The following is a 57,671-nucleotide window of genomic DNA, read 5'->3' on the forward strand; positions in this document are numbered from 1 at the left end:
TCTATTAGAATAATTGTATCGAACCACTATTAAAAACAGTTCTCATAAAAATAAAAAATCCGCTCACAAACTGAGCGGATTTTTTTGGTTGTTACTATGTATTACTTACTTCTTAACCACATTTAGAAGAACCACAATCCTTACAGGTTAAACATCCCTCCTGATACATTAAATTAGTACTATTACAGTTACTACATCTTTGCCCTTTAGCTTCTGTACCATCTGGCACATAACGTTTTAAAGCTCTAGCAACACCATTCTTCCAGGTATTAATAGATTCTGTATCTAATTGTAAACTATTAATTAAGTTTACTACCCTTTCAATAGGCATACTATGACGTAACGTACTAGAAATCAGCTTAGCGTAATTCCAAAATTCTGGATTAAATTTGTGTGATAACCCTTCAATGGTTGTTTTATAACCTCTTTTATTTTTGTACTGAAAATCATAACGAGAAGTCCCGTCTTCATTTCTATTCTTGATAATCCAACCACCTTCTGCCCAACGTGGTATTAAAATACCATCTTCATCATCTGCCAAACCAGTAAAAATTTCATAAGGTTGTCCATCGATTAAACCAATAAAGGCAATCCATTTTTCTTTGTTATTTTGAAAACGAACCACATCTGCTTCCAAAACCTGAGGACGTTTTGTTGGGAAAACACTTTGTTCTTCTTCCTCTTCAGTTTTCTCATCGGTAGAAATAAGTACCCCACTTCTAGATCCATCTCTATATACAGTTACTCCTTTACAACCTACTTTCCAGGCTTCAAGATATAACTTGCCTACTAACTCCTCAGACACATCTGAAGGTAAATTAATAGTTACACTAATAGAATGGTCTATCCATTTTTGTACAGCTCCTTGCAAACCTACTTTACTTAACCAATCTACATCATTAGACGTAGCTTTGTAATAAGGAGATTTCTTAACAAGTTCATCTAATTCTTTCTGGCTATAATTTTTAGAAGTATCAATTCCGTTTACTTCCATCCATTGTTTAAATTTGTGATGAAATACTACGTATTCTTCCCAAGAATCACCTACCTCATCAACAAAATCAATATGAACATCCTTATCGTTCGGATTTACTTTTCTTCTTCTTTTATATACTGGTAAAAACACAGGTTCAATACCAGAGGTTGTTTGCGTCATTAAACTTGTTGTTCCTGTTGGTGCAATCGTTAACAACGCTATATTTCTTCTACCATATTCTAACATCTCATAATACAACTGTTCATCAGCTTCTTTAAGACGTAAAATAAATGGATTATCTTTTTCTCTTTCTGCATCAAAAATGGTAAAAGCACCACGCTCTTTAGCAGTATATACAGATGCTCTATACGCTTCTAAAGCAATGGTTTTATGCACTTCTACAGAAAACTCATTGGCCTCTTTAGTACCATATCGTAAACCTAATCCGGCAAGCATATCTCCTTCTGCAGTAATACCAATACCGGTTCTTCTACCTTCATATGCTTTTTTACGAATGTTTAACCATAAGTTTTTCTCTACTGCTTTTACTTCTTCCTCTTCAGGGTCTGCATCAATCTTCGCTAAAATAGCATCAACTTTTTCCAACTCAAGATCAATAATATCATCCATCATTCGTTGTGCAAACGCTACATGTTTTTTAAACAGCTCAAAATTGAAAGAAGCCTTTTTAGTAAATGGCGCTTCTACATAAGAGAATAGGTTAATGGCTAACAAACGACAAGAATCGTACGGACATAAAGGAATCTCGCCACACGGATTGGTAGAAACTGTTTTATATCCTAAATCAGCGTAACAATCAGGTACCGATTCTTTGGTAATTGTATCCCAGAATAAAATACCTGGCTCAGCAGATTTCCATGCATTATGTACAATCTTTTTCCACAAATCTGAAGCATCTATATTTTTTGTATATGCCGGATCCGTACTATGAATAGGATATTTTTGTGTATAATCCAATCCATTATCTACTGCCTGCATAAATTCATCGTCAATACGAACAGACACATTGGCTCCGGTAACCTTACCTTGCTCCATTTTAGCATCAATAAAATCCTCAGCATCTGGGTGATTGATAGAAACCGACAACATTAAAGCACCACGTCTTCCATCTTGCGCTACCTCCCTGGTAGAGTTAGAAAAACGCTCCATAAACGGAACAATTCCTGTAGAAGTCAACGCAGAGTTCTTAACAGGTGATCCTTTCGGACGGATATGTGACAAATCATGTCCTACACCACCTCTTCTCTTCATTAACTGTACTTGTTCCTGATCCATTTTCATAATTCCTCCATACGAATCGGAAGAACCATTATTCCCAATCACAAAACAGTTAGATAGCGAAGCTATCTGAAACGGATTTCCGATTCCAGCCATAGGGCTACCCTGCGGAACGATATACTTAAACTCCTTGATCAGGTCAAAAACCTCATCTTCTGTTAATGGATTAGGGTATTTTTTTTCAACTCTTGCTAATTCCTTAGCAATTCTCCTGTGCATATCGTTTGGAGTAAGTTCATAGATATTCCCATCAGAGTCCTTTAGTGCATATTTGTTTACCCAAACTCTTGCAGCTAAATCATCTCCTTTGAAATACTCAATAGACGCCTGTACCGCTTCCTCTTGCGTATACGTCTTTTGGGGTTTAGAAGTCTTTGTTATTTGCATTGTAAAATTGATAAGTCATTTAATAAAAACAACAATGCAAAGCTAGGTAAAAATGAAATACAAAAAATTTATTTTTACATAAAGTTCACAAGAAAAAACATTCAAAATACTGATATACAGTATTTTGAAAATTTACTAACACCGAAAAGTTTACAACTTTTAAAAATTATTTTAAAAATTTAATTGCAAAGTTAATTGATTTTTCGTAATATTATAGAACCCCTCAATCCTAAAATTAAGGGGTTACTGTTATGTAAAAAAGTAAGTATCAGTGGTTAATATTCAAAGGTACCGTAGGCACTTTTAATAGTTAGCTTTTTAGTTTCAGATGTTTCTACTTTTCCTATAATCTGAGCTCTTACATTAAACGATTCTGAAATAGCTATTATATCACTTGCTATAGAGGCGTCTACATACAATTCCATTCTATGTCCACAATTAAACACCTGATACATTTCCTTCCAATCTGTTTTCGATTGTTCTTGTATCAATTTAAAAAGTGGCGGCACTTCAAATAAAGTATCTTTTATAATGTGAAGTTCATCTACAAAATGTAAAATTTTTGTTTGAGCTCCTCCGCTACAATGTATCATACCATGAATTTCCTCAGACGTATACTTTGAAAGTATGTCTTTTATTATTGGTGCATAGGTACGTGTTGGAGACAACACCAGTTTCCCTGCATCTATAGGAGCATCTGCTACCGCATCGGTTAGTGATACATTTCCTGAATATACTAAGTCTTCAGGCACCGCAGCATCAAAACTCTCAGGATATTTCTCTGCTAAATATTTAGAAAATACATCATGGCGCGCAGAAGTAAGTCCATTACTTCCCATACCTCCATTGTATTCAGACTCATATGTAGCTTGTCCAAACGACTCCAGTCCTACAATTACATCTCCTGCTTTAATATTTGCGTTGTTAATAACATCCGAACGTTTCATTCTGGCGGTTACCGTAGAATCTACAATAATAGTTCTTACCAAGTCTCCTACATCGGCAGTTTCACCTCCTGTAGAATGAATAGTTACTCCAAACTTTCCTAAATCCTGAATCAATTCTTCAGTTCCGTTAATGATAGCCGAAATCACCTCTCCAGGAATCAGGTTTTTATTTCTTCCAATCGTAGAAGAAAGCATGATATGATCAACAGCACCTACACAAAGTAGATCGTCTATATTCATTATCAACGCATCTTGTGCAATCCCTTTCCAAACAGAAATATCGCCTGTCTCTTTCCAATACATATAGGCCAAAGACGATTTGGTTCCTGCTCCATCGGCATGCATAATTAAACAGTAGTCCTCGTCATTGGTTAAATGATCTGGTACTATTTTACAAAACGCTTTTGGAAAAAGCCCTTTATCTACTTTTTTAATGGCATTATGTACATCTTCTTTAGAAGCCGATACACCACGCTGACTATATCTTTTACTAATATCAGAACTCATGAAATGATTTGTTTGCGCAAAAATACTATTTATTAATTAATTCATCGAAGCTAAAATGGCCGCAATATCTTCTTCGGTGGTATCAGGGTTGATAAAACAGAACCTTGATACGGTTTCATAGGTCTCCCCAGTTTTCCATTTGGTGGGGGTAACCAAAGCAAAACCATCTCTTTGATTTTCATAAGTCCACTCTTTATAATCCTCTGGAGTCCATCCTATTTTTCTAAACAGTACACAGGATAAACTAGGCTCTCTTACCAATTCTAATTCTGAATTGCTTCGAATCATATCGCCTGCTATCTTAGCAAGCTCTATACCTCGCTCAATTGCCTCTTTATAACGATTGGTACCGTGCATGGCCAATGAAAACCATAACGGTAACCCTCGTACACGTCTGGTTAACTGAATTTGATACTCAGCCGGATTAAAGCCTTGCGCGCCTTCATCTTTAAAAATATCTAAATAGGAACCTTCTTGAGCGTGCGCTTTTTTAGCCAACTCAGGATGCTTATATAAAATGGCTCCACAATCGTATGGTGAAAACAACCACTTATGCGGATCGATAGTTATACTATCTGCCTTTTCTATACCATTAAATAAATGTCTAACAGAATCGGCTGCCAAAGCCCCTCCGCCGTAAGCAGCATCTACATGAAACCAAACATTTTCTTCTTCACAGAATCTAGCCACTCCATCTAAATCATCAATAATTCCGGCATTGGTGGTTCCTCCTGTAGCTACTACTGCAAATAATCTTTTACGAGTAAACGCATCTAATCCCTCAATCGTTTCTCTTAATTTATCATAAGTAAGTACATCTTCTGTAGGCACTAGTAAAATTTCAGCATCTATTACCTTAGCCATTGACTTCACAGAAGAATGCGCTCCTACCGAAGTTATGATAAGCCCTTTTAAAGCATCATGGTTTTTATCTAAGCTACGCCAATGCTCTCTAGCAGTAACCATAGCAGAAAGATTAGCAGCTGTACCACCACTAGTAAACACCCCAAAAGCTCCCTTTGGCATCCCTGTTAATGAAACCAGCCAACGCATTGCTTCATTTTCAGCAAAAATACCTCCGGCACCTTCCATCCAATACGCTCCGTGAATACAACTAGCCGAGGTAATCAAATCAAACATAATAGCCGATCTGGTTGGAGATGCAGGAACAAAAGCTAAATGTCTTGGGTGATCTATAGGAACAGTCGCTTTTACTAGCACTTCTTTCCATTTTTCAAAAGCAACCTCTCCTCCTATTCCTTCTGGAGTAATGGTTTCTCCTACCAATTTTTTAAGTTCTTCTTCCTTCTTAGGCATTCCCAAAACCGGATTGGTATTGGTGATTCTATTAATTACATATTTGGTGACATCTAAGGTCATTTCAACCAAATCTATATCGATATTATGCATAATCTAAAATTTCAGCTGCAAAGGTACTAACTCTAGTTTTATAATAATCATAATTTCAAGCATATATAATTGATTTTTCGTATATTACCTATCACTAAAACTAAGATAATGACAAAAAAAATGCTTACTAACATCTTTGCAGAGATTACTCATGCCTGCAAAGAGAAGAATCACCCGTATCGATATTTTTATATGTCGTCGTGCGGGCTTAATGGACATATTCGGCAACGGACTATGGTGCTGAGAGATGTTATAGACGGACAATTTTTGCAAGTGTATACAGATAGACGCTCAAAAAAGATGACACATATTAATGAACACAATGAAGTAAGTCTCCTTTTTTTCAATCCGGATACCCTTACCCAAATTACTATGGTAGCCTACGTAGAGATTGAGAAAGACAAAGACGAGCTTCAGAAAAAATGGGAAACTATTCCTGATTTTGTAAAATCAGACTATGTAGTTTCTGATATACCAGGAACCATCATTCAACACCCCGATCAAACTCAATACAATGATCATAGCGGTAACTTTACCATTTTATATTTTATCCCAGAGAAGATAGAAATTCTTCAAATTAAAAGACCCAATAACATACGCGCTAGTTATGAGAAAACAAATTTTGGATGGGAAGGTGTATACATCACCCCATAAGTACTTTACGGGGGTTACTGGGTAATTCTGAAAAATTCAATATCAGCATACCCGCCCCTTTTTACTTCAGGATCGCTAACACTAAACAATCCTACCTTTGCTCCTACCCATTTACCCTCTTTAGCCTTAAATGGTTTTCCTATTGGTTTAAATTTTCTACCATTTAAACTATAACTAAATCGACATAAAGCATCAGGACCAGAAACAGTTACTCTAAAGTATACCTCATCGGTTTTTATTGCTAGTTCTTCTATAGTTACTTCAGGTTTTCCTTTATTTGCTTCCAAGGCAACGTTTTGCTGAATTGTGAAACCTTCTTTCATTTTTACCAAGGTAAGCGTTGCATAATCCATTCCCATAACAATTAACCCTGAACTTTTACCATATTCCGCTTCTTCCGGATATAATTTCACTTTAGTAGTCGCTTTAAAATCAGGAGCTGGAAATTTTTGTAACAACAAGTTAGGCACCATCCATAAGTTAGTGGTTTCTACCGGTTTTTTAATACTAAACAACCTAAGATGTGATTTCCCAGGTAATTTCGCAGACCATACTACCTCAGGGTTAGCATTCCATTGCCATTGAAGCCCTATGCTATCGTTTTCAAATTCATCTGTCTCTGCTGGAGTCATTACTTTTTTAGACACTACAGGTTTTTTAAACTCGGTTACAGGTTCTCCTATTCCATTCTTATCATAATCAATTCCCATTAATGGCCAATTGTTTACCCATTTTACGGGCTGTAAATGCACAATACGGCCATATGCCCCTACATCCTGAAAATGATAAAACCATGAAGACCCGTTTGGTGCATCTACCCAAGCCCCTTGATGTGGTCCATTAATCTTTGTACTTCCTTGTTCTAGTACTATTTTTTCTTCATACGGTCCGTATATATTTTTAGCACGCAAAATCAATTGCCATCCTGTAGGCACTCCTCCTGCCGGAGCAAAAATATAATAGTAGCCATTTCGCTTATAAAATTTAGCACCTTCTACCGTTGGGTGTGCATCATGGCCATCAAAAACATGCTTTCCTTTGTCTAATACTTTGGTTCCTTCAGCATTCATTTTATTCACCGTTAGTAAGCTCTTTACTCCAGCTCTACTGCCTGCCCATGCATGTACTAAATAAGCCTTACCGTCCTCATCCCATAACGGACATGGATCTATAGCTCCTTTTGCCTCCATTACTAATACAGGTGCCTCCCATGTACCATAAGGGTCTTTTGTCTTTACCATATAGATACCAAAATCAGGATCTCCCCAGTAAATATATATTTCGTTATTATGATATCGGATACTTGGCGCCCAAACTCCATTTCCATGCTGCGGTACTTTAAAATGATCTTCGGGAACAATTACAGGTAGTGCATGGTTAATCAGTTCCCAATTCACCATATCTGTTGAATGTAGTATAGGCAACCCAGGGGCCGAGTTAAAACTTGATGCCGTCATATAATAATCATTTCCAACCTTTACCACATCGGGGTCTGAATAATCGGAGTACAGAATCGGGTTTTTATAGGTTCCGTTTCCAGTATCGGCCTGCCAAACCTCTGAAACGGTTTTATTTTGGGCATTGCTTATAATCACACATATTACTAGTATAGAAAACAGAAAGATTTTTTTCATAACACAAACTTTAAATGCAATCGATTACATTTTATAAACATATAGTTTTATCGACTACAAGGTATTCGTAATATTATTAAAATAAAAATTTTTAAAGGTATTTTTTATCTAATCATCTCCAAAGTCTTTCATAAAACATCAAAAAAACAATGGCTCCCCGTTAAGGAAGCCTTTATTTAGTATTATGTCTCGTCCTGAAATAAGTTGACATAAAAACGACCTATTATGGAAAACATAGAAAGGAAAGGAGTTAAGCGAACACAACGGGATTACAATATGGCCTTTAAATTGGCTGTAATCTCACAAGTAGAAAAAGGCGAACTAACGTATAAGCAAGCTCAAGGGAATGAGTTTATCTCGTACTTGTTGTTTGTTTGGGGTAAGTCGCCAATCTATTTATCAGCAGTTAATCAGAGCTCATAAACGAGAGCAAGAACTAGAACGAGTAAAGTAGCTAGTTATTGAACTAAGACTCAAGATGCCTCGTTTAGGGGGTAGAAAACTGTATTAACCCGTTGTGCATTTAGAAAAAGTTGTGCAAACTGCTAAAATGCACAACTGGTAAAATTATTCTTTTACAACTTTCAGAGCAATTAGGAAATGCCGTTTATATAGTGTGTGTAGATGGTGTTAAAATGAAATATAGACGAACTGGCTCTGTTTTTAGAAAAGATGGCGAAGATGTTTTAAAAATAGATTAGCGTATTTTAAATAAAATTCTCACATTTAAGTAAAAATTATCATTTTATGAAAAATCTATTTTTATTACTAACAGTTGCACTAACTTTAAGTTGTTGTAACAATGATGACGACACTAACACATCAACAAACCCAATAAACCAATTACCACCAGCAACCCAAACAGGCGAAAATACATTTGGTGCTTTGTTAGATGGCGAGGTATTTATCCCAAGTGGAGGAACCAACCCTTTAGATTGTGTTTATCAATTAGTTAGTGGGCAATACTTCTTTGGTTTACAGGGAAATAAACGTGATGAAGACTTTAATAGAATAACTTTATCTATTTCTACAAATGCCAAAGAATTGGAAGAAGGGCAAAGTTATCAACTTATAGAAAATGAAATAGGAAATGCCTACGCAACTTATAGTTTTGCAACTAATGCAACCACAACATCTTCAAATAATTCTGGCACTTTGACAATAACAAAATTAGATTTAGATAATCAAATTATTTCAGGAACTTTTTCTTTTGATATAATTGATTTTGAAGGCAATTTAAGACAAATCAGAGACGGTCGCTTTGATATGCAATTCACTCAATAAAAACTTTTAAAACATTATCATAAAATTTCAAAACACTTTTCTATGAAGAGCACTACTATTTTTAAGATGTTTCTACTTGCTTTAATTAGCTTTTCTTTACATCTAAATGCACAAACGGTATCTAACAGCTTTGCTAACACTATGAATGATGTTTTTGCAGGTGTAGATTTAAACCGTGTACCACACCATTTATTAACTGATTATGCTATGGAATTTGTAGATATACGCTCTTATAATGGCGTAAATACTGCAAATAACTTTGTACACAAAGATATCTATACTTCAGCTTATAATACATTGCTTATGGCACGCACTAAAACTAATGTGCCAGATTTAGTAAACCCAAACCTATTTGAGAGTAATTGGAAAGCTGCACGTATACCTTATACTATAGCATTATCTGGCATATATTATCAATACTCAAGTATACAAAAAATGCACACCCTAATGCCATTACGGTAAGCAACAATAAACTATATGATAAATATACAAATGGCGTATGGCAAAACCCTTATGAAACCAAAACTGTATTTATGATGACTGCACCTATATTAAAGCATAATTATAAAAACATGAATGTGGTGTTACCAACTAATCTATGGTACAGTAATCAAGATAGTCAAGTACAAAGTATTGCTGTAAATTTTAATGATGGTAACGGTTATCAAACCCTTACAATGGGTCAAAACAGTGTTGTGAGTTACCCTAGTGAAGGTACTTATACTTGGGATTACAAATTAACATTGACCAATGGACAAATATTATATAGTCATAACCCGTTGTGCAATTAGGAAATGCCGTTTATATAGTGTGTAGATGGTGTTAAAATGAAATATAGACGAACTGGCTCTGTTTTTAGAAAAGATGGCGAAGATGTGTTAAAAATAGATTAGTGTATTTTAAATAAAATTCTCACATTTGAGTAAAAATTATCATTTTATGAAAAAGCTATTTTTATTACTAACAGTTGCACTAACTTTAAGTTGTTGTAACAATGATGACGACACTAACACATCAACAAACCCAATAGACCAATTGCCACCTATAACACAAACAGGTGCTAATACCTTTGGTTTTTTAGTTAATGGCGAACCAATAAATGTTACTAACACTTCTCAACAAACGGCTATTTATCAAGGCGGTGTTTTACAAATTGGCGGTGGCATAGATAATTCAGATATGGATATACGTGTAATAATAAGAGCTAGTGAAGTTATTACCCAAAATACAAGTTATAACTTAACCAATACACCAACTAATCAATCTTTATATATCAACAATGGAAATGGGTGCTATTATGATTACCCAAGTACTATAAATGGTATATTAACAATATCAAATTTTGACCAAACAAATTTCATAATTTCTGGAACATTTGAATTTTCCACAGTCACGAATAGTTGTGATGATATTTCAATTACCAATGGTCGGTTTGATATGCAATATATTCCATAAATATTAATCAATACCCGTTGTGCATTTAGAAAAAGTTGTGCAAACTGCTAAAATGCACAACTGGTAAAATTATTCTTTTACAACTTTCAGAGCAATTAGGAAATGCCGTTTATATAGTGTGTGTAGATGGTGTTAAAATGAAATATAGACGAACTGGCTCTGTTTTTAGAAAAGATGGCGAAGATGTTTTAAAAATAGATTAGCGTATTTTAAATAAAATTCTCACATTTAAGTAAAATTATCATTTTATGAAAAAACTACTTTTACTACTAACAATTACACTCACATTAAGTTGTTGTAATAATGATGACGACACTAATACACCAACAAACCCAATTGACCAATTACCACCTATAACACAAACAGGAGCTAATACCTTTGGTTTTTTAGTTAATGGCGAACCAATAAATGTTACTAACACTTCTCAACAAACGGCTATTTATCAAGGTGGGTTATTACAGTTTGGAGCTGGAGGAATTTTTATGCTTGTTCAAGAGCCTTTTACGATTAATACTCAAAATGATTTAACTGGAAAAGCAAGATATTTAATTGATCCAAATCCTCAATTAGGCTGCCACTATGAACTTGAAGACTCTTACGAGGGTTCTGTTGTGTTTTCTAAAATAGATACTGATAACTTTATTATTTCTGGTACATTCCAGTTTTCATCTGTAAATAATGACTGTGAAAATGTAGATATTACCAGTGGACGTTTTGATATGCAATATATACCATAAGTATTAACCAATAAAAAACAGATATTATGAAAAAACTTTTACTACTGCTATTTTGCTTTGTAACATTCTACAATGTTCAAGCTCAAAATTCATCTTATGCCAATCGTATGCAATACGTATTTGGTAATATAGATAAGGCAAAAGTTACCACAGGCTACCTTAAAGAATTTGGTGTACGTTTTGCAAATATAGAAGCTTGTAATGGTAACCTATCTACTGCTAACTTTGTTTCTAAAAGTGAGTGGCAAGGGATGTATAATTCGTTATACTCTATGCGTGTAGGTACAGCAGCAATAAATATGGCATCGCCTCATACAATAAATGCAAATTTAGTAACACAACAAAATAGTACAGAAAATGTTCTTTTTGCAGTACAACATTACAACTACCAACAATATAAAACTAATGCACATACTAATGGAGATGTTATAATAAGTAACGACCGTATTTTTGATAAAGCTGGACGTAATCCTTATGATACTAAAACTGTATTCGCAATTACACCACTAAAACAACACTTGCAAGGTAATAAGTTTTCATTTAGATTGCCTAGTAATCTAATTTATACTAATACAGGTTTAAATATCAGTAACATTAAAATAGATTTTGGTAATGGGCAAGGCTACCAAACGGTAACTACAAATAACAATAAAACCATAAGCTATACTTCTGGTGGCGAAAAGGAAATTAAAATAAAGTTTACCTATACTAACGGTACAATAGTACAAAGCCATTCTAAAATTTGGGTAGATTATGTAGCAACAAATCAAAACGCACAAGCCCGTTTTAATGGTTTTGGTACAGATGTTATTTTTGATGAACAGCCTATTACTGGAGCTGCTTATAATGGCAGTACTGCCACAGGTCTTGTTACTGTAGAGTTAGCTCCTGGGCACACACAATTAACTAAACCTTTAATAGTTATTGAGGGTTTTGACCCAGAAAATAGTTTTAATTATTTTAGCTTCATTAATTCTGGTGGTCCAGGCGGAACGAATATTTTTATCAATGGAACAACATTTCTTACACTCAACCAAGCTATAGAAGATGAAGATTACGATTTAGTATTTGTAGATTTTGTAAATAGCACAGATTTTATACAACGCAATGCTCTAATGGTGGAAGAAGTAATACGTTGGGTAAACCAACTTAAAACAGCTAGCGGTAGTACAGAAAAAAATGCAGTATTAGGTATGAGCATGGGTGGTTTAGTAGGTCGTTATGCTTTACGAGATATGGAAATAAATGGAGAAATCCACGATACTAAACTTTATATTAGTCATGATACACCACATCAAGGCGCAAATGTACCATTGGCGGCACAGGCTTTAGTGCGCCATTTAGTAGGAGAGCAAATATCATTACCAGTATTTTTTAGCCTATTTAATGTTAATATTGTAGATTTAGATGAAGAAATTCCAGAATTGACCGATGCTTTAACATTAATACAATCGCCAGCAGCACAACAAATGTTAATTTATCAGTTGCAAGGCACTGGAGATAATGTTTCTATTAATAACAATACATTACACGATAATTTTTTAAATGAGTATAAAAATATGGGATACCCACAACAAGGTAATATTAGAAATATTGCTATTGCCAATGGAACGGAATGTGGAAATCCTCTCGATTTTAATGAATTTGACCATTTGGTAAACGCAAATATTAAAGTAGATTTACCATTCTTTTTAACAAATATTGCATTGGCTATTGTAAATGGCATATCTATTAATCCTTTACAAACTTTATCTTCTGTATTAGCAACAGATACGGATGTTAAAGCTCAATTTGAATTAAGAGCATTACCTTCTTTACAGTCTAAACGAATTTACAAAGGACGACTTTATATTGAGAAAACAATTTTATTTTTAATAGATGTCCAAGAACCATTAATAGATGAAGAGCAAGTATATTCTAGTTCTAATATGTTGGCTTTAGATAATGCTAATGGTGGTATTTACGATATTGAAACTTTTGCTCAATTACCTACTCAATTTGACCAATATGTATTACAAAGACGATTTGATTTTATACCCGCTTATAGTAGTCTGGATGTTGGTAGTGGAAATGTAACTATCGACCCTAGTGATTTGGCAAAAATATATAATCCATTAGTGCCTCCTTTAGCACCAAAAAATGTTCCTTTTGATAATTTTTTCACTAATCCAACATCAAGCGAAGCACATATTCAATTTACATTAAATAATGGTGTTTGGTTAAGGTCTGAACTTGCAGATGCACCAGAAGTTTCATCTTGCGCCTATGTTTGTGAGGGTACGGAAATAACAGGAGATGACTTTTTGTGTGAGTCCAGTCAATATAATGTCCAATCATCTATTCCAAATGATGCTGTGGTAAATTGGTCAATAAATAATACTGGTGTAGCTTCTATATCAAATGCAAATGGAGTTTTAACGACTTTAAATGTAGTTGATACAGATTTTAGCGGAATTGTGACTTTATCTGCTACTATTGGCTCTATAAGATGTCAAAGCACAACTGTCATTACAAAAGATATATGGGTAGGCAATCCAAATGTTACTACAAACGGAATTAATAGTAATTTTAACACCGTTTCTACAAATTCAACCTCTCAATTTAGTGTAGCTTGGGCAGAAGGTAATACACACTATTATTGGTCAGTAACACCCAATACAACTTGTAACGCTGGTTCTGGTCCAACTATTCAGCCTACAAGCCAAAACACCTATAACTCTACTTCAAGATATGCGAGTATAAATTGGGGAGCTTGTGCAGGAACGTATTCAGTAGTTTGTCATGCAAAAAATGATTGCGGATTAACATATATTGGACAAAAATTGATAACAGTTTACGACCCTTATGATGATAATCCAAATGACCCTTGTGATGACCTTTGGAGTTTAAAATTCTACCCTAATCCAGTAAAAGGAGGCTCTATAGTTGTAAGTAAATTACCTCCAGGAGATCCTTGCAACGATGACCCTTTTGGTTCTCTTAAACAAGCTAATCCAAGAAACGATGTTAAAATTTATGACTTCTATGGAAACATTATTTACAAGAATAGTTTTAACTCAAATGATTTTAATATTAGCGGTCTTAAATTAAGAACTGGACATTATATTCTAAATGTTGAATCTTCAGATGGACAAATTTTAAGAAAAATAATAACAAAAGAATAAGAAGAAATAAATCATTTATTTAATAGCAGAGGTTACACGTTTTAGGTTTTCTCTGCTATTTTTATTAAAATTCTTTTAAAGTCTATGTTCTTTAGTTTTTGAAACACCTAATTCATTTATAAGGGTAGTACAATATCTCACTATTGTTTTTATGTTCATTTTAGTTACTTCAGAAACTTTTTTATTAGTTATTTTACCAAGTTTTTCATAATTCCAATTTATTAAAACATCTTTAATTTTCGCTTTAGATTTTTCTGTTTTATCTATGTTTATTTTTTTGCCATTTAAGCCTCTTTTTTCTTTTGTTGTTAAATTGTATTCAGGGTTATATAAAAACTGCCTAGAGGTGTTTAACAAAGGTATTAATCCGTTTTTTAGTTTATATTTTCGTTCAAATAGTTTGTTTACTTCATCTTTAGAAAAAATTAGGACTAAATATTTTTCTATTTATATAATGCGCAAATCTTAAAAGTTGCTCTTTTTCATAATTTGGATTTAATGAAATTAATTGACGAATTATAGAACTAAAAACAATGGTTCTTTTCCCTTTTTTAATTTTGTTAAACGGAACTATCTTATCTATACCTAATTCTCTAGCTAATTCGGGGATGCTTCTTCCTTGTTCATTTTCTTTGAGAACCTTGATGATTTGACTCTCACTAAACTTACTTTTTTTCATAAGACAGTATTTAATTTAAAGTTAATAAATTGATTTTATACTATCTGTTTTTTTGGGAAGCCTACAAGGCAATTAAAGTAATTAGAAATTCATGCGGTATTAGTGAAACAAACTTTACCAGAAACGACTCCTGTATGGATTCGGTATGTGTTGACCCATAGATTCCGATCTTACGCAGTCTATGCGATTGGGGAAAGAAGTTTGCAGATGGAGCAGATTAAAATTGAAAATCATACCCTTTAGCAAAGTTTAAAGTGAACTAAGTTATAAAATACAAAAAACGGATACTGTGTTCTACAATATCCGTTTTATCATTTAGTATTAATTTCTATTAGGAACTCGATTTTTTGCTATTACGATTAAAATAATAAAACAAAAATCCAATCGCTGCTACTGTGTTTGTAATAAAGAATTGTGTATTTCCAAGCAATATCAATAGAATAAACGCAATAGCTTCAAAAATTGCGATAACAGATACAGTAATTACAACATTTTTCATCATAAATTTTACATTTAAAAATTAATCAAATAACCAATTTGCCAGCTCAATAACAACCTCTTGAACCTTTTACTCAAGAAATCCTATAATAAACTCTTGTGATTTTTTTTCATTTAGTTATTCTATATTCTTACCAAATGCAACATACAGTTCATCCATCCATTCATTGTGATAAACTCCTGTGTATTCCATATCTTCTGGAGTTAATCGAGTAACTTCTCTTTTCGAATCAATGAATTCAGAATTATCTGAATCAGAACATAAAAAAAATTGAAAACAATATTGTAAAAACTAAAAATGAATTAATTCTTCTAAGCTTTATAGTACTTTGTTTTTTTAAATCATTATTACTGCAAACATAAAGCAATGAATCTTTTTATTAAAGCCTTTTATGTTAAAAATATGTAGTCAAAAATCTACTTTTTACAATTATTTAATTTATAAAAATTGTAAGTATAATGCAAATATTGGTGCAATAATTAGTTGAAGGAACGGGAAGCATGTATATTTACTTGTACCTACTTTTTACAATTGGCCAATCAAACCTTGCCAGAAACGACTCCTGTAGGGGTTCAGTATGTATTAACCAATAAACGAATAGGATTGGTGCCTATATTACGTAGCCTATGCGATTAGGGTAAGAAGTATGCGGAAGGAGCAGAAATAAAATTATGTAAATGATGTAAACAAATTTGCTTTTATTTTATATCATGAAATGGGCATTGGAAAAATACAAAGGAATCCTTGAGTTTACATATGAAAACACCTAACTTTATACATAACAAAAAAACCAGAGAGGCAAGCCTCTCTGGTTAATATATATTTTTTTAATCTAAAATCGTCAACCTATTTTAGGACGACTCATTATCTTTTTGTTACAAACAAGTCTCGTTACATTTAATTTCTATATGTTAACAGCCCTAAAAAGCATTGGCTATTAATTGCTCATACAATTCTTGTTTTCCACTCTTCTTAATTGGCTCTCCCGCTTCCAATGCTATTTTAGACAATGCCTCTAACGACAACTCTCCATTTTCAAAAGTTTTTCCATAACCGTTATCAAAAGACGCATAACGTTCCGTACGTAGAGCCGTATAACTTGTATTGGTTAAAATATGATCTGCCGTAATAAGCGCTCTGGCAAATACATCCATCCCAGAGATATGCGCAACAAACTTATCTTCAAGATCGGTTGAATTTCTACGCACTTTAGCATCAAAATTCACACCTCCACCTTGTATACCACCATGCTTTAAGATAACTAACATAGCCTGCGTCAATTCGTACACATCAATCGGAAACTGATCAGTATCCCATCCGTTTTGGTAATCCCCTCTGTTAGCATCAATGCTACCTAACTTACCTGCATCGGCTGCCACTTGTAATTCGTGTTCAAACGTATGTCCGGCCAGAGTAGCGTGATTCACTTCAATATTCAATTTAAAATCATCTTGTAAGCCATATTTATTGATAAACCCTAAACAAGTTGCAGCATCAAAATCGTACTGATGCTTTGTTGGTTCCATTGGCTTTGGCTCTATTAAAAAGTTTCCCTTAAAGCCTTGTTTTCTGGCATAATCTTTAGCTACTGTTAAAAACTGAGCCAAATGTTCTTGCTCACGTTTCATATCAGTATTTAAAAGACTCATATAACCTTCTCTACCACCCCAAAAAACATAATTCTCTCCACCTAATTCTATTGTAGCATCTACAGCAATTTTAACCTGTGCTGCTCCATATACCAACACATTAAAATCAGGGTTGGTAGCGGCTCCATTCATATATCTTGGGTGACTAAACAAGTTAGCTGTACCCCACAATAATTTAATTCCGCTTTCAGCTTGTTTCTCTTTAGCATAGGCCACTATTTCCTGAATCCTTTTTTCAAATTCAACCAAATTAGAAGTTGGATCTACTAAATCAACATCATGAAAACAATAATAAGGCATCCCTAGTTTACTCATAAACTCAAATGCAGCATCCATTTTGTCTTTAGCTCTGGCAACAGGATCTTCTTTTTTATCCCATTCAAATACTTCTGTTGGTGCTCCAAACGGGTCTCCTCCTTTATTATTTAGCGTATGCCAATAGGCCATTGCAAATCGCATATGCTCTTTTAAAGTTTTCCCTGCTATTACTTTACTCTCATCATACCATTTAAAAGCAAACGGATTATTGCTTTCTCTGCCTTCATATCCAATAGCCCCTATATTCTTGAAATAAGAATTATTACTCATTGTAGTGTAGTTAGTTATGTTAATTGAAGTTATTTTTTTTTAAACAAACTTATAGTTTATTTGACTACAAGGTTATATATTATTTTCTATTTTTGCAAATAAGAGATGAATATTTTACATTTATTGCACTTCTCCTAAATTCAAACTAATGATTAAAAAATTCATTGATGAAGAATCCGGAAAAATAGTAGAAAAGTCGGTAATGAATGCCATTACAATTGACTGTGTTATTTTCGGATTTGATAACGGTAGCCTAGAAGTGCTGCTAATAGAGCACGCAGAAGGTATTAGTAAAGGTAAATGGGGTTTGCCCGGTGGATGGATTAAAAAGGAAGAAAGCATAGACAATGCTGCCTACCGTTTGCTTAGAGAACTTACCGGAATTAAAGACCTTTACCTTGAACAATTAAGAGCTTTTGGTGAACCCAGTCGTTTCCCTTTAGACCGTGTTATTACCATAGGCTATTACGCCTTAATTAAAAAGGACATGTTTAACATTAAAGCGGGTTTTACTGCTTCTGATGCCAAGTGGTATGGTCTTAATGAGGTTGAGAATTTGATTTATGACCATAATAAAATTTTAGAATATAGTTTAATACGCCTTAGAAGCAAGGTGAAACGTGCTCCAATAGGATTTAATTTACTACCTGAAAAATTCACATTACTACAACTAATGCAACTCTATGAAGAAATTCTTGGCGTTCAGTTAGACAAACCAAACTTCAGACGTAAAATATTAAAAATGAAACTTTTAGTTGTTCTAGAAGAAAAACAAACCAACGTATCTCATAGAGCGGCCAAACTTTATATGTTTGATAAAGAACGCTATGAAATGCTTACAAATAAAGGTTTTATTTTTGAAGTTTAAAACCTCTACTTAACTAAAATTATAAACTCATTTTGTAGAGGGTTTAAAGTATCTAACAAGTAAGGTATCAATGCGTCTCCATACTCAAGATACATTTCAGAAAAATTAAGTGTTCGCTCTTGTAATGATTCGTTCGGAAACAATTCATTCTGTAATTGAGTGATACGTGTTACACGATCTGATAACTTTCTCTTTTGTGCTTTCAATAAACGTTTTTCTAAATTATCTAGACCTCTTAATTGTTTAACCTCCTGAGCCTTTACAGCTCCTAAAAACGATTTATCAGTTTGTTCAGCCAGTGTATACAATTCCTGAAACTGTTTTTTTAAGGATTCACGTTGTGGTGTAAATTCTATATCTATATCACTAATTTCACGCACTTTTTTATTTATAAAACTATCGCGCTTCATAAATAAGTTTTTATACGATATATGCAGCTTATCTAGTTTCTGTTGCTGCTTTTCACTCACCATTAAAACAGAGTTTCTTAATAACAACATAGGGAATGGCACTTCTACAGCTTCAAAAAAAGATTTTAACTCTAGCCAATACGCTAATTCTCCACCACCACCAATATAACATAGGTTTGGCAGTATCACCTCTTGGTATAGAGGTCGCATTATTACATTAGGACTAAAGCGTTCAGGATGTGTTTCCAACTCGGCTTCAAGTTCGTCCTTTGTAAAAGAGACACCTTTATCTAAAACTACAAATTCGTCATCTTGCTCTACAATACGCTCTCGGTAATTTTCTCCCAAATAAAATAAATTAATCTCTCTAGGTGTTACCTGTACATTGTAATTTTGACTAGAAAGGTATTCGGAAGTCTCTGAAACTTTATTAAAACCAACACCACTAAATAAATCTTTTTTCATGTATGGAACAAACAGTGATTTCAGTGCTGCACTATCTGCATCTAAGATCACTAAACCATGTTCTCCAAAAAGCTCATTTACTAAAAACATGGTAGCCTCCGATAGGTTTTCATGTTGTAAATACGATTTTTCAAAAAGCGCTCTTAACTCATCGGCATTCTTTCCTATTCCTAATTCTTTTTCAAATAAAGAAAACACTTCATCCAATCCCTTTGTAGAAAAATGACCAACAGCTCCTGCTTTCTCTCGATTCCAATGAATTTTTTTCCCTTTAAAATTAAAGTATCCTATTTCTTCAAAATCATGATCTTCACTTGCCATCCAATACACAGGAACAAAATCATATTCAGGATGATTTTGCTTTAATTGTTTAGTCAAATTAATAGTAGAAACAATCTTATAAAGAAAATACAAAGGCCCTGTAAACAAGTTAAGTTGGTGCCCAGTGGTAATGGTAAAGGTAGTATCGGCCGATAATAAGTTGATATTTTCTTCTGTAAGTCCACTAATTTCTAAATTGGCATACTGCTTTTTTAAAGATGCTGCTAAAACAGCTCTATGAGCTATTTCATAAGCCTTCTGCTTTTCTAATATTTGATCTTTAAAATACTCCTTTTTAGGAAATCTATTATATAACTGTTGAACGCCTTCCTTTTCATCTAAATAATCTAACATTAAAGTTGAAAAATAACGTGCGTCTCTAAAAGAAATTCCGGTAACCATAGATTAGTGTCGTCTTGAAACCGCAAAGATACTGTAGTGAGATGGTATAAGTACTAAAATTTAGTTAAATAGATATATTTGAACATGCTCTACCACTTATTAAATCAGAAATTTCTTCGTTTGAACAATATCATTATTATCGTCATTTCTAAAAAATATACTCCTACAGATAAGTCTCTAAAATCTAAAGCTCCCCCCTATAATTACTTTACTGAAATCTTTTAATTATACAGGCTCTCCATAAAGATCAAAATCTGCAGCATCGTAAATTTTAATGGTAGCAAATTCTCCAAGTTTCAAATAATGCTTAGAAGCATCAATAAGCACCTCGTTATCTACATCAGGACTATCACATTCGGTTCTTCCTATAAAGTAATTCCCTTCTTTACGATCGATCATGCAACGAAAAGTTTGCCCAATTTTCTCTTGGTTCAGTTCCCACGAAATTTGTGATTGAATATCCATGATTTCAGAAGCTCTAGCTTGTTTCACTTCCTCCGGAACATTGTCCTCTAAAGAATAGGCATGTGTATTTTCCTCATGCGAATACGTAAAACAACCTAAACGTTCAAAACGCATTTCCTGAACCCATTCTTTAAGCGTTTGAAAATCTTCTTCTGTCTCTCCAGGATACCCTACAATCAAGGTTGTTCTGATAGTCATGTCTGGTACAGCTGCTCTAAATTCTTTTAACAGCTTGGTAGTTTTCTCTTGGGTGGTTCCTCTACGCATGCTTTTTAAAATACTATCAGCAATATGTTGCAATGGAATGTCTAAATAATTACACACTTTAGGCTCTTCATTCATAACCTGAAGTACATCCATTGGAAATCCTGTAGGAAATGCATAATGTAAACGAATCCATTCAATACCTTCCACCTTTACCAACTCCTTAAGCAGTTCAGCAAGGTTTCTCTTCTTATATAAATCTAGTCCATAATAAGTAAGATCCTGCGCTATTAAAATAAGTTCCTGCACCCCTTTTTCTGCAAGTTTTTTGGCTTCGGTAACCAAATCTTCTATAGGGGTACTCTTATGTTTTCCTCTCATTAACGGAATTGCACAAAAGCTACAAGGTCTATCACATCCTTCAGCTATTTTTAGGTACGCAAAGTTTTTAGGAGTAGTCGTTAAACGCTCCCCTATCAACTCATGCTTATAATCTGCGCCAAGTGCTTTTAACAATCGTGGTAAATCAGACGTTCCAAAATATTGATCTACATCTGGTATTTCTTTTTCCAAATCCGGCTTATAACGCTCACTCAAGCATCCGGTAACAAATACCTTATCTACAGCACCTTCCTCTTTACGTTGCACATAGTCTAAAATAGTATTAACACTTTCCTCTTTAGCATTATTAATAAAACCACATGTATTAATTACTACAATATTACCTTCATCTTCATGTACCACATCTTTACCACTAGCCTTTAACTGTCCCATTAAAACTTCACTATCGTATACGTTTTTAGAGCATCCTAGTGTTACAACATTTATCTTATTCTTCTTTAACGATTTGGTTCTCATACTGTTTTACCGAATTTGGAGTGCAAAAGTACAATTTTAATTAGATTCTATCTAATTGTTATTTCCTTATATTCCTACCTCATAACAACCTACGTATTTAAAAAACAATAGTTACGTTTAGAAATTTCATTTTCGCACTTTTGCTATTATCGGTAAGTTGCTTTGCTAATAACAATTCACTTAGCTCTTATAAAGACATGCTCGCAGCACTAGGCAAAGACAAACAAAAGCTATAAACACCTAGTAAACTACTTCGGGGCAAGCCCATGAAGTATTTAGTAAGGATTGCATTTCTATTTTGAGATAAGTCTCGGAGTATTTAATTTCAATTGTTAATAAATTTATTTTATCTTCAACCTTTATAACACTAACTAATAAGTATGAATTCTATTCTAGAGAAAAATCTCTTTTTTGTAAAAGAGCATGTAGGCATGTTTAAGGCTGCCAACAACTACGACATTTATGATCCTGAAACACAGAATGTCATTATGAATTGTAGAGAAGAAAATCTTGGTTTTTTTACAAAAATTCTTCGTTTTACCTCTTATAAGGTAATGACACCTTTCAACATTGTAGTTAAAATTCCGAATGGAAAAAATATATTACGTGTAGAAAGAGGAACTACATTTTGGAGATCTAAAGTTAAAGTTTATGATGAACACAACCAATACGTAGGTTTCTTTAAACAACAATTATTCTCATTTGGAGGTAAGTTTACTATTTACGATCCCACCGAGAAACCTGTTTGTACCTTAAAAGGTAAATGGACTAGTTGGGAATTTAGTTTTCTAAGAGGAGAAGAAAAAATTGCTAATGTGAGCAAAAAATGGGCAGGATTAGGAAAAGAATTGTTTACCACTGCCGATAATTATATGCTAGAAATTTTCCCTACTGTGAAACCGGAAGACCGAGTAAGAGAGCTTATTTTGGCTGCCGTTTTATGCATTGACATGGTTCTAAAAGAAAGATAATATTCATAAAAAAAGGAGGCTATTAAGCTTCCTTTTTTATCTCCATTTTAACCGAAGTCATTTATTTTCTTTCTATATCTTTTAAGTTTTCCATTTTCTTCATTGCAAGAAAACCATTAATATCTTCAAAGTGTTCTTTCACTCGTTTATGTCCAAACTCAAACACCTTAGTTGCCAATCCATCCAGAAAATCCCTATCGTGAGATACTAAAATAAGCGTTCCATCAAATTCCTTTAAAGCTTCTTTAATAATATCCTTGGTCTTCATATCCAAGTGGTTGGTAGGCTCATCCAATATCAATAAGTTCACCGGTTCTAAAAGTAACTTAATCATTGCCAATCGGGTTTTTTCTCCACCTGAAAGCACTTTCACTTTTTTAGTAACATCATATCCTCCAAACATAAAAGCTCCTAAAATATCCTTTATTTTAGTTCTAATATCACCTTCAGCAATTACATCTATCGTTTCAAAAACAGAAAGCGACTCATCTAATAACGATGCTTGATTTTGAGCAAAATACCCAATCTTAACATTATGCCCTAATTGCAATCCTCCTTCAAAATCTATCTCCCCCATCAATGCTTTTACCATAGTAGATTTACCTTCTCCGTTTCTTCCTACAAAAGCAACTTTTTCACCACGCTCTACAACCAATGAAGCATTTTTAAATACCACATGATCGCCATAGCTTTTTGTTAAATCGGTTACCGTTACAGGATATTGACCTGATCTTGGTGAAGATGGAAAACGTAAACTTAACGCAGAAGTATCAACTTCATCTACCTGAACAATCTCAAGTTTTTCTAACATCTTAACCCTAGACTGCACTTGCAATGTTTTTGAGTACGTTCCTTTAAACCTATCGATAAACCCCTTGGTTTCAGCAATCATTTTTTGCTGTTCTTCATAGGCTTTTTGCTGGTGTACTCTTCGGTCTTGGCGCAGCACTAAATAATCTGAATACTTAGCTTTATAATCGTAAATACGTCCCATAGTAACCTCTATAGTTCGGGTGGTTATATTATCTACAAATGCTCTATCGTGAGAAATCACCATAACTGCATTCGCATTATTTACCAAAAAGTCTTCTAACCATTGTATACTTTCAATATCCATATGATTAGTAGGCTCGTCTAAAAGAATAAGATCTGGCTTCTGCAATAAAATCTTAGCCAACTCAATACGCATACGCCACCCCCCACTAAACTCATCGGTAGGTCGGGTAAAATCGGTTCTTTCAAACCCTAATCCTATCAAGGTTTTTTCTACCTCAGCTTCGTAATTTATTTCTTCTATAGCATAAAACTTCTCACTTAACTCAGAAACTCTTTCAATAAGCTTCATGTATGCATCGCTCTCATAATCGGTTCTAACCGTTAGTTCTTCATTAATTGCATCAATCTCTTCTTTCATAGAAAAGATCGTTTCAAAAGCCTTTGATGCTTCTTCAAAAACTGTTGCCGTATCCTTCGTTAGCAAATGCTGTGGTAAATACGCTACCTTACGATCTTTAGGAACCGAAATAGACCCGGAAGTTGGTTTACTTATCCCTGCTATAATTTTCATCATGGTAGACTTTCCGGCACCATTCTTACCCATCAGGGCAATTTTATCATTTTCATTAATAGCAAAAGATACGTTGCCAAACAAAACAGTACCTCCAAATTCAACTTTTAAAGCATCAACGGTTATCATCTAAAATGTAAATAGGATTAATATAGAAACTAGTTAAGAAAATATGTAGATATTACGTAAAAATTAGTCCAGTACCTCATGTAACCAAACTACCCACTCTACTTCATAATACCTTAAGGCTGAAATTAGCACAATACCAATTATTACATAAATTAAGCTATAGGTATCTTTCTTGATAAGACCAAAACCCGCTCCGCCTAATAAAAGCAACCCAAAAGCAATAAGAAGATTAGGCATTAACCAACTTCCATTTAGAATCGCTATTATTTTAACTACACTCATTAAGAAACAGTATATTACTATAATTCTTTGAGCAACCTTAAGTAAGCCAGTACGTTCTCTCATTATTTAAAGAAAGAATCTACAAATTCATATTTATTAAATACCTGAAGATCTTCTATACCTTCCCCTACACCAATGTAACGAACCGGTATTTTAAACTGATCAGATATTCCTATAACCACTCCACCCTTAGCTGTACCATCAAGCTTGGTAACTGCCAATGAAGTAACTTCTGTAGCCTTTGTAAATTGTTTTGCCTGTTCAAAAGCATTTTGACCGGTAGAGCCATCTAATACTAATAATACATCATGCGGAGCATCGCCCACTACTTTCTGCATTACGCGCTTTACCTTAGAAAGCTCGTTCATTAGGTTCACCTTATTATGTAATCGCCCTGCAGTATCAATAATTACCACATCAGCATCCATTGTAACAGCCGATTTAAGCGTATCAAATGCAACCGATGCAGGATCGCTCCCCATTTGTTGTTTCACAATAGGAATATCTACTCTGTCGGCCCAAATTTGAAGCTGATCTATTGCAGCCGCTCTAAAGGTATCAGCAGCACCAAGTACTACCTTTTTTCCTTGTTTTTTAAACTGATAAGCCAGCTTACCTATAGTTGTAGTTTTTCCAACGCCATTAACCCCAACCACCATAAGCACATATGGCTTTGTATTAACAGGAACTACAAATTCTGTTTCATTTCCCGTATTATTTTCAGATAAAAGCCCAGCTATTTCTTCTCTAAGAATTTTATTAAGCTCAGAAGTCCCTAGGTATTTATCTTTAGAAACACGTTCTTCTATACGTTCAATAATTTTTAATGTAGTATCTACTCCTACATCACTTGTAACCAATATTTCTTCAAGATTATCTAAAACATCGTCATCTACTTTCGATTTCCCCGCCACAGCCTTTGACAGCTTAGAGAAAAAACTATCCTTAGATTTTTCTAAGCCTTTATCCAGAGTTTCCTTTTTTTCAGAGGAAAATATGCGTTTAAATAAACTCATGTAATTAAAAAATAAATATTAAGCTAAAATAAAGCGTTTTAGTCTAAATTAACAAATAGAAGTACAAAATTAAAGGTAGATAAACAAAAAAGCTGCTTTCTTAATAAAGAAAGCAGCTATATATGTTAAATAACTTTTTGTGAACTTGTTATTTTTGTTTCGCTAACCAACCGTTAACTTCTTCTGGTGCCATTACAGCCTCTGTAAATGTATAAGCCCCTGATTTAGGAGACCTAACCATTTTCATAGCTTTTGTTAATCTTTTTGAACTTGTTTGTAAAGTTGCTACCGTTTTCTTTGCCATGACCTAAATAAATTATTTGATTTCTTTATGAACAGTCATTCTCTTTAAGATTGGATTGAATTTTTTAATTTCCAATCTGTCTGGAGTGTTCTTTTTGTTCTTAGTTGTGATATAACGAGATGTACCTGGCATACCGCTTTCTTTATGCTCTGTACATTCTAAAATTACCTGAATTCTGTTACCTTTCTTTGCCATCGTTCAATACTATTTATTTGGTTAAATAACCTTTTTCTCTAGCTTCTTTAAGAACAGCCGAAATACCTTTTTTGTTGATATTTTTAATTGCAGCTGCAGAAACTTTTAACGTAATCCACTTATCCTCTTCAGGAATGTAAAAACGTTTCTTAGTTAAGTTAGCGTTAAATTTACGCTTTGTCTTATTCATTGCATGAGAAACATTGTTTCCCACCATAGCTTTCTTACCAGTTAGTTCACAAACTCTTGACATCTTCTTAAATTCTTTTGTGTTATTAAAAACAGGGTGCAAATTAACAAATTAAAAAGATAACAGACAAGCGAGTTTATTTATTTTTTTATAATTTCATTTTTTAAAAGTTCAAAACTTTCTAAAACTGCTTTATTTACTACTCTTTCGCGGTTCTTACCAAAATTAAACTTTTTAGAAATCACACCGTTAGGGCCAGCCAAAGCTATAAAAACCGTACCAACTTCTGCTTCAGAATCTCCTTTAGAAGGCCCTGCATTACCTGTTGTAGCCAAAGCATAATCTGTTTGCAATAGTGTTTTCACATTTAAAGCCATCGCTTCTGCCACTTCGCTACTTACCACTGAACACGCATTTATAAGCTCCGCAGAAACCCCTAATACCTTAATCTTAGTTTCGGTAGCATAACTCACCACACTTCCTTTAAAGTAAGCAGAAGCCCCAGGAACCGAGGTAATTAGCTGCGCTATTTTACCACCCGTACAACTTTCAGCTGTTGCCAAGGTTAATTGTTTTTGAGCCAAAAGCCTACCTAACAACACTTCTACATCACCATCTCCCTCCATTCCGTAGATAATATCTCCTAGAATTGTATGAAGTTCCGAAATCTTTATATTCAAACACTCCTCTAAAAACTCCTTATCTACTCCCTTAGCCGTAAAACGTAAACGAACACGACCAAAACTAGGCAAATATGCTAGTTTTATAAAATCAGGCAATGTATCTTCCCATTTATCCAACTGTTCTGCAATAGCACTTTCCCCTCTTCCAGCGGTTAGTACTGTTTTATGAACTATATAAGGCAATGTAAAACGCTCCTGCAATCTTGGAAGTACTTCATTCTCAACAAGCCCCTTCATCTCAAAAGGTACTCCCGGCATAGAAAAAAACAAAGTTCCATTTTTTTCAAGTAACATCCCTGGGGCAGTGCCATTTACATTCATTAATACTGTTGCTGTACTTGGTACTAACGCCTGTTTTCTATTTAAATCTGATATCGATGAATTTTTAATATACTTTTCAAAAAGCTCTTCTACATGCGCTAAAACTTGTGTATTTTCTACAAGCACATCGTTAAAGTAACTACAGATAGTATGTTTTGTAATATCATCTTTTGTAGGACCTAAACCACCTGTGATTAGAACAATATCTACTCTAGATTCTGCTTCGGCAAGAGCCTCAAGAATATGCTTTCTATCATCCTGAACAGAAGATATTTGATAAACCCCCACACCAATACTATTCAATTGCTTAGCTATATAAACCGAATTAGTATCTACAATCTGACCAATGAGAATTTCATCCCCAATGGTGATAATTTCTGCTAACATGGATTTACAGATTAAAATCTTTCTTAAGAAGTGCTACAGCTTCATTTATTTCAGATTTAATAACGGCATATTTTTCCAATACCTCATCAAAAAGTTCATTCTTAGCACTTTGCTCTATTTCTAAAATTTCCTGAAAAGCTACATCAAGACCCACCAAATCTACATTAGGCTTAATTTTATGGGCATGCTGATATACTTTTAAAAAATTTTTCTCGGATATAGCAAACTCTATTTGCTCCATATCCTGAGGAACCTCCTCAATAAATAGCGCAACTACAGAAAGAATAAAATCTTGATCTCCACCTGAAAGCTCTTCTATTTTTCCTAAATTATACATTTATTTCACGGTTACTTTTAAAGCTTGTTTCTCATTTAAAATTCCGGTAAGCACATCGTCTGTCTTCACCTTCCCAACTCCCGCCGGTGTCCCTGTAAAGATAATATCTCCTTTTTTCAATGTAAAATATTTTGACACATAAGATATGATTTCATCTATTTTCCATAGCATCAGACTTGTGTCTCCTACCTGAACTGTTGTATTATTCTTTTGCAATGAGAATTTAATGGCATTTAAATCGGCAAATTCTTCTTTTGGATAAAATTCACCTATAACAGCCGCACCGTCAAACGACTTTGCTTTTTCCCACGGCAATCCTTTCTCTTTTAACTTAGCCTGAAGATCTCTTGCAGTAAAGTCAATTCCCAATCCTATTTCATCATAATACTTATGGGCAAATTTTTCATTTATATGCTTCCCTACTTTATGAATCTTTACCAATACCTCTACTTCGTAGTGAACATCATTTGAAAATTCAGGAATATAAAAATCTTGTTGCTTCGGTAAAACAGCACTATCTGCCTTTATAAAAACAACCGGATCTTGAGGTTTTTCATTCTGCAACTCTTTTATATGATCCGTATAATTTCTACCTATACAAATTATCTTCATATCCGCTCTACAACTTTGTATTCAATTTTCTCAATTTAATAGCCGTAAGCACTTTTTTGGTATATAACGGAAAATCTGCATTGATAATCCACCCAAAATATCCAGGTTCCGAATCCAATACATCTTCTACTTTCTTACCCTTATGCTTTCCAAAAGAGAACACCTCTTCTCCGTTTTTGTTATATGCTATAAAACCGGCAAAATCTGCACTATTCCTTCTTTTAGTAAATTCAGAAAGCGACTTAACATTATTCTCTAAATCATCTGAATATCTATCCAACTGTGCTTTTAGCACCTCATAAGTGGCATTCGTATCAGCAGCTGCGCTATGAGCATCTTCTAAATTTTTACCACAATAAAACTTATAAGCTGCCTTTAACGTACGTTGTTCCATCTTATGAAAAATGGTTTGCACATCTACTGGTAACATATTCTTCATATCAAAATCAACATCAGCCCTTAACATTTCTTCTGCCAACAAAGGAATATCAAACCTATCAGAATTGTACCCACCTAAATCACTATCCTTAATCATAGCATATACAGTTTTTGCTAACTCTTTAAAAGTAGGTTCATTAGCTACTTTTTCGTCGGTAATACCATGTACCAAAGTCACCTGAGATGGGATAGGCATCTCTGGATTTACTAACCAGGTTTTACTCTCTTTATTTCCGTTAGGAAATACTTTTAAAATTGAGATTTCTACAATCCTATCTTTTGTTATATCGGTTCCCGTAGTTTCAAGATCAAAAAAACAAATAGGTTTGGTAAGATTTAATTCCATTATGAAAAGTTGATTTTAAATCATTTTTGTTAAAAATAAGAAAAGGTAAATCATCTAAAAAATTATTCGGATGATTTACCTTAAAATTTATCGTATTAAGAAATTACTTAAACTTCTCTATTTACATCCCAAGCTTCTAAATAGTCAGCAACAGCTTTTACAAACATCCCTCCTAAAGCACCGTTCACCACTCTATGGTCATAACTATGTGACAAGAACATCTTCATTCTAATTCCTATAAAATCTCCTTGAGGCGTTTCTATTACAGCAGGCACTTTTCTAATAGCTCCTAACGCCAAAATACCTACCTGAGGCTGGTTAATAATTGGAGTTCCCATAACCGAACCAAACATTCCTATATTGGTTACCGTATAGGTTCCTCCCTTAATTTCATCTGGCTTTAACTGGTTCAATCTAGCACGATTTGCCAAATCGTTTACCACTTTAGCCATACCTACTAAATTAAGCTGATCTGCATTTTTAATTACCGGAACAATAAGATTACCATCTGGCAAGGCCGCAGCCATCCCTAAATTAATATCTTTATGCTTTACTATTTTATCTTCATCTAACGAAATATTCAACATCGGATACTGTCTTAAAGCTGCCGCAACCGCCTCCATAAAGATAGGAGTAAAGGTTAATTTTTCTCCTTCTCTTATTTCAAATCCAGCTTTTATCTTATTTCTCCAGTCCCAAATATTAGTAACATCTACCTCTATATGACTTTGTACATGAACAGAGGTTTGTACACTCTCTTTCATATGATGAGAAATAAGTTTACCCATTCTAGTCATCTCTATAATCTCTTCTTTACCATTTACAGATACCGGAGCTGCTTTTTGGTACGTAGGCTTTTTAACTACAGGAGCCTTAACAGGTTCCATAGTTTCAGTTATAACTGCGCCATTGGTACGCTGCTGTAAATAAGCAAGCATATCGCTCTTAGTTACTCTACCACCTTTACCAGAACCTTTAATAGTCTCTAATTCTGCTAAAGAAACATTTTCTTCCTTCGCTATATTTTTCACTAATGGCGAATAGAACCTATCCGTACCAGCAAAATCTACCGTTGGTGCCACCACCTCTTTCACAGCAGAAATAGAAGCTTCCAATTCTTCCACAACAGCAGACTCTTGCTCTTCTTCTACATCCTCATTTTCATTGGTTGACTCTACATCAAAAACACCTTCTTCGTCTGTTTCAATAATCGCTAATACTTCACCAACTTTCACTACATCATTCGGACCAAAGAATTTTTCCACTAAAACACCATCTACTTCACATGGTACTTCTGAATCTACTTTATCTGTAGCTACTTCTAATACAGTTTCGTCAGCTTCAATAGTATCTCCTACTTCTTTTAACCAAGTTGTTATAGTTGCCTCAGCAACACTTTCTCCCATTTTAGGTAATACAAGTTTGTATTTTGCCATATTGATAATTGAATGTTGTTTTTTGTTATAACATTTGCGAAATTAACCAAAAAAGAGTAACACTCATGAATACTCCTTAATAAATTTAAGTTAAAAGAGTTTCACCTCTCCTTTCGCATCACTAAAATTGCTACCTACCATAAATTTTTCTCCCTTCGGCACAATCTTATACGTAAAACCTTTACCACTCAATATTTTAAAATATTGAATTATTTGTTTGTGTGAAATGGTATCGGCATCAAAAATAATTTCCGTAGCAATATTAGAGGGCGTCATCTTTTGAATTTCCTCAAAAGACTTTATTCTAACTTTATCTCCAAACGTTTCTTTAAGACTATCTAACATTGCCGAATTTAAGCTCACCAAAAAGTACCTATCTGGTACTATATGTATATTTGCATGTTGTTGCATTCGTATTAACTTGAGTAAGCTAAACACCTTAGCTCCTACCCTCATCAACAAATCGAAAAATATATTTACTTTAAAATGCTTTTTGTAAAAGAAGTTCATCGCTTCTCTAAAGCGTTCTAAAAATGTTTCATCTTTATTAGTACTCTCCCCTTTGTAGTGTATCACCTTTGTTTTAGGGAAATAATAATTCTTCTTCCCTTTTAGCAAAGACATATAAGAGATATCTACATCATCCGAATACATAAAGCATCCTTCATCAAACCCTCCTAGCTCAAGATAAAAATCTTTCTTCATAAACATAAACGCTCCTACCAAAATATCTACAGGTCCTATTTCATTTTCATCCAACTCCATAACATAATACTTTCCGCACTGTTTTGGAAAATATTTATACAGCTCTAAAAATTTGGTAAATGCCACCCAAGGAGTCGGTACACCTCTCTTACTTTCAGGCAAAAACTTACCCGTGCCATCTATCAACTTAGGTCCTAATATACCAACATCATCTCTACATTCTACAAAGTTCAAAACCTTATCAAAAGTATCTTCAGCCACTACCGTATCTGGATTAAGAATACAAAGATACTCACCGGTTGCTGCTGCAACCCCCATATTATTTCCTTTCGGAAATCCTAAATTGTCGTCATTAGCTATTAAAGTAACCTCAGGAAAGTCTTTTGTAACCATCTCTACACTTCCATCTTCAGAAGCATTGTCGACTACTATAATCTCGGCGTTTAGATGAGCAGTTGCTTTTTCTACCGATTTCAGACAAAGGTTTAAAAAATGCTTTACATTATAGTTAAGTATAACAACAGAGAGTTTCATTACAGGCTTTTAACTTTTAAGAGAATTTTCAAAAGGAATTCTGTTGATAATACTTCTACCAAGGGTAACCTCGTCTGCATACTCTAACTCACCTCCTACAGATATACCTCTTGCTATTGTTGATGTTACTACGTTATAAGGCTCCAATTGTTTAAAAATGTAAAAATTTGTGGTATCTCCTTCAATTGTACTACTCAAAGCAAAAATTATTTCTTTCACTTCTCCTTGGGCTACACGTTCAACCAAAGAAGCTATTGTTAAATCAGAAGGGCCAATTCCGTCTATTGGTGATATCTTACCACCTAAAACATGATATAACCCCTTGTATTGCCCCGTAGATTCAATCGCCATTACATCTCTAATATCTTCTACAACACAAACCGTTTCATCTTCTCTTCTAGGATTAGCACATATATCACATAAAATAACGTCGGAAATATTATGACACTTTTTACAAAACTTAATTTCATTACGCATAGCATGCAATGCCCCAACCAACCTTTCCGTCTGACTTTCAGGCTGTTTCAATAAATGAAGCACCAAACGTAAAGCGGTTCGTTTCCCTACCCCAGGTAACTGAGCCATTTCTGCTACTGCATTTTCTAGAAGTTTTGAAGAAAATTCCATTGGCGCAAAGGTACAATTTTTAATATTCTCTATTTTCGTTTGATAAAAAAATTGAAATTTGCATATTGTCTCTATTTATATGTAATTTGTTTCAATTACTACAAACATGAATCCACTTTACATCTTACTCATTATATTAGTATACTTCGGATTGCTAATTCTAATCTCCTATATCACCGGAAAAAACAGTACCAATGATGCTTTTTTTAAAGGAAACAAGCAATCTCCATGGTACGTTGTAGCATTCGGAATGCTGGGAGCATCATTATCTGGAGTTACTTTTATTTCGGTTCCTGGGTGGGTAGAAGCAACCAAATTTAGCTACATGCAAGTTGTGTTAGGGTATGTTTTAGGTTATTTTATAATTATAAAAGTATTACTACCTCTTTATTACAAACTCAATTTAACCTCTATATACACCTATCTTGAAGATCGGTTTGGTACCACTACCTATAAAACGGGAGCATCATTCTTTTTACTGTCTCGTATTGTAGGAGCTAGTTGCAGGTTATTTTTGGTTGCTCAGGTATTGCAATTAGTTATTTTTAATGAATTAAAGGTTCCGTTCTCCGTAACGGTAGCTATTACCATTATTTTAATATGGTTATACACTTTTAAAAGTGGTATTAAAACTATTGTATGGACAGACACTTTACAAACCTTGTTCATGTTAATAGCACTTGGCGTTGCTATTGTTACTGTTTATAACGACTTAAACATTTCTAATATTGGACTTGTAAACTATATTAAAGACAATGCGCTTTCTAAGATATTTTATTTTGATAACATAAAAAGCGGAAACTACTTTTGGAAACAATTTTTATCGGGTGCTTTTATCACTATTGTAATGACCGGATTAGATCAGGATATGATGCAAAAAAACCTAACCTGTCGTTCTTTAAAAGACGCACAAAAAAACATGTTTTCACTTTCTATAATTCTTGTACTTGTAAACTTAATATTCCTATCATTAGGTTTATTACTAACAGATTATGCTTCAGCTAACGGCATTGACGCGCATGGAGACTTACTTTTCCCTACTATTGCTCAGAGTAACTTAGGCCCTGTAGTTTTTGTCTTTTTCTTCATAGGACTCATTGCAGCCGCTTATAGCAGTGCAGATAGTGCACTTACCTCATTAACCACAAGTTTTAGTATAGACATTCTAGAGATTGACAAAAAACACAATGAAGAGAAACAGGTTAAAATAAGAAAACAGATACATATTTTAATATCATTCATACTATTTCTATCTATTATCTTTTTGAAATATGCCATTCCCGGAGAAAGCATTATATCGCAACTTTTCAGTTTTGCAGGATATACCTATGGCCCTTTACTAGGCTTCTATGCTTTTGGAATGTCTAACAAACTTAAGGTAAAAGACAAGTGGGTTCCTATAGTAGCTATAGCATCTCCTCTAATTTCATACGGAATAGATTGGTATTGCAACTCAAAAGGATGGAAATTAGGCTATGCAATTCTTATGATTAACGGGTTAATTACCTTCTTAGGTTTACTAATACTCTCCCGTAGAAAGCAAGACTAAAGTACATGCTACTTCAGACTCAATTCCCGCTTCCTTAAGTAACTGCAGAAATTCAGGATTCTCCGTACCAGGATTAAAAATAACACGTCTCGGATTCAAGTGTACAATATAATCGTAGTACGATTCCTGAATCATGGGATTCACATAAAGCGTTACAGTATCAACGTTCTCAAATACTGTTTTACTTCCTTTGATTTCAACGCCCTTTACATTACCTTCCTTACTCCCTATTGCTTCAACCTCATAGCCTTTTCTAAGTAACTCATCTACAGCTAAATAACTATACCTATTCGGGTTTTTCGGGTTTGTAGAAGCTCCTATTACAACTGTCTTCATTTGTTAAAATTTGTTAAACCATGTAACACCTATACCACATAGGCGTCTTGTTTGTAAACCTTACCACAAGGTACTGTTTAATTTATCATCAATCAAAAGTCGAACAATCAAATGAAACAATTTAGCTTTTTTTTAGCACTTGTTGTGCTATTGTGTGCCCCTATAAAAGGGTTTTCAAATGAAGTATCAGGAGGGGTCTACGGAAAAGTTACAGACCAAATTACCGGCGAACCCATCCCTTATGCAACGGTATCTGTAAAATTAACTGCAGATCAAAAGACGGTTGCCGGAATGGCAACAAATGATCTTGGAGAATTTGAAATTAAAAATTTAGAAAACGGATCATACACCATAGAAGTACAATTTATAGGCTACCAAATTTTCTCTAAAAACATAAGCATTTCAAAAGGAAACAAAAACATTCAGCTTGGTAACATTCAATTAATTGAAAACGTAACCGAATTAGAAGGAGTTGAATTAGTAGCAGAACGTTCTACTATAGAACAAAAAATTGACCGTAAGGTTATAAACATAGGAAAGGATTTAACCACCGTTGGAGCTTCTGCTGCCGACATCATGAATAACATCCCCTCTGTAAACCTTGATCAGGATGGCAACTTATCGTTAAGAGGAAACCAAAATGTTAGAGTAATGGTAGACGGAAAATTATCAAATATTCCGGTAGCACAGCTTTTAAAACAAATACCTTCTTCCTCTATTAAGTCTATTGAACTCATCACTAATCCTTCTGCTAAGTATAACCCAGAAGGTATGAGCGGTATCATCAATATTGTTCTACATAGAAATGCCAATATCGGATTTAACGGAAATGTATCTTTAGGATTTACACAGGGTGTTACACCAAAATACAACAGCAACGTAAACTTAAATTACCGAAATGGAAAATTTAATCTTTATGGTAATTATGGTAATAATATTGGCAAATACATGAATGAAGGAGGTGTATATAGATATGACGACGACTCAGAACAGCTTTTCAATATAAAAAACACCAATGAATCGCATTTATACAAAGTTGGAGTCGACTTTTATTTAGATGATTATAACACCTTGTCCTTTTTTACAAATCAAAATATTTTTGATGGTAAAGGTGATGCCATTACAGATATTATATTCTATAGCGATAGTTCTTTAGACCAGACCCAAATATTTGGTAACGACAACAATAATAATAGTGGGCAATACAATTTTGACTACAAACACAACTTTAAAAAAGAAGGGCACATGATTGAATTAGAGGCGGACTATAATCAATTCACAAGCGATGAGGACTCCTATTTTATGTTCTCTTCAGGTGACCTTCCTGATTACAATGATTTTGTAGACACAGAACGTAATCAAGCCACTATTAACTTAGACTATGTAGATCCGTTAAATGAAAAAACCAAATTGGAACTAGGCGCACAAGCTCGACTTTTTTCATCTGACATAAACTATCATTCCACAGGTTTATCATATAACTCAGCAGGAAACTTAGTAGCAACCCCAAGTACACACTTTACCTATGACATGGATATCTATTCTGCTTATGCTACCTATGGACAAAATTTTAAAAAATGGTCATACCAACTAGGTGCCCGACTAGAATCTGTTAACACAAAAGCGGACACCAATACAGTTAGAGCCTTTACCGATGATTATATTCAAATATACCCATCAGCTTTCGTAAGTTATAAGCCTTCAGAGAAAAGCGCATATCAGGTTAGTTTTAGTCGCCGTGTAGACAGACCCGGATTATCTCAGGTAAATCCTATCAGACAATGGAGTTCTCCAAGAATTTCTTCTTACGGAAATCCTAACTTACTTCCTCAGTTTACAAATTCTATTGACGTAAACTATACAAGAAGAATTAAAAAAGGAACTATTACGGCAGGCGTTTTCTATCGTATCTTAAAGGATGAAATAAACCGAGCGCTATTAATTGATGAGTTAGATGAAAACAAATTGATTTTGATCTATCAAAACTACGATGACAACAATTCTTACGGACTTGAATTATCTAGTAACTATAAACCAACAAAATGGTGGAACCTTAACGCAAGCTTTGATCTTTTTAACCAAGTACAAAAAGGATTTATTGGTAGTGAATATGCCGAAGTTGAAAACACAACATACAATTTTAGAGTTAACAATAACTTCCCGGTAACCAAAAAGATTACCCTATCTGTATTCGGTTTTTATAGAGGACCTAATAAAAGTTTACAATTTAACCCTAAAGCCATGTATTTTGTAAACACAGGAGCACGTTACTCTTTTGCAGACGGAAAAGGAACCCTAAGTGTTAATGTAAATGATGTTTTTAACACTATGAGATTTGCCTTTGATGCCTCAAGACCATATAAACAAAAAGGAGAATTCACTTGGGAAAGCAACACACTTTACTTAGGACTATCCTATACCTTTGGTAGTGGTAAAAACCATGCAATGCGCAGAAAAAATAGAGACAACAATACCAAGCAAAGCGGTGGAGGTATGTTCTAATAACACCCTACACACCTCTAAAATAACTAACTTTAAAGTAACACATAAATACATTGTTTACCGTAAACTATGTAAGAGCTGTCTATAAAATTATTTAGAAGGCGTATACTTTAGTTTCTATTATCAGGTAAACAACCCACTATTCACTCATTTAAATAATAGCTGTTCTTGCACTAAGAACAGCTATTATTATTTTAGAGTTAAAAATAATTTAATCAAATATTTATGAAAGAGCTAATTGAAATACTTCTGATATTTCTTTCGATTTCTACAAGTGCGCAAAGCAATATGCTTAATCTTAATGATTGACATCAGCTTACAGAAGAAAACCACCCTATAATTAAACAATATGATTTGCTTAAACAATCATCTCAGTTCACAATAAAAAATATACCTACTGAAAACAATCTTAACATAACTATTCAGAAAACAGAAAGTCGTTTGGCAAATGGGATAGCTATTAGTATTACCAATGGAAGCAGCTTTTTTGATGTACTCCCCAAATTACTTTCTATTTTAGGGTTTGCTATAGTATTAAACATCTGGGCTATTATTAATTACAAAAAGAAACGCTAATTACACCTAATAAACATCTATCTTATTTAGAATGTTCCTTGTATTTTTAGCCAAAATAAATTACAACCCACTATTAAAATAGAAGTGGTTATTTTTGAAACTGATAATTTCTTTGTTATTTTTACAGGAAAAGCTATTTAGTCTTGAAAAAAACACATCCATCTGCTTTACAGGAAAAAGAAGGGATTACGCCACCGGAAAATACCAGTTTCTCAGCAATTGACAGGATTAAGAAGTTTAGAAAGCAAAACCTAAATCCTAGAGAATTAGCAAAAAAAATATGCAATGGAAATACCATTGCATTAAGTAGAGCTATTACTTTAGTAGAGAGTACCAATCCTGAACACACCGAAAAAGCCAACGAAATTATTACTGCTTGCTTACCTAAAGCAAATAAATCAATTCGTATTGGTATCACAGGAGTTCCGGGTGCTGGTAAAAGTACTTTTATAGAAAGCTTTGGTTTACATCTTACTTCTCTAGAAAAAAAAGTAGCTGTATTAGCGGTAGATCCAAGTAGCTCTATTAGTAAGGGTAGTATTTTGGGAGACAAAACCCGAATGGAAGACTTAGTAAGAGATCGCAATGCTTTTATACGACCTTCCCCTAGTGGAGACTCTTTAGGAGGTGTTGCCAGAAAAACTAGAGAAACTATTATTCTTTGTGAAGCTTGCGGCTTTGATACAATCATTATTGAAACGGTTGGTGTTGGTCAAAGTGAAACAGCTGTACACAGTATGGTTGACTTTTTTTTACTTTTAAAACTTGCAGGAGCTGGAGATGAATTACAAGGGATTAAACGAGGTATTATGGAAATGGCCGATGCCATTGTTATAAATAAAGCTGATGGAGACAACTTAAAACCAGCAAAAAAAGCAAGAGCTGAATTTGCAAGAGCTCTACATATTTACCCTCCTAAAGAAAGTGGCTGGATACCCAAAGCCTTAGTAGCTTCCTCTATAAATGGTAGTGGCATTGATGATATTTGGAAACTTATTGAAGACTATAAGGAGAATACTTTTGCTTCCGGTTATTTTAATACAAAACGTATGGAGCAACAGAAATTTTGGTTTTTACAAACCATAGAAGAGCGCCTAAAAACTAATTTTTACCAAAATAAAACGATAAAAGCAGCACTAAAAGAAAAAGAAAAAGCTCTAGAAGCAATGGAAGAAACTCCTTTTAAAGCAGCTAACGAATTATTGAACTTGTATTACAACCTTTAAAGGTAGTGTATTTGCACTACACCAATTAAAAACTTATTTTTTTCATTATTTAATATTTGAAAATGTTATATGAATTTACCATCATAGTTCCTGTTTACAACGAGGAAGAAAATTTGTTACGTCTAGAGAAAGAACTTCTCAGGTATATGACTGTAGCTATTAAAAAGACGATGGTTCTTTTCATTAATGATGGCTCTACCGATAACAGCACTTTAATTATAAATGAAATTTGCAGTAGAAACAATAATTTTTCTTACATCCACTTTACTACTAATTATGGTTTAAGTGCTGCTATAAAAGCAGGGTTTGATTATGTAGAAACTGAGTTATTAGGCTATATAGATGCCGATTTACAAACAAGTCCTTCTGATTTTAATCTCCTTTTAGAACACGCTTCCGATTATGACTTAGTAACAGGTATACGTATTAACCGACAAGATAAAACTATAAAAAAATTATCTTCTAAAATAGCCAATGCTACCAGACGTACTTTTACCAAAGACGGGATTGAAGATACTGGTTGCCCTTTAAAAGTGTTTAAAACATCAAGTGCAAAAAAAATTCCTATGTTTAAAGGACTGCATCGGTTTTTACCAGCTATGATTCAATTACAAAAGGGAACTGTTTTACAAATTCCCGTACAACATTACCCTAGACTTGCAGGCTCTCCTAAATTTGGAGTATGGAACCGATTGGCAGGACCACTACTAGATTGTTTTATTTTCTTATGGATGAAAAAAAGAGCCATTAATTATCAAATAACCCCTAAGAGTTAATGGCAAACTGGATTATTTATGCAATTGGTTTTTTGGCTCAGCTACTCTTTTCAGGGAGACTATTATTACAATGGATTGTTTCTGAAAAACAAAAACAAGTAACGATACCTAAATTCTTTTGGGTACTAAGTCTAATGGGATCTTCTTTGCTTTTTATATATGGGTATCTTAGAAACGATTTTCCAATCCTTTTAGGAGAAGTATTCACCTATTACATTTATATACGTAACATACAGCTGCAACGACAATGGAAACAACTTAATATGATTTTTAGAGTGTTTTTATTAATTTTCCCTTTATTCATTATACTTTATGCATACAATAATGGGAAACATGATTTAGATTTTCTCTTTCGTAACAACCAAATTCCATATTGGTTATTGATTCTTGGCATTGCCGCACAAATTATATTTAAAACCCGATTTATTTATCAATGGATCTATTCTGAAAAGAAAAAAAAGTCTACCCTGCCCATTGGATTTTGGAGACTAAGTACCATCGGAGCGGTATTAATAATCATCTACGCTATCTTTAGAAGAGATCCTGTTTTGTTATCTGGTCATATTGCAGGCACTATTACCTACATAAGAAACATAATGATTTACAAAAAGTGCGCTATTCCAAACGAAACTTAACCACTAATACCTTGTATAATTTAAACACCAAAAGTGCTATAATAGCTCCAAAGAAGAAACCTGTAAGTACATCTCCCGGAAAATGAACACCAATATAAATACGGCTATATCCTACAGCTAAAGACCATACTATTAATACAGGCAACAACCATTTAAAATACGGTTTAAACAACATTCCGAAAAAGAGTGCTACTGCAAAAGAATTGGAAGAGTGTGCCGAGAAGTAACTATATTGCCCTCCGCACCAATCTTTTACCAAACGCATTTGATCTGTAATATTAAGCGTATAACATGGGCGTAGCCTTTTAAACCCATATTTAAAAACATTGGCTAACTGATCGGCTCCAGCAATAAGCAGCCCTACCATTCCTAAAACCAATAAGGTTTTTTTCCATCCTAGTTTCCAAAAACAAAGGACTAATAAAATTATATACAACGGAATTGCCCCCCACTTATTAGTAATAAACATCCAAAAACCATCATAGGTTTCAGAGCCTAATCCGTTAAGATATAAGAATAATTGATGGTCTAACTTTATTAGTTCCTCCATTGCATTTTATATATTAAGATTCATATCTATCTACTTCTCTATCATAGAACTCGGTAGCCCGTTCAATAAGAGTGGGAAGCTCTTCTTCTAAATCTTTCATTTCCGATTTCTCAATATCCTCTAGCCACTCCACCTCATCGGTAATTAAGTCAATTATAAATCGTGGAAAATCAGTATGAATAACAAAGTTCGCATCTGGAAAATCAGTGTTATCACAAATTAAAAATTTAGGTACTTCCATAGTCTATTTTTTAATCAGCAACCGGTTCCGATTGCTTTATAAGTTTATTAGTGATGTATTGAAAACGAAGATACAAAAATATAGCAGCCGATGTTAAACCCGCTAGTAATCCGAACCAAATTCCCATACTCCCCCAATCGGTATACAATCCGAAATAAGTAGATATTGGAAATCCGATAACCCAATATGAAATAAGGGTAATAACCGTAGGAATTAACACATCTTGCAATCCGCGTAAAGATCCTAAACCTACCACCTGCATAGCATCTGATATCTGGAATAAACCAGCAACCAACATTAATTTAGCAGCTATTTCTATTACTTCAATATTATCTGTCCCATTTACCAAATCTTTTTCATCTAAATATATGGTAGGCAGATATTCATTAAATACCATAAAACAGACAGCAAAGAAGACAGCAAATAACAAAGCCAGTAAAAACACAGACAACGCTATTCGCTTTAATTCTGCATAGGCATTTTTCCCTTTCTGATTCCCTACTCTAATCATTGCGGTAACACTTAATCCGGTTGCCACCATAAAAGTCATGCTCGATAAGTTTAATGCTATTTGATTAGCTGCTTGCTGATTGGTACCCAACGCACCACTTAACCATACCGCTGCAGTAAAAATAGCTACTTCAAACAACATCTGAAAAGCCGAAGGAATACCAAGTTTCATTAACTTAGATACAACTTGTTTCTTTATTTCCTTAAAATTAAAATGCGCTACATAGTCATGAAACTTTTCTTTGCGTTCAAGCAAATACCACATAAAGGCTACCATTGCCAAACGTGACAATAACGTACCCCATGCTGCACCAATAATACCCATTTCAGGAAAAACCCATACTCCGAAAATTAAAAGATAGTTAATCCCTACATTTAAAAACACGGCCAAAAAAGTTGCATACATAGCATAACGGGTTTCAGATAACCCATCTGCAAACTGTTTAAATGCCTGAAAAACAATTAATGGGATTAATGAAAAAGCCACCAAATCTAAGTAAGGATTTGCCAAAAGCACCACTTCTTCTGGCTGATTCATTATATACATTAAAGGTTTTGCAAATAGTAATATTACCCATAATACTATTCCCATTATGGTACATAATAGCAATCCATGTTTTAAAGCAGCTTTTACATCCTGCTTGTTATGAGCAGCATCGGCCTCGGCTACTAAAGGAGTAATAGCGGTTGAAAAACCTATTCCGAATGACATGGCTATAAACATAAAGCTATTCCCTAAAGATACTGCAGCCAGCTCCTTAGCCCCAAGTTGCCCTACCATAATATTATCAAAAAAACCAATAAGGCTATGACCCAACATCCCTAAAATAATGGGATATGCTAACTTTAAGTTATATTTAAACTCTTTAGTATATTCTGCAAGCGCAATCATTATTTTGTAATCAGACTTTCAATTTTATCCATTACTTCAGAGGTATCCCAAACTGTTTCTATATCGGGTATGTGCATAATCTCATCCATAACTAAACGTTGTTTATCTCCCTGTTGCAGTGCTTCTGAATATGGGTTTCTAGAAAACGTTACTCTACTATACAAAGGCACCCACTTCTCTGGGTGTAAATTATAGAATTTAGCCTCAATCTTCTTTCTAAGAATAAAAGAAGAATCTGCCGTCTTAGTACTCATCTCCATAAAATTTCTGTAACTAAGCTCTGCAATAGCATCTGCATTTGGCTTACGAGAAATTTGATAGTTCTTAAAAATAGCTTTCCAATCATCACCATACGTCTCCATTAACTCATCTAAAATGGTAATATCCTCAAACCCGGCATTCATACCTTGTCCATAAAAAGGTACAATAGCATGCGCTGCATCCCCTATAAGTGCAACCTTATCCCAATAGGTCCAAGGCTCGCATTTTATAGTTAGTAACGAACTGGTAGGATGCTCCATAAAATCTTTAATAAAATCAGGTATTACCTCGATAACCGTAGGAAAATAGGCTTCAAAAAATTGTTGAATATCACGTTCCGATGTCAAGCTATCAAAAGAAATATCACCTTCATGTGGTAAAAACAATGTACATGTAAAACTACCATCGGTATTGGGCATAGCAATAAGCATAAACTTGCCACGTGGCCAGATATGAAATGAATTTTTATCTAATTTATGGGTTCCGTCTTCGTTCGCAGGAATGGTTAACTCTTTATAACCTGTTTTTAAAAAATCCTGACTATAGTTAAACATGCTTCTACGTTGCATTTTATGGCGTACTCTCGAAAAAGCACCATCTGCACCAAATACCATGTCATATTTATTAGCCTTACGTTCAGATTTATCAGAACTACCAGTATATAAGATAGCTTCTGGTAAATCTACATCCCATACTTTTTGATTGAAAATAAAATTAGCTCCGGCCTTTTCCGCCAAATCAATCATCATTTTGTTTAGTGCCCCTCTAGAAATAGAATAAATTGCTTCTCCTTCTTTTCCGTATGGTTGAAAATACAATGGTTTATCAAGTATATGTATGGCTCTACGATACAAAGGAACTGCTATTTTACGCACCTCATTACCTATCCCTATTTCATCTAATGCATGCCAACCACGTACAGATACTGCTAAATTAATAGAGCGACCAGAAAACTTTATCTGCCTAATATCTTCCCTTCTATCATATACATCTACTTTGTGTCCTCGCTTTAACAGATACATTGCCAATAAAGACCCTACTAATCCGCTACCTACAACTGCACTATTTCTTGGTGTTTGCATGAAAATTTATTCTGAATTCTACTATAATCAAAGATGGTAAAGGTACACAATTATAACCTAAGCTAAGAGATATCTAAAATAATGAAGAAAAATACTAGCTGCGCACTATATACAAAACTAAAACAGCCTGAAGCAGCTAGTAACTTCAGGCCGTATTGCTTATTTATTGGAAGCAAATTTAGGTTCAAATAATTTTAAATAAATGCAACTTTTTTCTACTTTAAAAATTATCAACAGTCATGCCAAAAAAGATATTTACTGTTAAAAAATTAAGATTATATGCTGTAAGATTCGTCACTAAACTAAAACATGAATCCTTCATAATAATTCATGTAGGATTAGCTCGTAAATAAGTGATTAAAAAATTATACATTATAATTTAAAACTGTTTACTAATTTTATTCTACACTTAGTTCAAAAAAATATAAAGATGAAATTACCTCACGATTCCGGACCTATATACAAGGAAACCCTCATGACCCGATTTCCGGTGGAGCCCTTTAATACCTTAAGTAATTTATTATTTTTAGCCATCCTAATCTATTTTGGAATTAAAGTATACAGAAATCCCAAAAAACATATGTTTATTACTTGTACTCTACCTGTAATATTTATTGGGTATGTGGGCGGTACCATTTACCATGCTACGAGAAGTGCTGAAATTTGGCTATACATGGATTGGGTACCTATAATGCTATCTTGTTTGGCTGCTACCATTTATTTTATCTTTAAATCTACTTCAAGTGTCTGGCAGCGTATTTTATGGATTGGCTTAACCCTTGTAATAAATATTGGAGAGCGATTACTGCCTATCCCTAAAAAATATGTCATTTCAATAGGTTATATACTAACCGCTATAGGTGTGCTACTTCCCATATTTGTTTACTTGTACAAAACGCACTGGGTACAAACCAAATGGATTATATTTAGCATCTTAAGTTTTGCTTTAGCCATTAGTTTTAGAATTTTAGACAAGCATCTAGACTTTTTAACCATGGGAACTCACTGGCTTTGGCATACCTTTGGAGCAATTGCTGTATTTTTCCTAATAACCTATATCTATAAAGATGATATAACAAAGCCCGCTAAAAATTAACGGGCTTTCTATTTTATATGTTCTTATAAAACTATTCGTCGTCTGAGACTACTGTAAGACTTAATCTTCCATAGGCATCTGTAGTATCATCGGAAGCATCAATATCATATGTATATGTACCACCCGATAGCGGCTCTTCAGAATCATAATCAATGGGTTGCATATAATAGGTCTCTCCATCAATCTCCAATTGTATATAGGCTATGTTATAAGCTAGGTTTAATACTTTATAATCTGAATACCCATCTGGTTCTAAATCACCATACGATTTATTACCAGTAGCTACATCCATATATATGTTGCTATAGGTATAATCACTAGTATTATGTACACGTATTTCCACCCTACTTGTTCCACTATCATCGGAGTTACAACTTATACTACTTAATAACACCCCAATAATTAAAACCAATACTTTCTTCATTTACACTTAACCTATTTAATTATTATTTATCCTTTTGTAAAGCACTTATTTTAACTTCTAAGTTTTTTAAAGATGCCTTTAATATTTCTGACTCTATTTTACCCAATAAAGCCTGTATTTTCTTTAACATAACTGCATAATTACCATCAGGAAAGGTATTTACTAATTTAGTAAAATAAATATCTACTCCATATGCTAACAATCTTCTACCCATATATATTTTTTTACCATCTAATAATAGCGCTCCCCCAAGTAAATCCACTACCAAAAGCAGCTAACACAACCAAATCACCTTCTTTAACTTTCCCTTGTTCCCATGCTTCCGTTAAAGCAATAGGTACAGAGGCCGCTGTAGTGTTTCCATATTTTTGAATATTGTTATACACATGGTCGTCTGTTAAACGAAACTTATGTTGAATAAACTGAGAAATACGCAGATTTGCTTGATGCGGTATTAACATATCAATATCAGAAACCGCTAAATTGTTCGTTTGAAGCCCCTCCATGATAACTTCTGAAAAACGCACAACGGCGTTTTTAAAAACAAATTGCCCATTCATGTACGGATAATAACTAACATCATCCGGATCGTTATCAGTAACTATATCATTAACCCAACGTTTTCCCATACCCGGTGCTGTTAAAGCCAATTCTTCTGCATGAGCTCCTTCTGAATGTAAATGCGTAGATAAAATTCCTTTACCTTCTTCCTCTGTTCTGCTTAAAACAGCCGCTCCAGCTCCATCGCCAAAAATAACTGACACCCCTCTACCACGGGTAGTCATATCAAGTCCTTTAGAATGAAGTTCAGACCCTATTACTAAAACATTCTTATACATCCCTGTTTTAATAAATTGATCTGCTACTGAAATGGCATATATAAAACCAGAACACTGGTTACGCACATCAAGTGCTCCTACTGTTCTAAGTCCCAATTCTTTTTGCACCAATACTCCCGGACCTGGAAAATAATAATCTGGACTTAATGTAGCAAAAACCACAAAATCTATATCTTCTTTAGCTACTCCAGATCTTTCAATAGCAATTTCTGCTGCTTTAACCCCCATAGAAGTGGTGGTATTTCCATCACCTGGTGCTACATGTCTACGTTCTTGAATACCTGTTCGTTCTTGAATCCAGGCATCATTGGTGTCCATTACTTTCGACAAATCGTCGTTGGTTACAATATTTTCCGGAACATAATAGCCTAAACCGGAAATTTTAGAAGCATATAATTTCATGATTGTCATCTAACATAATTAATATATGCAATTTACATTATTTATCAATTTTATTAAACACCCCGCCTGTTTTTAACTAGAAAATAAAAAACACCTATTAAAAAAGCATTTTTTAAATTTTACTCAGAAAATTACACATATTGCCTGAAATGGTTTACCGAAATTTTAGCCTTTAAATCATGTAACAAATTATACAAACCAAAAAACGTTCGATTCATGTACAAAAAATGTTTAGACCCTCTATTACCATTCATTTTTCTAATGGTAGGATCACTTGAATATCGCTCGCTTAGATCCGCAATAGCTCCCCAAAACTCATCAGAACCAAAATCAAACTCTTCCTTATTAAATGGTGATGTAAAAATTCCAAGCATTTCTTTAAACAATGCTTTAAAAAAAGCCAATTCTTCGGGCGAATCTTCGACTCTTAGAATCTCAAGCTCATACATCTTCTGCATAAACAATTCATCATTTTCAAAAACTTCCTGCTGTGCTAGTTCAAAATAGGGTATATAAAAGCTATCTGGCACCTCTTTAATGCAGCCAAAATCAATTACGATAAGCTCCTTATTGGCACTAACCAAAAAATTTCCCGGGTGTGGATCTGCATGTACTTTTTTAAGCCCATGAATTTGATACATATAGAAATCCCATAGGGTTTGCCCTAAAGTATTTCCAATATCTTCTGAAAATGGTTTAGCGGTAAACTCACTTAAATGTATTCCTTCCATCCAATCCATGGTAATAATTCGCTCACTTGAAAGCTCTTCATAATATTCAGGAAAAGTAAGATTCGGAATTTTTTTGCAAGCCTCGGTAATTTCTTTGCTCTGTTTAACCTCTAAAATATAATTAGTTTCCTCAATTAGCTTTTCTTCAACTTCCTTAAAGTATTTATCAGAGTCTTTTCCCTGTAGATTAAACATTTTAATAGCAACCGGCTTTACAATAGCCAAATCACTACTAATACTTTCAGCTACACCCGGATATTGAACTTTAACAGCAAGCTTTTTACCATCCTTCTCTGCTTTATGTACCTGACCAATACTTGCGGCATTGATGCTATCTTTTTCGAAATGATCAAAGATATCTTCAGGATACTTATTCAGGTATTTCTTAAATGTTTTGCGCACCAAAGGCGCAGAAAGTGGTGGTACAGAAAACTGTGATAATGAAAACTTCTCTACATAAGCACTAGGCAGAATGTTTTTCTCCATGCTTAACATCTGAGCTACTTTTAAAGCACTCCCTTTTAAACTTTTTAAACCATCGTAAATATCTGCCGCATTATTTTCATTCAGCTTATCTTTGGTAACGGACGGATTTACGAGTTTCTCCCCGTAATACTTAACATAATTACCTCCAATTTTAACTCCGGTTTTTACAAGTTTAGTAGCTCTTTCTACTTTACCCGTAGGTATTTTATCTAAACTTTTCAAATGGCTGTTTTTGCTTCCTTAATTAAAAATTTACCAAAGTCTAGTATACTTTCTAGTGGTGTATTATCAAATACATCAAAGATGGTATTTACTGACTTTTCTATAGCAACATCCGTTTTCTCAAAGGCAGAAGAGGTATCATCTACCCAAAATTTAAGTAAGAATAACAATTGAACCCAGGCTCCCTCAGCGATAAGTTCAGGAGATTGTTTTAAGAATTTGGAATTTTTATGATTATTTTCTGCTTTTGCCAACCCTTTTACAAAATCTTTAAACACACTTCTTAAGCCCTTAAGTTGCCCTAAATTTTGTAACACATCCTTATGCTCTTTTAACACAAATAGCACATAACTTCTGTTCATTGTTAACAATTCGAAAAAGGTAAAAAAGAATGAGAGCATTTTCTCTCTGGTAGCAGCCGCTTCAAAATCTTCACTTTTTAAAAGAAGTGCTTCTGTATTTAAAAAGAACTTTTTCCAGATATGACTTTTAATAACATCTACCGATCCAAAATACTGATAGAAATCTTCCTCTTTAATCTTTATCTCTTTCGTAAATTTATAAGCCGTTTTAGGTGTAGTTTCGTGCTCAAGTACATAATCCATATAAGCACTGATAATTTGGTCTTCTGTAACTTTTTTTGTTGTAGCCATTTTTATTTTTCTTTAAAATTAAAGTAAAAAAAGATATTTACGAAGTAGAAAAGGTATAGCCAAAAAAGATGAAAACGCACCTTAAAGAAACAAAGTGCGTTTTCAAACAACCTAACCAATAAATAAACAAACTAACCTATTTTTTTTTACATCTTTTCTATTTCAATCTAGCAACTATTCCCATCTCTTTCATGGTGCTAAATTACTTCGCTTTCCTATTTTATAAAAATAATTAAATATAAGGTTTTGTTAAATTTAATAAAATTATATCAATAAACAAACTTAATCCATTGATAATATATTATTTACCTTAATCTCTCTAGCTATAACAGCCAACTCCACACGCCAGTTTTAAACTTCTTCCTTCAACAATTTCATTGGCAATTGGTTATACTCAGACCACACCCAAAATTCTATACGAACTAAGGAGATTCTTTGCTATACTAAATACGATTTTACAGAAACCTCTCTATCAGGTAATTAAAACCATAATCATCAGATCTGGCACCATCTGTATATCCTTACACAATATACAACAATATCCGTATGATCATAATCTTCAAACACTCATACTAATTTATCTAAATTATTTTTAACACTACTAGTACTACTCTATACTTATTATAACCAAACCTAACGGTATCTTCTCTTGCACATTCTACTTCTGCATCAGGCAATACACCTCTATCTCTTAAGAATGCTTATCTATTTTGTACCAATGCCAGTACCAATCAGTAACCGATCCTTTTTGGGTATTATTCAACTATTAATAGACTCACAACTACTAAACATACGCCAAATATAAAGGCTCTAACATTATATAAAAATTTACTTTTCTTATGATTAACTAATTCAGTACTAGTTTCTGGCTAATTTGCAATAACTATAGGACACTATCTAGCTTGGCGCCAAACGACACCAGCGTCATAAACATCAACAAAAATATCCATAGCACATTTTTTCCTCTACAAAAAGAACACTTCAAACCTGGTGGCCCAAAATATTACACTTACACGCTTGTTACATAGTTTTAGAAAAATCTTAAAAGTGCCAATCTGGCAGATAATTAAAATTGGTATCCTATTTGAGAACCTTGGATAAAAAATAAATTAAAAATTATGGCAACCGGAAATATTAATGTATCTGTAGAAAACATTTTCCCGCTAATAAAGAAATTCCTTTATAGTGATCACGAAATCTTTTTAAGAGAATTAATTTCAAATGCAACTGATGCTACCCTGAAATTAAAACACCTTACCGGTATTGGTGAGGCTGCTGTAGAGTTTGGCAACCCTGTAATTGAAGTGAAAGTAGACAAAGAAGGCAAAAAGCTTCATATCATAGATCAGGGTATTGGTATGACTACCGAAGAAGTACAAAAGTACATCAATGAAGTTGCCTTCTCAGGAGCAGAAGAATTTTTAAATAAATATAAAGACAGCGCCAAAGACACAGGTATTATTGGTCATTTTGGTTTAGGTTTTTACTCTGCCTTTATGGTAGCAGAAAAAGTAGAAATCATTACAAAATCTTACCAAGATGCACCAGCTGCACACTGGACATGTGACGGGTCTCCACAGTACACGTTAGAAACTTCTGATAAAACCGAAAGAGGTACCGAGATTATTTTACATATAGCGGAAGATTCTACTGAATTTTTAGAAGACAGTAAAATTTCTGAACTACTTGTTAAGTATAACAAGTTTATGCCTATTTCAATTAAATTTGGTACAAAAGAAGAAACTTTACCATTACCGGAAGGTGCTGCAGAAGATGCCAAACCAGACACAATTACCGTAGATAACATCATCAACAACCCTAATCCGGCATGGACAAAACAACCTGCAGATCTGGAAACTGATGACTATAAAACGTTCTACAGAGAATTGTATCCAATGCAATTTGAAGAGCCTTTATTCCACATTCACTTAAATGTAGATTATCCGTTTAACTTAACAGGTATCTTATACTTTCCTAAGCTTACAAACGACTTAAGCATGCAGAAAGATAAGATTCAATTATACCAAAATCAGGTATTTGTAACAGATAATGTAGAAGGTATTGTACCAGAGTTCTTAACCATGTTAAAAGGGGTTATCGATTCTCCAGACATCCCACTAAACGTATCAAGAAGTTATCTACAGGCTGATGGAAATGTTAAGAAGATATCTAGCTATATTACTCGTAAAGTAGCAGATAAGTTAAAATCATTATTCAATGAAAATCGTGAAGATTTTGAAAAGAAATGGAACGATATTAAAATAGTGATTGAATATGGTATGTTATCGGAAGAGAAATTCTACGAAAAGGCAGACAAATTTGCACTTTATCCTACCGTAGATAGCACCTATTTTACGTTTGATGAATTAATTGAAAAGATTAAACCAACTCAAACAGACAAAGACGACAATACTATTATTTTATATGCTAGCAACCAAGAAGCTCAGCACAGCTACATTCAAGATGCTAAAGAAAAAGGGTATGAAGTATTATTGTTAGACTCTCCTATTGTATCTCACTTAATCCAGAGATTAGAAGGTGATAAAGAAAAAGTACAATTTGTAAGAGTTGATGCAGACCATGTAGATAACCTTATCAAAAAGGACGAAGAAAAAATCTCTAAACTTTCTGAAGAAGAGCAAGAAACATTAAAAACTACCTTAACCGGAATTATTCCTGCTGAAAAATATACAGTACAATTAGAAAGTAGAGACAGCAGTGCTGCTCCTATTATTATTACTGAGCCTGAGTTTATGCGTAGAATGAAAGAAATGCAACAAACCGGAGGCGGCGGAATGTTTGGAATGAGTAACTTACCAGAAATGTATAATGTTGTTGTAAACACAAATGCACCTTTGGTTAGTGAAATTTTGAATACTTCTGAAGAAGACACACAAAAACGTTTAGTGAATCAAGCATTAGATTTAGCTAAACTTTCTAAAGGATTATTAAAAGGCGAAGAGCTTACTAGCTTTGTTAAAAGAAGTTACGACATGATTAAGTAGCACCTAAAGTAATATAATTCTTAAAAAGCGTATTTTCCTTTGTAAAAAAAGCAAAGAAAAATACGCTTTTTTTACATATTTATAACACCGTAGCATTTATTTTTTTTGTAAATTATACAACTTAAAAACTTAAAGTACAATGTGTTATGAAATCTATTTTAAAAAAATTAAATGTCTTTTTTCAGACAGAGATCCTTGTATTGAATCTCCCATCTGAATTTGAAAAGAATTTCAACAAAATTAAAAACGTTGAAATTTTTGAATCGTTGGTACAATTAAATAAATTCTCTTATGGAATTTTATTTACGAAATCGATTGAGAACTTAAAAAATCAATTAGGCACCCTACTTCCTAAGATTGAAGATGATGGTGAACTCTGGGTTGTATTCCCAACAAAAACTTCGGGCATACAAACCGACATTTGCACTAAGTATAACTGGCATCTATTACGAAATAATTGCTTTGAAATTGTTGATGAAAAACAAATTAACAATAATTGGAAAGCAAAACGTTTTAGAAAACTAGAATATACCAAGTGGAAAGAACTAAGCAAAATTGCTTAAAAATTCTCAAGAATCATTCTCCCCCTGACACAAAACAAAACCTTTAAACAGTGTAACTCCTATTTAATCTAACTTGTTAAATGTATTTACCAAATTAGGCATAGCTGTTTTGTCATACACTTTCTTAAAGTGCTCATATTTTATATGAGCGACTAAATCTCCTAGTTTACCATACAAATATTCAGCATTCTTTACACTTTTAGGAAAACGAATTAATGTAACGGGCACGCTATGATTAGATAAAGACAAAATTAAATTATATAATTGATTAGAAAGCACCGCTTCTTGTTCACCATCATCAAACGATTTGGTTCGGCTTACTCCCCCCGCATACCTTCTTTTAAAACCTAACCTGTGTTTCATACGATGTTTAAAGGTATCATTTTTTAGTCCTTTACGTGTTACATTTCGCCTACTTTCTGCCGCTGCACTCAAATCTCTCATTGGAATATACACACGCTCTATATCTATATCTTCGCGCCCCAGCATCTCATCTGTATATTCAAAAAACCATGGATCCTTTACAATGTATAGACAATCTTCTTTTTTTTAACGAGTACTCCAATCCGGCATTACTCAAAAGAACTCTTTCTGGTCTTTAAACAACAGACAGCTATAATTATATTTGACAGATAAACTACCTTTATCATTGTATAAAACACAACTAAGTATAAATAGCTATGATTATGTTTTCGTTAAATTTACCTAATGCCGATATCACCTATTTTCCTGAAATTTTTAACACTAAAGAAAGTAGCATATTTTACACCCAATTGCTAGAAAACATCCCCTGGAGACAAGATGAGATTACCGTGTTTGGCAAAACCTATCCGCAACCTAGACTCACTGCTTTATATGCCACCAATAACCTTACCTATAGTTATTCAGGCATTAAAATGGAACCACTCCCCTTTACAAACACACTAAACACCATTAAAGAAAAAGTAGAAACCATTTCAGGGAATACATTCACAACATGTTTATTAAACCTATACCGAAACGGACAAGATAGTAACGGATGGCACGCTGACAACGAAAAAGAACTAGGTAAAAATCCGATCATAGCATCGGTAAGTTTTGGAGAAAAACGATTGTTTAAGCTTAAACACAAAAGCTTAAATCTAAAACATGATTTAGAGCTTGAAAATGGCAGTTTATTACTAATGAAAGGCACCACACAACATCACTGGCTACATAGTATTCCAAAAACCAGAAAACAAAAAACGGAACGTATTAATCTTACGTTCCGCATTATAAAATAGTTATTTTAATTTCTTACTTAAAAGCCTCGTCAAGAAGTTTAGCTAACCTCACCCCTCCTTTTTCAAGTTGCTCTTGCACCTCGCTAAAGTGGTCATACACATATCTATACCCTAAGTCATCTCCTTCTTTAGCCGACTTATATACTTCACTAGCTAACACTCTAGAATCGTTTACCCAGTCTAAAACAGTTCCTTTCTGCATTTCTTTTACCTCTTTCTTGCTTAGTTTAGGAAAATTATAAGCAATTTCAGAGTAACTCATCCCATAATGATTTAGCATATCAGAATCCCAAACTCTATGTAAGTTTGTGTCTTTTCTAAACCAAGTAACCTTAATTTTATTACCTCCCAAATCTTCAGATCTACCTACATGTAAAGGCTGATGCACATCACCTACAAAATGAATTAATAATTTTAAGTAAAACTGCTTATCTGCTTTTGAAGCTGTTTTACTTTTTAAAACTACCATACAGGTATCTATTCCCTTTATAACATCTCCATACGGGCTAACAGGTTCATCACCATATGACTTCCCTTCATCTATGTTTACATAATGCCATGCACTAAATTTTTTAAATCGTTTATCAGATTTAATATCATCTCCAAAAGTAGAAACCTCTGCAATGGTATGTCCGTCTAAAAGTTCTCTTATCTTTTTAGCTGTACTTCTTTTAATATAGCGTGCAGCAACCTCTCCGGTTGCTCTATGCCCCGTAGCTCCCCAGTCAGGTTTTTCTGTTAATGCATTTAGCATTACAGAAATCATTAAAAAAATTAAGCAAGTTAACTTCTTCATACTATTTTTAATTAAGGTTTACCGCAAAGGTAAATACCTTAATTTAAAATAATTGTTAAACCTCTCCAAAATAAAAAATTATATTTATATATTTGTGATATCATTTTAATATCATTTCAATTATGACACAAGAAAAAACTATTGTTCCATCGGGAGGTTACCTTATGTTCTTCCTGTTACTTATACTTTTTATAGGTAGTATTGCTACTTCTATTTATTTTAGAACACCTGCATTTTTTGCTATTTCGGCTATCTCATTCATTTTATTTTTTGGCCTGGTTTTGGTAAATCCAAATGAGTCTCGAGTAATGCTACTTTTTGGTAAATACAAAGGGACCATTAAAGAAAATGGACTTTATTGGGTAAATCCTTTATACAGTAAAAAGAAAATCTCTTTAAAAGCAAGCAACTTTGATAGTGAACGTTTAAAAGTAAATGACAAGCTTGGTAACCCTGTTATGATAAGTACCATTTTAGTTTGGAGAGTTACTGATACTTACAAGGCTGCTTTTGACGTAGACAATCATGAAAACTTTGTACGCGTACAAACAGATGCGGCTGTTAGAAAATTAGCAAGCATGTACTCATACGACAATTTTAACGACGACGGACACGATGAAGAAATCACCTTGCGTTCAAGCGTTAATGAGGTAAGTGAAAATCTTGAAAAAGAAGTTCAGGAACGTTTATCTATGGCAGGTATAGAAGTATTAGAAGCAAGAATAGGATACTTAGCATACGCACAAGAAATTGCCAACGCAATGCTAAAAAGACAACAAGCTACTGCCATTGTTGCCGCTAGACATAAAATTGTTGAAGGAGCTGTTAGCATGGTAGAAATGGCTATAGAAGAGCTTAGCAAAAAAGAAGTTGTAGACCTAGACGAAGAACGCAAAGCAGCTATGGTAAGTAATTTAATGGTAGTACTATGTGGAGACAAAGATGCTTCACCTGTAGTGAATACTGGAACCTTAAATCATTAATATGAAAGAATACAAAATGGTAAAACAAGCCAAAGGGGCGTTTAAAGGATACTTAAAAGACGAGGATTTTATTCAGGTTTTAAATCAAGAAGCACGAGGTGGATGGAAAGTAGTAAGTGTAGTTAGTAATAACGGAGCTTATTTAAAAGCCATTTTAGAGCGAGATAAATCATGACTCCCTTTACTGAAAAACAGAAACTAGGGAATTGGATATTTATTCTTTTGGGAGTAGATTTCTTTATAGTAATTGCCATTTTATTTAACGAATATTACAATAATGGCGTACCACTTTCAGAACTCTACACTTCCATTATTATAATTACCACCATCAATGTGTTACTAGTATTAACGATTACAAATATAGCTCAATACACACTTATTAATAAGGAAGGAATACACTATAAGTATACTCCATTTGTAAACAAATACAAAACTATTCCATTAGAGAAAATAACCAGTTTTCAAATAGAATCTTATGACACCCTGAATTATGGATATGCGGTAGGTAAATGGAATTTTTTCTCTAAAACTGATATGGTTACACAGATGGGGCTAGAAAAAGTAATACGAATTGAATACGGTGCTAAGAAACCTATTATAATAGGTTCTCAAAAACCTAACGAATTCTATACTATATTAAAAAAACTCAGAAAACCCGAGAATGATGAATAAATACATACTAACATTTTTGACCATATTTTGTAGTTATCAAGTTTTCAGTCAAAACATAACTACCGAGGAAATAAATCTTGAAAACGGTAAAATAAAATTACCCGGAACCTTAACATATCCTAAGTCAGACAAAAAAATGCCCCTGACAATCTACATTCATGGGAGTGGCAATGTAGACAGAAATGGCAATCAAAAAGCAGCTATGCCCGTATCTCCATCATACATTCAACAATTAGCAGATTCACTTAATAAAAAAGGAATCGCTTTTTACAGATACGACAAACGTAGCGCTACACAAGAAAACATTCCTATATTAATGAAAGGTATTGTGTTTGATGAATTGGTAGATGATGCTGTTATAGCTGTAAACAATTTTAAAGAGGATACAAGATTTGACAACATTATATTAATAGGCCATAGTCAAGGTTCACTTGTTGCTATGCTCACAGCTCAGCAAACCAAGGTAGCTAAATATATATCATTAGCAGGCCCTGGAGATCCTATTTCAAAAACATTAATTTCACAGATTGAGAAACAAAGCCCACCTCTTGCAGAAAAGACTGCAACCTATTTTAAAGAACTAGAAGAAACAGATACCATTGCATCCGTAGATCCTTTATTATTAAGTATCTTTGCTCCTCAAAATCAAAAGTTCTTTAAAAACTGGAATCATTACACTCCTTCTGAAGAAATTAAGAAATTAACAATCCCTATTCTCATTATTCAGGGAAATGCAGATTTGCAGGTTACCGTAAAGGATGCTACTACATTAAAAGACGCATATCCAAACGCAGTTTTAGAAATCATACCTGATATGAACCATGTCTTGAAAGAAGTTAAGAATACAACCGAAAACCAACAATCATATTATAGCCCTGATTTTCCGTTATCTTCTAAATTAGTGTCAATTATTTCAACTTTTATAAAACAATAATATGTCTAAAAAGAAAGCTTTTGCATTACGAATAAATGAAGACATGTTAAAGGCCATTGAAAAATGGGCTTCTGACGAATTTAGAAGCACTAATGGTCAAATTGAATGGATGCTTATGCAAGCGCTTAAAGAAGCAAAGAGACAACCAAAAAACAAAGATAATGACCAAGCCTAAGATTTTTTTCTCTGATATTGACGGTACTTTATTAAATGCAGAAAGAGACCTTTCTGAAGCAACCATTAGTGAAATTGGAAAAATTAAAAATGAGGTTCCCATAATTTTAGTGTCGGCACGTATGCCTAAACAAATGCGCCATTTACAAGAAAAACTAAATGTTTTACACGAGCCACTAATTTCATATAACGGAGCACTTGTTTTAGTTGATAACAAAGCCATACACTCCGTTGAAGTCCCTTTAGACATCATTGAATATATTGTAGATTACAACAGTAATAATACTGACGGACAATTTCATGTGAGCTTATACAACAACGATGAGTGGTATGCTCCACAATATGACTATT

Annotated in this window: 62 protein-coding genes (1 of these 62 running past the window's edge); 28 read left to right on the forward strand and 34 right to left on the reverse strand. The window is 33.8% G+C overall.

Features of this window, described 5'->3' with window-relative positions; genetic code table 11:
- Window positions 1-112: 112 nt before the first annotated feature.
- The 3 genes from NBRC110019_RS11245 to NBRC110019_RS11255 form a co-directional block, all read right to left on the reverse strand.
- The gene (locus tag NBRC110019_RS11245) at window positions 113-2,662 is read right to left on the reverse strand and encodes an adenosylcobalamin-dependent ribonucleoside-diphosphate reductase (protein WP_281754903.1); all 2,550 of its coding nucleotides are present in this window, start codon (window positions 2,660-2,662) and stop codon (window positions 113-115) included.
- Window positions 2,663-2,937: 275 nt separating this feature from the next.
- On the reverse strand, window positions 2,938-4,116 hold the full coding sequence (locus NBRC110019_RS11250; protein ID WP_281754904.1) for an AIR synthase related protein: 1,179 nt from the start codon (window positions 4,114-4,116) through the stop codon (window positions 2,938-2,940).
- Between the two features lie 36 nt (window positions 4,117-4,152).
- The gene (locus NBRC110019_RS11255; RefSeq protein WP_281754906.1) at window positions 4,153-5,526 is read right to left on the reverse strand and encodes a pyridoxal phosphate-dependent decarboxylase family protein; all 1,374 of its coding nucleotides are present in this window, start codon (window positions 5,524-5,526) and stop codon (window positions 4,153-4,155) included.
- 108 nt (window positions 5,527-5,634) lie between these two features.
- On the opposite strand from NBRC110019_RS11255, the gene NBRC110019_RS11260 reads away from it, so the two are divergent.
- Window positions 5,635-6,180, forward strand: a complete 546-nt coding sequence (locus tag NBRC110019_RS11260; RefSeq protein ID WP_281754909.1) for a pyridoxamine 5'-phosphate oxidase family protein — start codon at window positions 5,635-5,637, stop codon at window positions 6,178-6,180.
- Window positions 6,181-6,194: 14 nt separating this feature from the next.
- Here the strand turns inward: NBRC110019_RS11260 and NBRC110019_RS11265 are convergent, their stop codons facing one another.
- A complete protein-coding gene (locus tag NBRC110019_RS11265) occupies window positions 6,195-7,814 on the reverse strand; it encodes a glycoside hydrolase family 43 protein (protein WP_281754911.1) in 1,620 nt (539 codons plus the stop codon).
- Between the two features lie 225 nt (window positions 7,815-8,039).
- On the opposite strand from NBRC110019_RS11265, the gene NBRC110019_RS11270 reads away from it, so the two are divergent.
- From NBRC110019_RS11270 to NBRC110019_RS11310, 9 genes are all read left to right on the forward strand, one after another.
- On the forward strand, window positions 8,040-8,237 hold the full coding sequence (locus NBRC110019_RS11270; RefSeq protein ID WP_281755082.1) for a hypothetical protein: 198 nt from the start codon (window positions 8,040-8,042) through the stop codon (window positions 8,235-8,237).
- A 110-nt stretch (window positions 8,238-8,347) separates the two neighbouring features.
- Window positions 8,348-8,515 (forward strand): hypothetical protein, encoded by a 168-nt coding sequence (locus NBRC110019_RS11275; protein WP_281754913.1) that lies wholly within the window; start codon window positions 8,348-8,350, stop codon window positions 8,513-8,515.
- A gap of 46 nt (window positions 8,516-8,561) precedes the next feature.
- Window positions 8,562-9,098 carry a Riean_0653 family protein gene (locus NBRC110019_RS11280; RefSeq protein ID WP_281754915.1) on the forward strand — a complete coding sequence of 179 codons (537 nt, stop codon included), beginning with the start codon at window positions 8,562-8,564 and terminating at the stop codon, window positions 9,096-9,098.
- Between the two features lie 42 nt (window positions 9,099-9,140).
- Window positions 9,141-9,560 carry a hypothetical protein gene (locus NBRC110019_RS11285; RefSeq protein ID WP_281754917.1) on the forward strand — a complete coding sequence of 140 codons (420 nt, stop codon included), beginning with the start codon at window positions 9,141-9,143 and terminating at the stop codon, window positions 9,558-9,560.
- A gap of 71 nt (window positions 9,561-9,631) precedes the next feature.
- On the forward strand, window positions 9,632-9,889 hold the full coding sequence (locus tag NBRC110019_RS11290; protein WP_281754919.1) for a hypothetical protein: 258 nt from the start codon (window positions 9,632-9,634) through the stop codon (window positions 9,887-9,889).
- A 148-nt stretch (window positions 9,890-10,037) separates the two neighbouring features.
- The gene (locus NBRC110019_RS11295; protein WP_281754921.1) at window positions 10,038-10,553 is read left to right on the forward strand and encodes a Riean_0653 family protein; all 516 of its coding nucleotides are present in this window, start codon (window positions 10,038-10,040) and stop codon (window positions 10,551-10,553) included.
- A gap of 35 nt (window positions 10,554-10,588) precedes the next feature.
- Window positions 10,589-10,756, forward strand: a complete 168-nt coding sequence (locus NBRC110019_RS11300; protein ID WP_281754913.1) for a hypothetical protein — start codon at window positions 10,589-10,591, stop codon at window positions 10,754-10,756.
- Between the two features lie 45 nt (window positions 10,757-10,801).
- Complete coding sequence (locus tag NBRC110019_RS11305; RefSeq protein ID WP_281754923.1) at window positions 10,802-11,290, forward strand: Riean_0653 family protein; 489 nt, start codon at window positions 10,802-10,804, stop codon at window positions 11,288-11,290.
- A 26-nt stretch (window positions 11,291-11,316) separates the two neighbouring features.
- Entirely contained in the window at window positions 11,317-14,454 is a 3,138-nt protein-coding gene (locus NBRC110019_RS11310; RefSeq protein WP_281754924.1) for a T9SS type A sorting domain-containing protein, read from the forward strand.
- Window positions 14,455-14,529: 75 nt separating this feature from the next.
- On the opposite strand, the gene NBRC110019_RS11315 is transcribed toward NBRC110019_RS11310, so the two are convergent.
- From NBRC110019_RS11315 to xylA, 3 genes are all read right to left on the reverse strand, one after another.
- Window positions 14,530-14,811: a hypothetical protein gene (locus tag NBRC110019_RS11315; RefSeq protein WP_281754926.1), complete on the reverse strand. Its 282-nt coding sequence runs from the start codon at window positions 14,809-14,811 to the stop codon at window positions 14,530-14,532.
- Between the two features lie 58 nt (window positions 14,812-14,869).
- Window positions 14,870-15,133 (reverse strand): transposase, encoded by a 264-nt coding sequence (locus tag NBRC110019_RS16900; RefSeq protein ID WP_373877000.1) that lies wholly within the window; start codon window positions 15,131-15,133, stop codon window positions 14,870-14,872.
- Between the two features lie 1,419 nt (window positions 15,134-16,552).
- Window positions 16,553-17,869, reverse strand: a complete 1,317-nt coding sequence (xylA, locus tag NBRC110019_RS11325; RefSeq protein WP_281754928.1) for a xylose isomerase — start codon at window positions 17,867-17,869, stop codon at window positions 16,553-16,555.
- 148 nt (window positions 17,870-18,017) lie between these two features.
- Here xylA and NBRC110019_RS11330 point away from each other — a divergent pair, with 148 nt between their 5' ends.
- Window positions 18,018-18,737 (forward strand): NUDIX hydrolase, encoded by a 720-nt coding sequence (locus NBRC110019_RS11330; RefSeq protein WP_281754929.1) that lies wholly within the window; start codon window positions 18,018-18,020, stop codon window positions 18,735-18,737.
- Window positions 18,738-18,742: 5 nt separating this feature from the next.
- Here NBRC110019_RS11330 and bshC read toward each other — a convergent pair whose 3' ends face one another.
- On the reverse strand, window positions 18,743-20,335 hold the full coding sequence (bshC, locus tag NBRC110019_RS11335) for a bacillithiol biosynthesis cysteine-adding enzyme BshC (protein ID WP_281754931.1): 1,593 nt from the start codon (window positions 20,333-20,335) through the stop codon (window positions 18,743-18,745).
- A 225-nt stretch (window positions 20,336-20,560) separates the two neighbouring features.
- Entirely contained in the window at window positions 20,561-21,862 is a 1,302-nt protein-coding gene (gene rimO, locus NBRC110019_RS11340; RefSeq protein WP_281754933.1) for a 30S ribosomal protein S12 methylthiotransferase RimO, read from the reverse strand.
- Between the two features lie 380 nt (window positions 21,863-22,242).
- On the opposite strand from rimO, the gene NBRC110019_RS11345 reads away from it, so the two are divergent.
- Window positions 22,243-22,833 carry an LURP-one-related family protein gene (locus NBRC110019_RS11345; protein ID WP_281754935.1) on the forward strand — a complete coding sequence of 197 codons (591 nt, stop codon included), beginning with the start codon at window positions 22,243-22,245 and terminating at the stop codon, window positions 22,831-22,833.
- Window positions 22,834-22,894: 61 nt separating this feature from the next.
- On the opposite strand, the gene NBRC110019_RS11350 is transcribed toward NBRC110019_RS11345, so the two are convergent.
- From NBRC110019_RS11350 to recR, 13 genes are all read right to left on the reverse strand, one after another.
- Complete coding sequence (locus NBRC110019_RS11350; RefSeq protein ID WP_281754937.1) at window positions 22,895-24,529, reverse strand: ABC-F family ATP-binding cassette domain-containing protein; 1,635 nt, start codon at window positions 24,527-24,529, stop codon at window positions 22,895-22,897.
- A gap of 63 nt (window positions 24,530-24,592) precedes the next feature.
- On the reverse strand, window positions 24,593-24,811 hold the full coding sequence (locus NBRC110019_RS11355) for a hypothetical protein (RefSeq protein ID WP_281754939.1): 219 nt from the start codon (window positions 24,809-24,811) through the stop codon (window positions 24,593-24,595).
- A 62-nt stretch (window positions 24,812-24,873) separates the two neighbouring features.
- The gene (gene ftsY, locus NBRC110019_RS11360) at window positions 24,874-25,827 is read right to left on the reverse strand and encodes a signal recognition particle-docking protein FtsY (protein ID WP_281754941.1); all 954 of its coding nucleotides are present in this window, start codon (window positions 25,825-25,827) and stop codon (window positions 24,874-24,876) included.
- A 148-nt stretch (window positions 25,828-25,975) separates the two neighbouring features.
- Complete coding sequence (locus NBRC110019_RS11365; protein WP_281754943.1) at window positions 25,976-26,131, reverse strand: DUF4295 domain-containing protein; 156 nt, start codon at window positions 26,129-26,131, stop codon at window positions 25,976-25,978.
- 12 nt (window positions 26,132-26,143) lie between these two features.
- On the reverse strand, window positions 26,144-26,326 hold the full coding sequence (rpmG, locus tag NBRC110019_RS11370; RefSeq protein ID WP_112373121.1) for a 50S ribosomal protein L33: 183 nt from the start codon (window positions 26,324-26,326) through the stop codon (window positions 26,144-26,146).
- Between the two features lie 13 nt (window positions 26,327-26,339).
- Window positions 26,340-26,579: a 50S ribosomal protein L28 gene (gene rpmB, locus NBRC110019_RS11375; RefSeq protein WP_281754945.1), complete on the reverse strand. Its 240-nt coding sequence runs from the start codon at window positions 26,577-26,579 to the stop codon at window positions 26,340-26,342.
- A 77-nt stretch (window positions 26,580-26,656) separates the two neighbouring features.
- Window positions 26,657-27,907, reverse strand: coding sequence for a competence/damage-inducible protein A (locus NBRC110019_RS11380; protein WP_281754946.1), 1,251 nt, complete (start codon window positions 27,905-27,907; stop codon window positions 26,657-26,659).
- Window positions 27,908-27,911: 4 nt separating this feature from the next.
- Entirely contained in the window at window positions 27,912-28,244 is a 333-nt protein-coding gene (locus tag NBRC110019_RS11385) for an Hpt domain-containing protein (RefSeq protein ID WP_281754947.1), read from the reverse strand.
- Complete coding sequence (locus NBRC110019_RS11390) at window positions 28,245-28,856, reverse strand: fumarylacetoacetate hydrolase family protein (RefSeq protein ID WP_281754948.1); 612 nt, start codon at window positions 28,854-28,856, stop codon at window positions 28,245-28,247. It lies immediately after the preceding gene.
- A 7-nt stretch (window positions 28,857-28,863) separates the two neighbouring features.
- Entirely contained in the window at window positions 28,864-29,640 is a 777-nt protein-coding gene (locus NBRC110019_RS11395; RefSeq protein WP_281754950.1) for a 3'-5' exonuclease, read from the reverse strand.
- A gap of 107 nt (window positions 29,641-29,747) precedes the next feature.
- The gene (locus tag NBRC110019_RS11400) at window positions 29,748-31,076 is read right to left on the reverse strand and encodes a dihydrolipoamide acetyltransferase family protein (RefSeq protein WP_281754951.1); all 1,329 of its coding nucleotides are present in this window, start codon (window positions 31,074-31,076) and stop codon (window positions 29,748-29,750) included.
- A gap of 90 nt (window positions 31,077-31,166) precedes the next feature.
- Window positions 31,167-32,315, reverse strand: a complete 1,149-nt coding sequence (locus NBRC110019_RS11405; protein WP_281754953.1) for a glycosyltransferase family 2 protein — start codon at window positions 32,313-32,315, stop codon at window positions 31,167-31,169.
- Between the two features lie 9 nt (window positions 32,316-32,324).
- A complete protein-coding gene (gene recR, locus NBRC110019_RS11410) occupies window positions 32,325-32,942 on the reverse strand; it encodes a recombination mediator RecR (protein ID WP_281754954.1) in 618 nt (205 codons plus the stop codon).
- A gap of 106 nt (window positions 32,943-33,048) precedes the next feature.
- On the opposite strand from recR, the gene NBRC110019_RS11415 reads away from it, so the two are divergent.
- Entirely contained in the window at window positions 33,049-34,491 is a 1,443-nt protein-coding gene (locus NBRC110019_RS11415; protein ID WP_281754955.1) for a sodium:solute symporter, read from the forward strand.
- Here NBRC110019_RS11415 and NBRC110019_RS11420 read toward each other — a convergent pair.
- Window positions 34,462-34,827: a CoA-binding protein gene (locus tag NBRC110019_RS11420; protein WP_281754956.1), complete on the reverse strand. Its 366-nt coding sequence runs from the start codon at window positions 34,825-34,827 to the stop codon at window positions 34,462-34,464. The genes NBRC110019_RS11415 and NBRC110019_RS11420 overlap by 30 nt on opposite strands.
- Before the next feature lie 111 nt (window positions 34,828-34,938).
- Between NBRC110019_RS11420 and NBRC110019_RS11425 the strand changes: the two genes are divergently transcribed.
- From NBRC110019_RS11425 to NBRC110019_RS11445, 5 genes are all read left to right on the forward strand, one after another.
- A complete protein-coding gene (locus NBRC110019_RS11425; protein WP_281754958.1) occupies window positions 34,939-37,329 on the forward strand; it encodes a TonB-dependent receptor in 2,391 nt (796 codons plus the stop codon).
- A gap of 354 nt (window positions 37,330-37,683) precedes the next feature.
- The gene (locus NBRC110019_RS11430) at window positions 37,684-37,905 is read left to right on the forward strand and encodes a hypothetical protein (RefSeq protein ID WP_281754961.1); all 222 of its coding nucleotides are present in this window, start codon (window positions 37,684-37,686) and stop codon (window positions 37,903-37,905) included.
- Between the two features lie 143 nt (window positions 37,906-38,048).
- Window positions 38,049-39,131, forward strand: a complete 1,083-nt coding sequence (gene meaB, locus NBRC110019_RS11435; RefSeq protein ID WP_281754963.1) for a methylmalonyl Co-A mutase-associated GTPase MeaB — start codon at window positions 38,049-38,051, stop codon at window positions 39,129-39,131.
- A gap of 62 nt (window positions 39,132-39,193) precedes the next feature.
- A complete protein-coding gene (locus NBRC110019_RS11440) occupies window positions 39,194-39,907 on the forward strand; it encodes a glycosyltransferase (protein ID WP_281754965.1) in 714 nt (237 codons plus the stop codon).
- Entirely contained in the window at window positions 39,907-40,542 is a 636-nt protein-coding gene (locus tag NBRC110019_RS11445) for a lipid-A-disaccharide synthase N-terminal domain-containing protein (protein WP_281754967.1), read from the forward strand. Before NBRC110019_RS11440 ends, NBRC110019_RS11445 begins: the two co-directional genes overlap by 1 nt.
- On the opposite strand, the gene NBRC110019_RS11450 is transcribed toward NBRC110019_RS11445, so the two are convergent.
- Genes NBRC110019_RS11450 through NBRC110019_RS11465 form a run of 4 tightly spaced genes read right to left on the reverse strand, consistent with a single transcriptional unit; the run spans window position 40,523 to window position 44,078 of the window.
- A complete protein-coding gene (locus NBRC110019_RS11450) occupies window positions 40,523-41,092 on the reverse strand; it encodes a phosphatase PAP2 family protein (protein WP_281754968.1) in 570 nt (189 codons plus the stop codon). The genes NBRC110019_RS11445 and NBRC110019_RS11450 overlap by 20 nt on opposite strands.
- A 13-nt stretch (window positions 41,093-41,105) precedes the next feature.
- Entirely contained in the window at window positions 41,106-41,333 is a 228-nt protein-coding gene (locus NBRC110019_RS11455) for a DUF8828 family protein (protein WP_281754970.1), read from the reverse strand.
- Window positions 41,334-41,343: 10 nt separating this feature from the next.
- Window positions 41,344-42,732 (reverse strand): MATE family efflux transporter, encoded by a 1,389-nt coding sequence (locus tag NBRC110019_RS11460; protein WP_373877001.1) that lies wholly within the window; start codon window positions 42,730-42,732, stop codon window positions 41,344-41,346.
- A 2-nt stretch (window positions 42,733-42,734) separates the two neighbouring features.
- Window positions 42,735-44,078 carry an FAD-dependent oxidoreductase gene (locus NBRC110019_RS11465; RefSeq protein WP_281754973.1) on the reverse strand — a complete coding sequence of 448 codons (1,344 nt, stop codon included), beginning with the start codon at window positions 44,076-44,078 and terminating at the stop codon, window positions 42,735-42,737.
- A gap of 430 nt (window positions 44,079-44,508) precedes the next feature.
- On the opposite strand from NBRC110019_RS11465, the gene NBRC110019_RS11470 reads away from it, so the two are divergent.
- Window positions 44,509-45,174 (forward strand): hypothetical protein, encoded by a 666-nt coding sequence (locus tag NBRC110019_RS11470; RefSeq protein WP_281754975.1) that lies wholly within the window; start codon window positions 44,509-44,511, stop codon window positions 45,172-45,174.
- Window positions 45,175-45,205: 31 nt separating this feature from the next.
- On the opposite strand, the gene NBRC110019_RS11475 is transcribed toward NBRC110019_RS11470, so the two are convergent.
- From NBRC110019_RS11475 to NBRC110019_RS11495, 5 genes are all read right to left on the reverse strand, one after another.
- A complete protein-coding gene (locus tag NBRC110019_RS11475) occupies window positions 45,206-45,598 on the reverse strand; it encodes a hypothetical protein (protein WP_281754977.1) in 393 nt (130 codons plus the stop codon).
- A gap of 22 nt (window positions 45,599-45,620) precedes the next feature.
- Window positions 45,621-45,812, reverse strand: a complete 192-nt coding sequence (locus tag NBRC110019_RS11480; RefSeq protein WP_281754979.1) for a hypothetical protein — start codon at window positions 45,810-45,812, stop codon at window positions 45,621-45,623.
- Window positions 45,813-45,822: 10 nt separating this feature from the next.
- On the reverse strand, window positions 45,823-46,839 hold the full coding sequence (locus NBRC110019_RS11485; RefSeq protein ID WP_281755080.1) for a 3-oxoacyl-ACP synthase III family protein: 1,017 nt from the start codon (window positions 46,837-46,839) through the stop codon (window positions 45,823-45,825).
- A 131-nt stretch (window positions 46,840-46,970) separates the two neighbouring features.
- Window positions 46,971-48,278 (reverse strand): ABC1 kinase family protein, encoded by a 1,308-nt coding sequence (locus tag NBRC110019_RS11490; RefSeq protein WP_281754981.1) that lies wholly within the window; start codon window positions 48,276-48,278, stop codon window positions 46,971-46,973.
- Window positions 48,275-48,931 carry a TetR family transcriptional regulator C-terminal domain-containing protein gene (locus tag NBRC110019_RS11495; protein WP_281754983.1) on the reverse strand — a complete coding sequence of 219 codons (657 nt, stop codon included), beginning with the start codon at window positions 48,929-48,931 and terminating at the stop codon, window positions 48,275-48,277. Before NBRC110019_RS11495 ends, NBRC110019_RS11490 begins: the two co-directional genes overlap by 4 nt.
- Before the next feature lie 1,118 nt (window positions 48,932-50,049).
- Here NBRC110019_RS11495 and htpG point away from each other — a divergent pair.
- Complete coding sequence (gene htpG / locus NBRC110019_RS11500) at window positions 50,050-51,936, forward strand: molecular chaperone HtpG (protein WP_281754985.1); 1,887 nt, start codon at window positions 50,050-50,052, stop codon at window positions 51,934-51,936.
- A gap of 146 nt (window positions 51,937-52,082) precedes the next feature.
- On the forward strand, window positions 52,083-52,499 hold the full coding sequence (locus tag NBRC110019_RS11505; RefSeq protein WP_281754988.1) for a hypothetical protein: 417 nt from the start codon (window positions 52,083-52,085) through the stop codon (window positions 52,497-52,499).
- Window positions 52,500-52,562: 63 nt separating this feature from the next.
- On the opposite strand, the gene NBRC110019_RS11510 is transcribed toward NBRC110019_RS11505, so the two are convergent.
- Complete coding sequence (locus tag NBRC110019_RS11510) at window positions 52,563-52,988, reverse strand: hypothetical protein (protein WP_281754990.1); 426 nt, start codon at window positions 52,986-52,988, stop codon at window positions 52,563-52,565.
- Window positions 52,989-53,185: 197 nt separating this feature from the next.
- Between NBRC110019_RS11510 and NBRC110019_RS11515 the strand changes: the two genes are divergently transcribed.
- On the forward strand, window positions 53,186-53,761 hold the full coding sequence (locus NBRC110019_RS11515; RefSeq protein ID WP_281754992.1) for an alpha-ketoglutarate-dependent dioxygenase AlkB family protein: 576 nt from the start codon (window positions 53,186-53,188) through the stop codon (window positions 53,759-53,761).
- Between the two features lie 13 nt (window positions 53,762-53,774).
- Here NBRC110019_RS11515 and NBRC110019_RS11520 read toward each other — a convergent pair whose 3' ends face one another.
- Window positions 53,775-54,557 carry a S1/P1 nuclease gene (locus tag NBRC110019_RS11520; RefSeq protein ID WP_281754994.1) on the reverse strand — a complete coding sequence of 261 codons (783 nt, stop codon included), beginning with the start codon at window positions 54,555-54,557 and terminating at the stop codon, window positions 53,775-53,777.
- 122 nt (window positions 54,558-54,679) lie between these two features.
- On the opposite strand from NBRC110019_RS11520, the gene NBRC110019_RS11525 reads away from it, so the two are divergent.
- The 6 genes in view from NBRC110019_RS11525 to NBRC110019_RS11550 are tightly spaced (at most 1 nt apart) and all read left to right on the forward strand, a layout consistent with a single transcriptional unit that may run on beyond the window.
- Window positions 54,680-55,540, forward strand: a complete 861-nt coding sequence (locus tag NBRC110019_RS11525) for an SPFH domain-containing protein (RefSeq protein WP_281754996.1) — start codon at window positions 54,680-54,682, stop codon at window positions 55,538-55,540.
- A 1-nt stretch (window position 55,541) separates the two neighbouring features.
- Window positions 55,542-55,715 carry a DUF4177 domain-containing protein gene (locus NBRC110019_RS11530; protein ID WP_281754998.1) on the forward strand — a complete coding sequence of 58 codons (174 nt, stop codon included), beginning with the start codon at window positions 55,542-55,544 and terminating at the stop codon, window positions 55,713-55,715.
- Complete coding sequence (locus NBRC110019_RS11535; protein ID WP_281755000.1) at window positions 55,712-56,212, forward strand: hypothetical protein; 501 nt, start codon at window positions 55,712-55,714, stop codon at window positions 56,210-56,212. Before NBRC110019_RS11530 ends, NBRC110019_RS11535 begins: the two co-directional genes overlap by 4 nt.
- The gene (locus NBRC110019_RS11540; RefSeq protein WP_281755001.1) at window positions 56,202-57,146 is read left to right on the forward strand and encodes an alpha/beta hydrolase; all 945 of its coding nucleotides are present in this window, start codon (window positions 56,202-56,204) and stop codon (window positions 57,144-57,146) included. Before NBRC110019_RS11535 ends, NBRC110019_RS11540 begins: the two co-directional genes overlap by 11 nt.
- Before the next feature lies 1 nt (window position 57,147).
- Window positions 57,148-57,321, forward strand: coding sequence for a type II toxin-antitoxin system antitoxin (locus NBRC110019_RS11545; protein ID WP_281755003.1), 174 nt, complete (start codon window positions 57,148-57,150; stop codon window positions 57,319-57,321).
- On the forward strand, window positions 57,308-57,671 hold the start of the coding sequence (locus NBRC110019_RS11550; RefSeq protein ID WP_281755005.1) for an HAD family hydrolase. The gene runs 458 nt beyond the window's last position; the window shows 364 of its 822 coding nt (coding positions 1-364); the start codon lies at window positions 57,308-57,310; the stop codon falls past the right edge of the window. Before NBRC110019_RS11545 ends, NBRC110019_RS11550 begins: the two co-directional genes overlap by 14 nt.

The organism is Neptunitalea chrysea (assembly GCF_027924145.1).
GTDB lineage: Bacteria > Bacteroidota > Bacteroidia > Flavobacteriales > Flavobacteriaceae > Neptunitalea > Neptunitalea chrysea.

Excerpts from the sequence above, each read along its gene's own strand:
- NBRC110019_RS11520 (WP_281754994.1), bottom strand. The coding sequence starts at position 54,557 with ATGAAGAAGTTAACTTGCTTAATTTTTTTAATGATTTCTGTAATGCTA.
- NBRC110019_RS16900 (WP_373877000.1), bottom strand. The coding sequence starts at position 15,133 with ATGAAAAAAAGTAAGTTTAGTGAGAGTCAAATCATCAAGGTTCTCAAA.
- NBRC110019_RS11260 (WP_281754909.1), top strand. The coding sequence starts at position 5,635 with ATGACAAAAAAAATGCTTACTAACATCTTTGCAGAGATTACTCATGCC.
- NBRC110019_RS11440 (WP_281754965.1), top strand. The coding sequence starts at position 39,194 with ATGTTATATGAATTTACCATCATAGTTCCTGTTTACAACGAGGAAGAA.
- rpmB (WP_281754945.1), bottom strand. The coding sequence starts at position 26,579 with ATGTCAAGAGTTTGTGAACTAACTGGTAAGAAAGCTATGGTGGGAAAC.
- NBRC110019_RS11350 (WP_281754937.1), bottom strand. The coding sequence starts at position 24,529 with ATGATAACCGTTGATGCTTTAAAAGTTGAATTTGGAGGTACTGTTTTG.
- NBRC110019_RS11540 (WP_281755001.1), top strand. The coding sequence starts at position 56,202 with ATGATGAATAAATACATACTAACATTTTTGACCATATTTTGTAGTTAT.
- NBRC110019_RS11515 (WP_281754992.1), top strand. The coding sequence starts at position 53,186 with ATGTTTTCGTTAAATTTACCTAATGCCGATATCACCTATTTTCCTGAA.
- NBRC110019_RS11380 (WP_281754946.1), bottom strand. The coding sequence starts at position 27,907 with ATGTTAGCAGAAATTATCACCATTGGGGATGAAATTCTCATTGGTCAG.
- NBRC110019_RS11310 (WP_281754924.1), top strand. The coding sequence starts at position 11,317 with ATGAAAAAACTTTTACTACTGCTATTTTGCTTTGTAACATTCTACAAT.
- NBRC110019_RS11280 (WP_281754915.1), top strand. The coding sequence starts at position 8,562 with ATGAAAAATCTATTTTTATTACTAACAGTTGCACTAACTTTAAGTTGT.
- ftsY (WP_281754941.1), bottom strand. The coding sequence starts at position 25,827 with ATGAGTTTATTTAAACGCATATTTTCCTCTGAAAAAAAGGAAACTCTG.
- NBRC110019_RS11470 (WP_281754975.1), top strand. The coding sequence starts at position 44,509 with ATGAAATTACCTCACGATTCCGGACCTATATACAAGGAAACCCTCATG.
- NBRC110019_RS11245 (WP_281754903.1), bottom strand. The coding sequence starts at position 2,662 with ATGCAAATAACAAAGACTTCTAAACCCCAAAAGACGTATACGCAAGAG.
- NBRC110019_RS11255 (WP_281754906.1), bottom strand. The coding sequence starts at position 5,526 with ATGCATAATATCGATATAGATTTGGTTGAAATGACCTTAGATGTCACC.
- NBRC110019_RS11285 (WP_281754917.1), top strand. The coding sequence starts at position 9,141 with ATGAAGAGCACTACTATTTTTAAGATGTTTCTACTTGCTTTAATTAGC.
- NBRC110019_RS11505 (WP_281754988.1), top strand. The coding sequence starts at position 52,083 with ATGAAATCTATTTTAAAAAAATTAAATGTCTTTTTTCAGACAGAGATC.
- NBRC110019_RS11265 (WP_281754911.1), bottom strand. The coding sequence starts at position 7,814 with ATGAAAAAAATCTTTCTGTTTTCTATACTAGTAATATGTGTGATTATA.
- xylA (WP_281754928.1), bottom strand. The coding sequence starts at position 17,869 with ATGAGTAATAATTCTTATTTCAAGAATATAGGGGCTATTGGATATGAA.
- NBRC110019_RS11455 (WP_281754970.1), bottom strand. The coding sequence starts at position 41,333 with ATGGAAGTACCTAAATTTTTAATTTGTGATAACACTGATTTTCCAGAT.
- rimO (WP_281754933.1), bottom strand. The coding sequence starts at position 21,862 with ATGAGAACCAAATCGTTAAAGAAGAATAAGATAAATGTTGTAACACTA.
- NBRC110019_RS11295 (WP_281754921.1), top strand. The coding sequence starts at position 10,038 with ATGAAAAAGCTATTTTTATTACTAACAGTTGCACTAACTTTAAGTTGT.
- NBRC110019_RS11495 (WP_281754983.1), bottom strand. The coding sequence starts at position 48,931 with ATGGCTACAACAAAAAAAGTTACAGAAGACCAAATTATCAGTGCTTAT.
- NBRC110019_RS11530 (WP_281754998.1), top strand. The coding sequence starts at position 55,542 with ATGAAAGAATACAAAATGGTAAAACAAGCCAAAGGGGCGTTTAAAGGA.
- NBRC110019_RS11395 (WP_281754950.1), bottom strand. The coding sequence starts at position 29,640 with ATGGAATTAAATCTTACCAAACCTATTTGTTTTTTTGATCTTGAAACT.
- NBRC110019_RS11385 (WP_281754947.1), bottom strand. The coding sequence starts at position 28,244 with ATGTATAATTTAGGAAAAATAGAAGAGCTTTCAGGTGGAGATCAAGAT.
- NBRC110019_RS11290 (WP_281754919.1), top strand. The coding sequence starts at position 9,632 with ATGATGACTGCACCTATATTAAAGCATAATTATAAAAACATGAATGTG.
- NBRC110019_RS11270 (WP_281755082.1), top strand. The coding sequence starts at position 8,040 with ATGGAAAACATAGAAAGGAAAGGAGTTAAGCGAACACAACGGGATTAC.
- NBRC110019_RS11355 (WP_281754939.1), bottom strand. The coding sequence starts at position 24,811 with ATGAGTGTAGTTAAAATAATAGCGATTCTAAATGGAAGTTGGTTAATG.
- NBRC110019_RS11345 (WP_281754935.1), top strand. The coding sequence starts at position 22,243 with ATGAATTCTATTCTAGAGAAAAATCTCTTTTTTGTAAAAGAGCATGTA.
- NBRC110019_RS11510 (WP_281754990.1), bottom strand. The coding sequence starts at position 52,988 with ATGCTGGGGCGCGAAGATATAGATATAGAGCGTGTGTATATTCCAATG.
- NBRC110019_RS11425 (WP_281754958.1), top strand. The coding sequence starts at position 34,939 with ATGAAACAATTTAGCTTTTTTTTAGCACTTGTTGTGCTATTGTGTGCC.
- NBRC110019_RS11445 (WP_281754967.1), top strand. The coding sequence starts at position 39,907 with ATGGCAAACTGGATTATTTATGCAATTGGTTTTTTGGCTCAGCTACTC.
- NBRC110019_RS11400 (WP_281754951.1), bottom strand. The coding sequence starts at position 31,076 with ATGGCAAAATACAAACTTGTATTACCTAAAATGGGAGAAAGTGTTGCT.
- NBRC110019_RS11535 (WP_281755000.1), top strand. The coding sequence starts at position 55,712 with ATGACTCCCTTTACTGAAAAACAGAAACTAGGGAATTGGATATTTATT.
- NBRC110019_RS11450 (WP_281754968.1), bottom strand. The coding sequence starts at position 41,092 with ATGGAGGAACTAATAAAGTTAGACCATCAATTATTCTTATATCTTAAC.
- NBRC110019_RS11405 (WP_281754953.1), bottom strand. The coding sequence starts at position 32,315 with ATGAAACTCTCTGTTGTTATACTTAACTATAATGTAAAGCATTTTTTA.
- NBRC110019_RS11415 (WP_281754955.1), top strand. The coding sequence starts at position 33,049 with ATGAATCCACTTTACATCTTACTCATTATATTAGTATACTTCGGATTG.
- recR (WP_281754954.1), bottom strand. The coding sequence starts at position 32,942 with ATGGAATTTTCTTCAAAACTTCTAGAAAATGCAGTAGCAGAAATGGCT.
- NBRC110019_RS11420 (WP_281754956.1), bottom strand. The coding sequence starts at position 34,827 with ATGAAGACAGTTGTAATAGGAGCTTCTACAAACCCGAAAAACCCGAAT.
- NBRC110019_RS11365 (WP_281754943.1), bottom strand. The coding sequence starts at position 26,131 with ATGGCAAAGAAAACGGTAGCAACTTTACAAACAAGTTCAAAAAGATTA.
- htpG (WP_281754985.1), top strand. The coding sequence starts at position 50,050 with ATGGCAACCGGAAATATTAATGTATCTGTAGAAAACATTTTCCCGCTA.
- NBRC110019_RS11390 (WP_281754948.1), bottom strand. The coding sequence starts at position 28,856 with ATGAAGATAATTTGTATAGGTAGAAATTATACGGATCATATAAAAGAG.
- NBRC110019_RS11525 (WP_281754996.1), top strand. The coding sequence starts at position 54,680 with ATGACACAAGAAAAAACTATTGTTCCATCGGGAGGTTACCTTATGTTC.
- NBRC110019_RS11545 (WP_281755003.1), top strand. The coding sequence starts at position 57,148 with ATGTCTAAAAAGAAAGCTTTTGCATTACGAATAAATGAAGACATGTTA.
- NBRC110019_RS11305 (WP_281754923.1), top strand. The coding sequence starts at position 10,802 with ATGAAAAAACTACTTTTACTACTAACAATTACACTCACATTAAGTTGT.
- NBRC110019_RS11475 (WP_281754977.1), bottom strand. The coding sequence starts at position 45,598 with ATGAAGAAAGTATTGGTTTTAATTATTGGGGTGTTATTAAGTAGTATA.
- NBRC110019_RS11330 (WP_281754929.1), top strand. The coding sequence starts at position 18,018 with ATGATTAAAAAATTCATTGATGAAGAATCCGGAAAAATAGTAGAAAAG.
- NBRC110019_RS11250 (WP_281754904.1), bottom strand. The coding sequence starts at position 4,116 with ATGAGTTCTGATATTAGTAAAAGATATAGTCAGCGTGGTGTATCGGCT.
- rpmG (WP_112373121.1), bottom strand. The coding sequence starts at position 26,326 with ATGGCAAAGAAAGGTAACAGAATTCAGGTAATTTTAGAATGTACAGAG.
- bshC (WP_281754931.1), bottom strand. The coding sequence starts at position 20,335 with ATGGTTACCGGAATTTCTTTTAGAGACGCACGTTATTTTTCAACTTTA.
- NBRC110019_RS11480 (WP_281754979.1), bottom strand. The coding sequence starts at position 45,812 with ATGGGTAGAAGATTGTTAGCATATGGAGTAGATATTTATTTTACTAAA.
- NBRC110019_RS11485 (WP_281755080.1), bottom strand. The coding sequence starts at position 46,839 with ATGAAATTATATGCTTCTAAAATTTCCGGTTTAGGCTATTATGTTCCG.
- NBRC110019_RS11465 (WP_281754973.1), bottom strand. The coding sequence starts at position 44,078 with ATGCAAACACCAAGAAATAGTGCAGTTGTAGGTAGCGGATTAGTAGGG.